Here is a 57,671-nt window from a genome sequence, read left to right on the forward strand (position 1 = left end):
TGATTCTAAAGCAAAAAAAAATCTTGAAAAGCAAATTGAATACATCAATACACTATTAAGATTGGATAGTATTAGACATGCTAATCAAATCTATTTAACCAAAAACATTAACGAAAGGTATGATACGGTAGAATTGATTTCTGAAAAAGAAAAATTAATAGATCAATTACAACATGATAAATTCCTAAAAGAAGAAACCATAACTATTCTGATAGTGTTTCTTGTCATTTTGATCATGGTTGCTACATATGGTTTTCGCAAAAGCTATGTAAACAAAAGGCGTTTTTTAAGATTACTTGAAGATCAAAAAACCAAAGAGCATAATCTGCTAGATTTTGTTGATATCAGTACTGATATTTCAAAAAAACAAGATATAGATATTCCGGAAGATGTTATAGAAGCTGTGTTAAAAAAGCTTCATAATTTTGAGAACTCGACTAAGTTTTCTAAAAAACATTATACACTTAATTCATTAGCCAAAGAGTTAAATACAAATAGTGCGTACTTATCAAAGATTATAAATGTGTATAAAAATGTAAACTTTGCAAATTATCTCAATAATTTAAGAATTGATTTTGCGGTAGATGAACTTGCCTCTAATAAATCATTACGCTCCTATACGATCAAGGCTATTGCAGAAGAGGTAGGGTTTAAAAATGCACAATCGTTTTCTTCTGCGTTCTATAAAAAAACAGGTATTTATCCATCTTACTTCATTAAACATTTAGAGATATAAAGTAAAAACGTATAGTGTCTACTTCAATGTTTTTATGCCTTAAATTTATAAATATCAACTAATATGTCATATTAGGAGTTAGTTAAAAGCTATATTTTTAATATTAAGAACACACAAACTGAAATTGTTATGAAAACAAATAAGAAAATAAAATCATTTAAGTTAGAAAAGATAAAAATCACCAAATTGGTGAATGCAAATACAATCAAGGGAGGTGATAGTATACCGCCTGCTACAGAAAGATTTTGCAATACGAAGAAATGTTTCACCAAACTAACCAAAACGGTTCCGGTAGAGGAATAGGGCGATTTTTTAATGATATGTAATAAAAAAACCCGAACATTTGTTCGGGTTTTTAAGGTGGTGCCTCCAGGAATCGAACCAGGGACACAAGGATTTTCAGTCCTTTGCTCTACCAACTGAGCTAAGGCACCTTGCTGTAAGCGGATGCAAATATAGAACGCTTTTTTTAATACTCAAAAGAAAAAATTAAAAAAATCGTTTTGTATTTTTACGACATACAAATAAAAGTATGAATCTCATTATTGATGTAGGGAATACATATACCAAAATAGGAGTTTTTGAAGAATCAAAAATTGTCTGTAAAAAAAGGATTGAACAATATCATTTTAAAGAGGCAATTCAAAATATCAAAGAAGAATACCCTTTGATCACTGATGCCATAATTTCTTCGGTATCTACTATAGAAGAGAATCATGTAACATATATTAAGCGTTTGTATAATACGCTTATGTTAGATCATCAGGTAGAAATGCCATTCAAAAACCTGTATAAGACCCCAACTACACTAGGAATAGATCGATTAGCTTTGGTAGCAGCGGCGGTAGATCAGTTTCCTAATAAGGATGTATTGGTCATCGATGCAGGAACTTGTATAACATATGATTTTAAAAACAAAAAAGAAGAGTATCTTGGTGGCGCAATTGGACCGGGAGTGCGACTTAGATATGAGAGTCTTCATAATTATACAGCAAAACTACCGTTGTTACAGGTAACTGATCCAAAAAATTATATAGGAAACAGTACAGAAGAGGCAATACATTCTGGAGTAGTTTTTGGAATTTTGCATGAAATTGATGGAGTAATTGAAGAATATTGCAACATTTATACTGATTTAACAGTTATTTTAACTGGTGGAGATGCACATTTTTTGTCTAAAAGATTAAAAAATAGCATATTTGCCACTTCTAATTTTTTGTTGGAGGGATTAAACCGCATTTTAGCTTTTAATAATAGTAAATGATAAAGAAGATTTTAGTGATCATATTGGTACACGTTACCATAATATCTTACGCTCAGGAAGGGACTTCGTCTCCGTATTCTTTTTATGGGATAGGGATTCCGAAGTTCAAAGGAACAGTAGAAAACAGATCGATGGGGGGATTGAGTATATATACAGATAGTATTCATTTAAACCTTCAAAACCCTGCATCTTATGGAGATTTGAGACTTACAACATATACAGTAGGAGCATCATATCGTAGATATAAAATTAGTAATACCAATCAATCATCATCAGGAGAGAATGCCTCATTAGATTATTTGGCTATTGGTATTCCTGCTGGTAAATTTGGTTTTGGTTTTGGAGTTATTCCCCTTACTTCTGTAGGGTATGAACTTAATAGTGTTAAAGATGATGGAAGCGAACTTCGATTCACCGGGAACGGAGGATTGAATAAGGTCTTTTTGGCTACAGGGTTCAAAGTTAACAAGAATCTGAGCGTAGGTATAGATTTAAATTATAACTTTGGGAATATTGAAAACAAAACAATATTACGAAGACCGGGTGTTCAATTTGATACAAGGGAAATAAATAATTCGGATTTGTCATCCTTTAGTTTATCTTTCGGAGTGACGTATAAAACTATGATCACAGAGAAACTAGAACTAGTTGCTTCTGCAGTGTCAACGCCTTCTTTTGAATTAACCACAGATAGTACGAGAGAACTTGCTACTGTTATAATTGATAATAGTGGTAGAGAAGGAGTTATAGAAAGACAAGATGTTGCTGTAGAAGACAAAGAAATAGATCTTCCTGCCGAATTTAAATTTGGTACCGGGATTGGGGAACGTAAAAAATGGTTTGTAGGCGCAGAATATATATACATGGATTCTGGAAAATTTACGAATCTTGTATCTAACCAGGATAATGTTGTGTATGAGAACGCCTCAAAATTTAAAGCGGGAGGATATTATATTCCTAATTATAACTCGTTAACTAGCTATTTTAGCAGGGTTGTATACCGTGCTGGATTTCGTTATGAGGAGACAGGATTAAATATTAATAACGGTTCGATTAATGAGTTTGGCATATCTTTTGGAGTAGGCTTACCAGTTGGTAGATTATTCTCGAATACAAATATAGGTTTCGAGTATGGTCAACGGGGAACAACAAATTTTGGGCTTGTTAAAGAAGAGTTTTTTAATATCTCTTTAAGTTTGTCATTAAATGATAAATGGTTCAGGAAAATAAAATTTAATTAAATACAATAATTACTACAGCTATGAATACTAAAGTTTTATTTATAATAGCAACAGGATTAGTTTTAAGCACTACAAAAGTAAGCGCTCAGGCTACAGACTGTGCAACTACAGCATCCATCGCTTATGAGCATGCTAAAGTAAAGAATTATACTGCTGCAGAGGAGCCTCTGTGGAAAGTGAGAAAAGAATGCCCTACATATAGCGTTGCAACATATCAATTTGGACAAAAATTGTTAGTAGCTAAGTATAAAAAAGCCTCTGCTGCAGAGAAATCTACTCTTGCTAATGAAATCATTACATTATGGAAAGAGCGTTTTCAATACTTCCCGGCAAAAACTAAAATTGGAGATATGCATTCTGATATAGGTCAGTTAATGTATGATAATAAAATAGGAACCAAAGAAAGTCAGTTTGTAGAGTTTGATAAAGCATATACAAAAGATAAGAAAAACTTTAAAAGACCTAAGAAATTATATACCTATTTCTCTCTTTTTGTGGATCTTCATGGCGAAGGGAAAAAAGAACTTCAGGGAGTTTTTGATCTATATGATGATATTACAGAAAAGATAGAGAATGAAGAAAGTAGGTTGGCAAAAACAATTGCAGAACTTACAGATAAAGAAGAAACAGGAACTGCATTATCGTCTAAAGAAAAAAGAAAACTAAAAAATTCTGGTATTAACCTAAATGCCTTTAGTAAAGTAAAAGCAGGGATTAACCAGAAACTTGGAGAATTAGCTGATTGTAAAAACCTAATACCTCTTTATGCTGGACAGTTTGAGTCTAAAAAAACAGATGCAAGTTGGTTAAAAGGAGCAGCAGGAAGAATGTCGTCTAAAGATTGTACCGATGATCCATTGTTTTTTAAGTTAGTAGAAGCACTACATAAAACAGAACCATCTGCAAAGTCAGCTTATTATTTAGGAATATTAGCATTAAAAGACAAGAAGACAACTACTGCGTTAAAGTACTTTAATCAATCTGCAGAATTAGAAACTAAAACGAGCGATAAAGCTAAAGTTTATTTCAGGATTGGTGAAGTGATGAAAAGACAAGGAAGTAAAGGAAAAGCTAGATCTTATTATAGAAAAGCACTTAAGCATAGACCATCTATGGGAGTTTGCTACCTTAGAATTGCAGGTATGATAGCAAGTAGTGCAAATAGCTGTGGTGCCGATGTGTTTAGTAAAAGAGCAGTGTATTGGTTGGCAGAAAACTATGCTCGAAGAGCAGGAAAAGTAGATCCAAGTTTAAAATCTACAGCAAATAAATTTGCAGCTAACTATCATGCTAAAGCACCATCAAAAACTGATATTTTTAACAACCCAGAAAAAAAATCTGTAAGTATCGGATGCTGGATTGGTGAAACGGTTAGAGTGCCAAAGCTATAATGCAGAATAAAAAAATATATACAATAGTAAACATTGTCACAGCATTTGCTGTGACAATGTTTTTTTCATGTCAATCAACATCAAAAAATGATCTGGGAGATTTAGTTATAGAAGACGCTCCTATTGCAGAGGGGTATGAGATAAATCTTAAATATACAGACTCAGGAAGACTTACAGCAATACTTAAAACATCAAAAATATTAGATTATTCTAACAAATCTTTTGTGTACCATGAATTCCCAGAAGGTATCGTGTTAGATATCATTGATAAAGAAGGAAAAGTAAGTGTAGTTACTTCGGATTATGCAATTTCTTACCAGCAAACAGGTTTAATCGATATGAGAGGTAATGTAGATATACGAACTGCCGATAGTACTCATTTACAAGCCAAACAGTTATATTGGGATCAAAATATTAATTGGATATTTACAGACCAACCCTATAAAAGTTATTTGCCAGATGGAACAATTAATGAAGCAGATGGTTTTGATGCTAATCAGGATTTTACTATCTTGAATTCAAGAATAAATGACGGGGTAATGTTTATAGAGGAGTAATCCAGTACTATGATGAAAGTATTTAGATTTTTTGAATATGCCTACTTGGCTATTATGTGTTTTTTTATTTACGAAGCATATGTAGAGTGGGGACAAGAAGGCGGAAGAAGTATGCTTTATATTTTCTTTGCAATCGCCGCAATTTTTATGTTTTTCTTTAAAAGAAACTTTAGAAAACGATTTGACGCCAATAACAAAGACTAATTCATGGAATTACATATCATTGTTATTATTCTTTCCCTTATTCTTTCAGCTTTTTTTTCAGGAATGGAAATCGCCTATGTTTCTTCTAATAAAATACACATAGAGATTGAGAAAAAACAAGGAGGATTTATCTCAAATATCCTGGCGCGATTAACAAAAAAACCTTCCAAATTTATTGCAACAATGCTTGTAGGTAACAATATAGCATTGGTTGTATATGGGTTTTATATGGGCGAAATACTGATGAAAATAATAGCCGGATATTTTCCTGAAATAGCAGGTAGCATTACTTTGTTACTACAAACAACTATTTCGACTTTGGTGATTCTAATTACAGCAGAATTTTTACCTAAAGTATTCTTTCAGATTTATTCTAATACGTTACTCAAAGCCTTTTCATTTCCTGCATATGTTTTTTATGTTGTATTTACACCTATTTCATCATTTGTAATATGGGTTTCTGATTTTGTGCTCAAAAAATTTCTGAAAACAGACGGAGACCAGGTTCAACTTGCTTTTAGTAAAACAGAACTAGGGGATTATATAAATGAGCAAATGGAAACTATCGAGGAGCATGACGAAATTGATAGCGAAATCCAGATTTTTCAGAATGCATTGGATTTTTCAGACGTTAAGTCGAGAGAAGTAATGGTTCCCAGAACAGAGATAGTAGGCGTAGAGAAATTACAATCAATAGAAGAAGTGAGTACCTTATTTATAGATACAGGTCTGTCAAAAATAATTGTGTATAACAATACTGTAGACGATATCATTGGGTATGTACACTCTTTCGAGTTATTTAAAAAACCTAAATCGTTAAGATCAATTCTTTTGCCAGTGGTTTTTGTGCCAGAAACAATGTTTGTTAAAGATGTACTTAATCTTCTTACCAAAAAACATAAAAGTATAGCAGTGGTGATCGATGAGTATGGAGGTACCAGTGGTATTATTACAGTAGAAGATATTGTAGAAGAGCTTTTTGGCGAAATTGAAGACGAACATGATTCTGTAGAACTTATCGAAGAACAATTGTCAGAAAATGATTATCGATTTTCTGCAAGAATAGAAGTAGATCATATCAACGAGTCCTATAAATTAAACCTTCCGGAAGATGAAAATTATGAAACATTGGGAGGGATGATTGTAAACCATACCGAAGAAATTCCTCAACAAGGAGAAGAAGTGAAAATAGATGGTTTCAAAATTAAAATTATAGAGACTTCTAATACCAAAATTGAGATTGTAGAATTACATGTGATACCAGAGGATTAATAATACTATTGCGATGAGCAAAAAAACACGAAACCAGGGGATTGTAGTATTTGTTGTAGTTTACATCATTATTGTGATATGTGATCTGGTTTGTAGTAGTAATGAAGCGTACTCGGATTTTAGAAATATTACAAAACCTTCAATTCTAGGTTCATTAATCATCTTTTTTTTGGTACATAGAAAGGGACTGGGTATTTCTGTATTTAGATTAATGATATTGGCCTTGTTGTTTTCTTTAGCCGGAGATATACTACTTTTATTTGTTGTGCAATCTCAACTTTTCTTTATTGCAGGTTTGGTTATGTTTTTGCTGGCACATATAATGTATATTTTGGTGTTTCTTAAAAAGCATAATAAGCACAAAAAAAATAAGATTTTTCTTATACTAACCGTTGCTTATGGAGCAGGTTTGTTCTATTTGTTATACCCTGGGCTAGGAGATATGTTAATCCCTGTGATAGTGTATATGATCGTGATTTTGTTAATGTCAAATGCATCATATTTAAGAGAGAAACGAGTCTCTCAAATGAGCTTTCTTATGGTTTTTATAGGTTCCCTGTTTTTTATGATCTCTGATAGCATTTTGGCATTTACAATGTTTTATCAGTCTTTGCCTATGAGTAACATATGGATTATGACTACATATGCAACAGCTCAGCTTTTGATTGTTTGTGGTGTTTTAAGACAAAAAAATCAAATTTTTTAAAGTAATAAAAGTACGTAGAAACCACACTATTCTATATTAAAAACCGAAAGAGTTAAAACTTCATAAGACTTTCAGTTTTTTAATTGGTATTATTACAATAAAATGGTATTTTCGCCCACTATATTTTGAATAAATTATAATATACCATGGCAGTTTTAAATAAAATCAGACAGCGTTCGGTTTTTCTAATCGTAATCATTGCACTTGCACTTTTCTCTTTTGTGTTAGCAGATTTGATTCGTAATGGAGGGGCTATTTCCCAGAAAGCTGAAAATACGATTGCAACAATAAACGGAAAAGATATTGATCGAACAGAGTTTGCTAGAAAAGTAGAACTGGCATCAAGAAGTTTCGGAGGAGGAACATCAAGTATCCAAGCTGTAAATTATGTATGGAATCAAGAATTGAGAGAAACAGTTTTTGAAGAGCAATTCGAAGAACTAAATATTAGAGTAGGAGAAGATCAGGTAAATCAGTTATTAGAAGAATCATTAGCAAGTAACCCTACATTTCTAAACGAAGCCGGAGTTTTTGATAAAGCCAAAATGCAAGAATATGTTGCTAATGTAAAAGCTACTTCGCCACAAGCATATCAACAATGGTTAGATTTTGAGGTTTCTGTAAGTAAAGGTGCTAGAGAGCAAACTTATCTTAATATGATTAAGGCTGGTGTAGGATCTACATTAAAAGAAGGAGAGCTGGCTTATAAAATGGAAAATGATAATGTAGATATCAAATATGTACAGCTTCCATTCTCTAGTATTGAAGATACAGAAGTAGAAGTAACAGATGCAGAAATTAAAGCATATATCGATGCTCATAAAGATCAATATAAGGCAGAAGCTTCGAGAAGTATACGTTATGTGTTATTTAATGAAGTTCCTAGCCAAGAAGATGAAGATCAAATAAAAGCAGAAGTAGCTGCATTATTAGATGATAAAGTAGAGTTTAATGAAGCGACCAAAACGAACGACTCGGTTTTAGGATTCAAAAACATTGATGTAAAAGATGCAGAAGAGTTTGTAAATCAAAATTCTGCTGTAAAATTTGATAGTGGATTCAAGTTTAAAAAAGATTTACCAACTACAGAAGCAGATACAATTTATAATCTTGGTATAGGAGACGTATATGGCCCATATAAAGATGGAGATTATATTAAAATTTCAAAAGTAGTTGCGCAAAAGCAAATGCCAGACTCGGTTAAAGCAAGTCATATTTTGGTTTCTTGGGCTGGATTAGGTACTGCAGGTGATACAAAACGAACTAAAGAAGAAGCAAAGACCTTAGCAGATAGTATTATTGCAGTAACTCAAGCAGATAATACAAAATTCTCAGCGCTGGCAACACAATTCTCTGCAGATACTTCTAGTAAAGATAAAGGAGGAGATCTTGGGTATTTCTCACCAGGTAGAATGGTTCCTGCTTTTAATGATTATTGTTTCGAAAACAAAACGGGAGATCAGGGAATTATAGAAACACAATTTGGATATCATATTATAAATATAGAAGATCAAAAAAATGAGCAAAAAGCTATAAAAGTAGCTACAGTAGCTCAAAAGGTTGAGCCAAGTGAAAAAACGATCAATGCTATTTTTACAGAAACAACCAAGTTTCAGATTTCGGCTAGAGACAAAGATTTTGAGGAAGTTTCTAAAGAAAATGAATTAACAGTACGACCTGTAAATAAAATCAAAGAATTAGATGAGAATATCCCTGGATTAGGAGCTAGAAGAGCAGTTGTGCAATGGGCTTTTAATGAAGAATCTAAAGTAGGTGAAATAAAACGTTTTGATATCCCTGAAGGATATGCGGTAGTTCAATTAACTGAAAAAGAAGATGAGGGATCAATGAAAGTAGAAGATGCAAGTTTAACTATAAAACCTATCTTAGTTAATAAAAAGAAAGCAGAAAAATTGAAAAGTAAAATTTCTGGTAGCGCACTAGATGCAATTGCTCAAGGTCAAGGGCAAACTGTAAAAGTGGCTTCTGCGTTGACTATGAAAACTCCAACTATTAGTGGAGCAGGAACAGAGCCAAAAGTAGTGGGGACAGCCTTTGCTTTAGAACCAGGAAAAGTATCTGGCCCTATTGTTGGTAATAACGGAGTATATGTTATAGAAGTAACTAAGAAAACACCGGCTAGTGGTTTAGATACATATATGAGTTATGCATCACAAGTTTCCAAAGCTCAGACAGGAGCAGTGAATACCAAAGTTTTTGAAGCGCTTAAAGAAGCTGCAGAAATAGAAGATAAGAGATCTAAATTCTACTAAAAAGTAGATTGATATATTAAAATAAAAAACCCTGAAGAATAATTCTTCAGGGTTTTTTATATACCAGTCCTAGTTTTTTGTGTTTAGCTTCTAACCTTTTGTTCCCATTTCCATGCAGAAGTAAGAGAATCATCTAAGCTGCTTTTTGCTTTCCATCCTAGTTCACTATTTGCTTTAGTGGTATCTGCATAAGCTGCTGTGATATCACCTTCTCTTCGTTCTACAATTTTGTAGTTTAGTTTTTGTTTAGATACTTTTTCAAAGGATTGTATCACTTCCAGAACAGAGCTCCCTGTACCGGTGCCTACATTAAATACTTCGTAATTAGATGCATTATTGCCATCTAGCAATCGTTGTAAGGCTACTACATGAGCTTTCGCTAGATCTACGACATGTATGTAATCTCTAATGCAGGTTCCGTCTGATGTGGGGTAATCATCACCAAATACAGACAATTGCTCTCTTAGTCCTATTGCTGTTTGCGTAATAAAAGGAATCAGGTTTTGAGGAACTCCAATAGGAAGTTCTCCAATTTCTGCCGAAGGATGTGCTCCAATTGGATTAAAATAACGTAATGCAATGGCTTTTAAGGCAGGATATACTTTACAGGTGTCTCTTATGATTTCTTCTCCAATCTGTTTTGTGTTTCCGTAAGGAGACTCTGCTGCTTTAACCGGGGCATCTTCTGTAATTGGTAATTCATCTGCCTGACCATATACCGTACAAGAAGAGCTAAAAATAAAACTAGCCGATGGCTTATTAGCTAATTGTTGAAGGATATATACCAGAGTCGATAAATTATTCTCATAGTATAACAAAGGTTTTTCTACGCTTTCACCTACAGCCTTTGATGCTGCAAAATGAATAACTCCTTCTATGTCATTATGACGTTTAAAAAACTCTTGAACCTTATTCTTTTCTCTAAGGTCAAATTTTTCGAAAACAAGATCTTTTCCTGTGATTTCACAAATTCCTTTAATCACATCGGGTGATGAATTCGAACAATTGTCGATAATAACAACTTCATACCCTTTGTTTTGTAACTCTACAACGGTGTGAGAACCAATAAACCCCAATCCCCCCGTGACTAAGATTTTCATATGTAAAATGATTTAATATTTGCACCAACGAAGGAACAATAATTAAAGGATTTTAGCAACTTCTTGATTTACAAATTCTAAAAATCGTTCATCTTTTTCTGTAAAAGGATCTGAGCTCTCAGAGTCAATATCAATCTGCCCAATATTTTCTCCGTTCTTGAATAGAGGGATTACGATTTCTGATTTAACAGTTAGACTACATGCGATATAATTATTTTGTGCCTGCACATCAGGGACCACAAAATTTTCATTAGAAATAGCGACCTGACCACAGATCCCTTTTCCGAAAGGAATAATATCGTGATCTGTTTTTTCGCCAACATATGTGCGAAGTTTTAATTCTTCTTTGTCTTCGTTTTTAAAATAAAAACCAACCCAATCATAGTGATCTATATTGTCTTTAAGTAATTTGCAAATCATATATAATCTGTCTGTAACAGATTCGTCATTGTCTTTAAGTATATGAGTAACCTTGGGTTTTAAATCTTCAAAAAGCATTCCTAACAATTTTTCCCGGCAAAAATATCTAAAAAAAATATAAAAGCCTCTTATTTAGAATGGTATTGTTTTGTTAAAAAATCACTTAAAAAATAAAAATGCATTGGCGATTGTTTTATATATAGAGTATTTTTGACATCTTAATGGTAAAGAAACTAGACTAATTTTTAGCGTATAATTGCATGTGTAGTAGTATTTTGAGAACAACAGGAAGATTTTTTATAGTAATAGTATTCATGACTTTGGCAGGTGTATCCTGTAATAAAGATAAGAAACCCGAATCGGTTACTGTAGATGATAGTGTAAATGAAATTGCCGATTATAATAAGACCGATTCTAGATCAGAAGTTAAGTTTTCTGATGTAAAAATTCAAGAAATATATGATTTGTATCTATCTGTAAAAGCAGCTTTAGTAAATTCTGAAAGTAGTATTGTGCAGGCAGAAACAAAAAAAATAGAAGCTGTTATAGAAGATTCAAAAGAGAATGGGCAGCTTAAAGCAGTTTCGAAACTCATTTCACTAACCAAAGACATCAAAAAACAACGTGATTTTTTTGTAACATTAACTAGTGAAGTAGAAAAACTGATTGGTAAAGCAGAAATTACATCTGGCGAAGTGTATAAGCAATTTTGCCCTATGGCATTTGATGGAGAAGGAGGGTATTGGTTATCTGATTCTAAAGAAATTAGAAATCCATATTATGGGAAAAAAATGCTTGTCTGCGGAAATGTGGAAAAAACTTTTAAATAACAGGTGAATTCGTGTTATTTAACACAAAATATAAAATATATTTCCAGTATAGGAAAGTAAGAAAATACTTATAACAGAAATATTGATTATATTTATAAGGAATCAAGTGCGTAAATAAACTTAATTTTGAGGGAAATTTAACACATTAATACGTACTGGATTAGTATTGTAATTGGGATAAAACAAAAAGGATATGATTGAGAAAAAATTAATCTTGTTGATTTTTTCTGTACTCTTTTTTTCCTGTAGTGAAGCAAAAATGACTCCTGGACTTACGGTCCAGACAATTGCTCTTATAGAAAAATCTAAAGCACTACAGTTACGGGGGGAAAAAGTAGAACAGAGTATGCTCAGAAAAAAAGATTCGATAGTAATGCTTATTGGCGGATCGAGTATAGAAGTTACTTCGAATGATAAAGATTTTGTAAACATAGAGAGCTTGTCTGATGAGTTTATTTTGGATATGAAATATGCTACTTCTGATAATTTTTTAAAAGAAAAAGTATATTCTTGTGCCAAATGCTTTGTTAGAAAAGACGTAGCAGAAGCACTTATAAGGGTAAATAATGATTTGCTTACTCAAGGATACAGAATGAAATTCTTTGATTGCTATCGACCATATAGTGTACAGAAAAAAATGTGGAAGATTTTTCCTAATCCTGGATATGTAGCAGACCCAAAAGGAGGATCCGTACATAATAGAGGAGCGGCTGTAGATATAACTTTGGTTAGATCAGCTGGTGGACATGTCGATATGGGGACAGATTTTGATCATTTCGGAAAAGAAGCACATCATTCGTATAAATCGCTTTCGAAAACGGTACTTGGGCATCGTAAGTTGTTAAAAGAAACTATGGAGAAGCATGGTTTTAAGACTATAAGAACAGAATGGTGGCACTATAATTTTAAAGGAAACACAAAGTATAAAATATCAGATTTTAGATGGAAATGTGATTGATTAAATTCAATAGTATGAAGAGAATATTTTGATCAAAAACTATATGATCAAAGATATGTTATTGAAAGAATCAATGTCTGGATCGATTTTTTTTTAGATAACAAACCAACTTTATACATACTTTTTTGAAAAAGTTAATAGGATACTTAAAAGTTTTCCAAACCGATTCTCTTTGTCATGAGATTGAGGTTGATCAAGGATTCAAAAAACTGTACGAGGCAGAATCTTTATTTCCAAGTGGGAATAGCTTTACTCTTGTTACAAATACCTTAACTCTAAAATACCATTACATAAGTCCGTATATCGAAACCTGTACAGGGCTATCACGTGAGAGACTAATTGACGAAGGAGTTTCTTATTTTGTTGAACATATTCACCCAGATGATATTGAACCATGGGTGCGGTCAATGAAAGACTTGATGGATTTCTGTTTGAATAAGACTAAAATCTCTGATCGGAAACTTACTTTCTTTCAATACAACTACCGTTTAAAAATTGAGAATCATTATAAAAATATCATTGAAAATGTGGTGCCAATTGCTCTGGACAAAAAAGGGAAACCCATAGTTGGCTTAGGACGTTTTCAGATAATGAACACCACCGCTAAATTACCTAATACAGCTTCGGCAAGAAGTCTTAATGCATGCAATCAACTGGTTACCGTGTTTTATAAAAACTACAGTGCTCAAAACATATATGATGAATTAACCTTGAGGGAGCTGGATATTGTAAAGCTATTGATAAATCGTGAGTCCAGTAAGACAATAGCTGCTAAGCTTTTTCTTAGTCCGCATACAGTAGATACACACCGCAGGAACATATTACGAAAACTGGGACTAAGTTCTACAGCAGAACTTGTGGCAAAGCACGAATTACTTCACTTTTTATGAATTTACTCAAATTGAGTATTGTTTATGATTTTAAATGAGACTTTCTTTACATAGTACTAAGAAATATCGTTTAAAGAACTTGTGGCCTGAAAATACTTGATACAACTTAAAAAAATTATTCAAAACGAACGCATTGATAATATTTCTATAAAAATGGAAACTCTTAAATGAGTTTTATATGGATATTCATCATTTGATGATTCAGCTGAAAATACCTAATAAGACAGGGTAATATAGCTTTAAGAATACTAATAAATAAGTTAGAAAATAAATATACACAAAGAAATTCTTGCAAGGATAGACATGAATTGTGATGTCTATAAATATTCACAATATCAAATAACTAATAATTTTTAATTATGAAAAAACAAATTTTGACCTTAGGAAAAATCCTAAGTAAAGTAGAACAGAAAAGTATTAATGGAGGCGCTGCTGCGATTAGTTGCCATTATGGTAAATTTCATAATGGATGCTTATGTAATTATCATTCGCAATGCGCATCTGGTCATTGTGATGAAGGGTTTGGGGCAACCATAGGTCTTTGTCAACCTAAACCAGAATCTGATGATTCGAGTTATTAATGTAATTGATATTCTATATTAGAAGAAAACTACTGATTTTTTGGTAGTTTCTTATTAATGGCTTAATCATTCTTAATAATATTCTTGCAAGAACAGACATAAAACTGGACATGTCTTTAAAAAAGTGACAGCAATATTAAATCTTATAACCTATGTTAAAAAACATTTTAAAAACTGGAACCTTATTAAGTAAATCAGAACAACTAATAATTAATGGAGGCGCTCTACCTCGTTGCAAAAATTGTGGCTTTGATAGACCACAAAATGTTGGATGTGCTGAGTGGTCATGCGAGGACTACTAGAGATCATTTTTAAAAGAGATCATCTAAACAGGTGATCTCTTGTTAAGTTATAGGTATGTATAGGTTTTAGAATTGAAAAAAACGACACTCACCTTAATGAGTGCCGTTTTAAAGCACAATAATTAATTGTAAAAATCGGAAAAAATCATGCTTTATGTTTAGAACTGCTCGACTTCTGTGCTACCTTCCATAGCTACAGTCGAAGCTTTACCCGCAGTTACTGTATTTTGTACAGCGTCAAAGTATGTAGTGCCTACAAATCCTTGATGTTTTACTGCACGAAATCCGTCTTTTTGTAGCGCAAATTCTCTTTCTTGTAATTCAGAATAGCCTGCCATTCCTCTTTCTTTATATGCTTTAGATAATTCAAACATACTTGTGTTTAATGCATGAAATCCTGCAAGAGTAATGAATTGAAATTTGTAACCCATAGCAGCCAACTCTTCTCTAAATGTTTCCATTTCTGAAACAGAAAGCTTTGCAGCCCAGTTAAAAGAAGGAGAGCAATTGTATGCCAGCATTTGATCTGGATATTTGGCATGGATAGCTTCAGCAAATTTGCGAGCCTGTTCTAAGTCGGGATTACTGGTTTCCATCCAAATAAGATCGGCATAGGGAGCATATGATAATCCTCTGTCAATACCTTGTTCTATTCCATTCTTTACATAAAAGAAACCTTCATCTGTGCGTTCTCCCGTAACAAACTTTCTATCGCGCTCATCTACATCGCTGGTCAATAAATTAGCGGCATCAGCATCGGTACGTGCAATAATAACTGCAGGTACTCCCATTACATCTGCAGCAAGACGAGCAGCAACTAATTTATTAATAGCTTCCTGTGTGGGAACTAATACTTTTCCGCCAAGATGTCCACACTTTTTCGCAGAACTTAATTGATCTTCAAAATGAACTCCGCTGGCACCCGATTCTATCATAGATTTCATCAATTCAAAAGCATTTAGGTTTCCTCCAAAACCAGCTTCGGCATCTGCGACGATAGGAACTAAATAATCCTTTTTGTTTTCTTCACCATTTACTACTTGTATTTGATCTGCTCTTAGCAAAGCGTTATTGATTCTCTTTACTACTTGCGGAACACTATTTACAGGATATAGAGATTGATCTGGATACATTTGTCCGGCAAGATTTGCATCGGCGGCCACTTGCCATCCACTTAAGTATATTGCTTCTAATCCTGCCTCTACTTCCTGTACAGCCTGGTTACCTGTTAATGCTCCTAATCCCGCTACAAACCCTTGTGTTTTTAGTTTCATCCATAGTTTTTCAGAACCTTGTTTAGCTACACTATGCTCGATTTTATATGAACCTTGTAACTTTACTACTTCTTGGGCAGTATACGGGCGCTCTATAGTCGCCCATCTTGGATTTGTGGTCCAATCGATAATCAATTCTTCTATTCTTTGTTCTGTGTTCATGACTTATTGATTTTACTATATATTGATTTACTTTATATGTATTGATATGCTCTGGTGGTAAGAAATTCTTCAAACTCATCAGATGTTACCAGTTGTTCGAATATCTGGATGGCATTTTGATAATTTTCGGTTTCGAAGAGTGCGTTTCCTACCTGCTTTTTAATTACCTCAAGTTCATCTTTAAAAAGAGTAATGAATAATGAGTTATTAAGTGTTCTGCTATCTTCTAAGACTACTTCCTGTTGTAGCCATTGCCATATTTGAGTTCTGCTAATTTCTGCAGTAGCAGCATCTTCCATAAGATGGTATAATGCTACTGCTCCATTCCCTCCCAACCAGGTGGCGATATAATGAATTCCTACATTAATATTTTGCCGTATTCCTTTTTCGGTAATCGTACCTTTTGGGATCGCTAAAAGATCATTTTCGGTAATGTTTATATCATCACGTTTTACATCCATTTGATTTGGATTTGGCATATGAGTATCAAATACACGCATTGCCAGTGCTACCAATCCCGGATGTGCTACCCATGTGCCGTCATGACCGTTTTTTACTTCTCGCTCTTTGTCTGCTTGTACTTTGGCATATGCAATTGCATTTCTACCTTCGTCTTCTTTAATTGGGATTTGTGCAGCCATGCCACCAATTGCCAGGATATTTCTTTTGTGACATCTTTGAATTACCAGCTTGCTATATGCATCCATAAATGGACTGGTCATTGTTACCTGGGCACGATCAGGAACTACAAAACCTGGGTGATTTCTTAGTTTTTTGATATAGCTAAAAATATAATCCCATCTTCCGCAATTCAGTCCAACGATGTGATCTTTTAATGCATAGATAATTTCATCGAGTTGAAAACTTGCTGTAATAGTTTCTACCAAAACCGTCACCTTTACTGTTCCGTGTTTGATGCCTAAGTAGTTTTCAGAAAAATCAATTACGTCGTTCCACCATATAGCTTCAGTAAAATGCTCTAGTTTAGGGATGTAATAATAAGGCCCGGTACCGTTTTCTTTAAGCTGTTCATTGTTATGAAACAGGTATAAAGCAAAATCAAATAGAGAAGCAGATACTTCTTCACCTTTTGATAAAAGATGTTTTTCATTAAGATGTAAGCCTCTGGGTCGTACGATTAATGTGGCTGTTTTTTCGTTAAGCCTGTAGGTTTTATCTTTTTTAGGGTTATAAAACGAAATAGTTTTGTTAACCGCATCTTTTAGGTTTTTTTGCCCTTGAAGACAGTTCTCCCAAAGCGGAGCATTGCTATCCTCGAAGTCGGCCATAAATGTTTTGGCTCCAGAGTTTAAAGCGTTAATAACCATTTTTCTGTCGACAGGTCCTGTGATTTCGACTCTTCGATCTTGTAGATCCATAGGAATTGGCGCAGCTGCCCATTCGCTATTGCGAATCTCTTTGGTGTTTTCTGGGAAAGAAGGATGAGTTCCCAGATCAAATAGTTGTTGCTGGCTTTGGCGATTTTTTAAAAGGACTAATCGTCTTTCGTTAAAACGATCTTGTAAGGCCTCTAAAAAAATCAGGGCTCCATCGGTCAATATCTCTGGATGGTAGTTTTTAACTTCTTTGGTGAAGCTAATTTTCTGATTAAGGTTTGTCTGTGTTTCCATAACTTATATCGTTTGAGTGAACAATATTATAAAAAAGTTTTTTACAAAACAAGCGAACGTTCGCTAAATGTGAACTTTTTGTTTTTTCGTGAATTACGCAAAAATGGTTACTTTTGAACCTATGGCGATAGCAGAAGAATATATTAGGTTGATTTTTGGACTGAAAATCAAGCAGATACGAACAGAAAAGGATTTGTCTCTTTTCGGATTGTCAAAGTTATGCGGGCTTTCTAAATCGTATTTAAATGAAATAGAAAAAGGAAAAAAGTACCCTAAGACAGATAAAATTATCAAACTTGCAGAGACATTTGATGTTCCTTATGATAATTTGGTTTCTCTAAAATTAGATAAAAACCTGGCGCCAATTGGTGAAATTTTACAATCTGGAATACTAGATGAGATTCCGTTAGAATTGTTTGGTATACAGCAAAGCGATTTAATTGATATTATAGCTAATGCACCATCAAAAGTAAATGCGTTTATAAGTACGATTATTGAAATTGCACAGCATTATAATATGAGTCGTGAAGGTTTTTACCTGGCTTCTTTACGATCTTATCAAGAAGCGCATAACAACTTTTTTAAGGATCTAGAAGATAAGGCTTTGCGATGTGCTAACTCATATCAGTTGGATTTAAGTGGAAAAATTACTTCGGCTGATTTAGAAGATATTCTTAAGGAAGAATATGGATATACGATTAATGTTGCCGGGATTCCTAAACAGGAAGAATTGGATAATCTGAGATCGGTATTTGTGCCCTCTACAAAAACACTATTGTTGTCAGATCGAGTAGATGAGGCTCAAAAAACGTTTATCTATGCCAAGGAGTTGGGATATCAATATCTGGAAATTACCGAAAGACCTTATACCTTTTCATGGATAAAGTATGATAATTTTGAAGAAGTGTTACATAATTTTTATGCGTCGTACTTTGCTGGTGTCTTAATTATTCCCAGAGCTCATTTGAAAGAACACCTTAAAGAATTATTTTCAATGAAACGATTCTCTGAGAAAGCTTTTCATAAGATTATGAAATTGTATAATGCTTCTCCAGAATCTTTTTATCAACGTCTTACTAATGTATTACCAAAAGATTTTGGTATGCAAAATGTATTCTTTCTTCGGTTTACTCATAAACTAGGAGCAGAGAAGTTTAATTTGGTTAAAGAGTTACATATCACGCACCAACAGCAACCTCATGCTAATGAGGTGAATGAGCATTACTGCAGACGATGGATGGCTATTAAGATTTTGCAGCATACGGCTACTAAAGATTTGGAGTATGCATTTAATATTCAAATCTCTGATTATGTAGATACGGATCAACAGTATTTGGTGTTTACTTCGGCGACAAAGGATCCTTTTAAAAAAGACTATTATCGTAGTATAGGGATTGGATTTTTGAAATCTTCTACTCTAGAGAAAAAAATCAATTTTGTTAATGATCCAAAAATATTAAAAGAAAAAGTGGGGGTTACTTGCGAATCATGTTCGCTAGTAGATTGTGAAGTTAGAATGGCTCCTCCCAAACAACTATTAGCTAAGGAGAAACATAAAAAGACGGCAGAGTTGGTAGAAGGTATTATGAAGCAATATTCTTAGTGTTAGATAAGTTTATAGACTGCCTTTTCGGTAAAAGAAAACCCCATCCTAAGTTTTCAGAATGGGGTTTTGTATTCTTAACAAATTTATATTCACAAACTTGCTAAATATTTTTACTGTCGCCGGGCGACTACATCATTCCTGGCATACCTCCGCCCATTGGTGGCATTGCACCTCCGGCAGGAGCATCCTCTTTAATGTCTATTAGTGCACATTCTGTAGTAAGGATCATACCAGATACAGAAGCTGCATTTTCAAGAGCTATACGTGTTACTTTTTTAGGATCGATAATTCCAGCTTTAAGCATGTCTACGTAATCTTCAGATTTGGCATCATATCCAAAATTATCTTTACCTTCAAGAACTTTAGAAATTACAACAGATCCTTCGCCTCCGGCATTTTCTACAATAGTTCTAAGTGGTGATTCGATTGCACGGTTTACAATTTGTACACCTGTGGCCTCATCAGCGTTCTCGGTTTTTACTTTGTCTAATACAGCTTTAGCTCTTACCAAGGCAACGCCACCACCGGCAACAATACCTTCTTCTACAGCAGCACGAGTAGCATGAAGTGCATCATCTACACGATCTTTCTTTTCTTTCATCTCTACTTCAGAAGCAGCACCTACATATAGTACAGCAACACCACCAGCTAATTTTGCTAAACGCTCCTGTAGTTTCTCCTTGTCATAATCAGAAGTAGTAGTTTCTATTTGTGCTTTGATTTGATTTACTCTGTTTTTGATTAAATCTTCTCCACCAGCACCATTAACTACAGTCGTATTATCTTTGTCGATAGCTACTTTTTCAGCAGTACCTAAGTGTTCAATAGTAGTGTTTTCTAATGTAAAACCACGTTCTTCAGAAATTACAGTACCTCCTGTTAGGATGGCAATATCCTCTAGCATTGCTTTACGTCTGTCTCCAAAACCTGGAGCTTTTACAGCTGCAATTTTAAGGGCTCCACGTAGTTTGTTTACTACAAGTGTCGCTAATGCTTCTCCGTCTACATCTTCTGCGATAATTAAAAGTGGTTTTCCGGTTTGAGCAACAGGCTCTAAAACTGGAAGCAGATCTTTCATAGCAGAAATCTTCTTGTCATAAAGTAAAATGTATGGTGTTTCCAGATCAGCTGTCATTTTTTCGCTGTTGGTTACAAAGTATGGAGAAAGATATCCTCTGTCAAACTGCATTCCTTCTACGATATCTACAGTAGTATCAGTTCCTTTTGCTTCTTCTACTGTGATTACTCCTTCTTTACCAACTTTCTCAAAAGCTTTGGCAATAAGGTCTCCGATAGTTTCATCATTGTTAGCAGAAATAGCTGCTACCTGTTTGATTTTATCAGAAGAGTCGCCTACTTCTTTTGTTTGTTTCGAAAGGTCTTCTGTGATTGCTTTTACAGCTTTATCGATACCACGCTTAAGATCCATTGGGTTTGCGCCAGCAGCTACATTTTTAAGTCCTTCTTTTACGATAGCCTGGGCTAATACAGTTGCGGTAGTAGTACCATCTCCTGCAAGGTCATTGGTTTTAGAAGCTACTTCTTTTACCATTTGTGCTCCCATATTCTCAAGAGCATCTTCAAGTTCTACTTCTTTAGCTACAGAAACACCATCTTTGGTTACTGTAGGAGCTCCAAAAGATTTACTGATAATTACGTTACGACCTTTAGGTCCTAAAGTTACTTTTACCGCATTAGCTAATGCATCTACACCACGTTTGATACCATCACGTGCTTCTATGTCAAATTTTATGTCTTTTGCCATAATTAATTTTTTGAAAAATTAAAATCCAAATCTCAACATTCAAAACTTCCTTTTCATAGAATATATTGAATAAAGCAGTGGATTTGTTTTTTGTGATTTTTAAATTGATACTCCTTATACGATGGCAAGGATGTCATCCTCACGCATGATTAAATAATCCTTTCCATCTAATTTTAATTCGGTACCAGCGTATTTACCATAAAGTACGGTATCACCAACTTTAACAGTCATATCGTGATCTTTTTTACCGCCACCTACAGCAGCTACTTTACCTTTTTGTTGTTTTTCCTGGGCTGAGTCAGGAATAAATAATCCTGATGCTGTTTGCGTCTCTGCAGGAAGTGGCTCTACAACCACACGGTCTGAAAGAGGTTTGATGTTTACTCCCATTATGATTTGTTGTTTTTTTTGTTAAAATTAAAATGAAATCTTCGATGCTTCTTATTTCAGAAATTATGCCAGTGGGGCGATACTGACAAATTGAAACAAAAAATGTCGACTATATGACAAGTCGACATTTTTGTTGTTGTTTTTTTTAATAGATGTTATTCTTTGTCATCATTTTGTGTTGCCGGAGGAGTAACAGGAGTTTCTATCTGAACATCCTCGGTATTAACTTTTGATTCGGGAATAGAGCTTCCGCCCATTAAATCTATATTAGATAACAGGATTAATACCAGTAATAGTGTAGCTAAAGTCCAGGTACTCTTGTCTAAGAAATCTGTAGTCTTTTTTACACCACCTAGTTGTTGTGTTCCGCCACCACCAAAAGAAGAAGATAATCCACCTCCTTTAGGGTTCTGTACCATAATTACTACTACCAGTAAAAAAGATACGATAACGATTAGGATTAAGAATATTGAAAACGTTGTCATTATATTGTTATTTATTTTCTTGTAATTTTTTTATCGCTCGAATTTGGTCTGCAAAGAAACCACTTTTTTCGGGATTTTTCAAAATTAATATGTTATAAGCCTGAATTGCTTTTTTATAGTTTTTCTGAACCAAATATACTCTGGCCAAAGTTTCTGTCATTAATTCGTCTGAAGGAACTAGATTTTCCTTAGCCAGATTGCGTGCAGGAGTATTCTTGGCAGCAGGTTGTATCTTAGGATTGTTAGCGATAAACTCATCTATCAAATTGAATTTATGTTTTTGATCTAATGATTTAACAGGTTTTTGTTCTTCAACTTCAGGAATCGGAGCTTTGATTTCCTGATCAGAATCTCTGTCTATTGGGTGTAAAGAGGTTAGTTTTAACCATTCTGCAAAAGAATGTGTTTCTTTTTTATTAAAATCCAGAGGTTTATCAATTTGTAAAGTTTCTTCTGGAGTTTTGTTTTTATTTTGAATATTTTTTGTTTGATCTTTTTCTGTTATATCAGGAGTTGCAGACTTAGCAATTTCAATTTGTTTAAGAGTGCTGTTTTCTTTTCTTTCAGAAAATAATTTGGGATCCAGAACATTTTCTGCTTCTTTCATTTTCATTCTTACAGCATCATCCATAGCTATTCTCGGAAGCATTTTAATCTCTTCTGGATCGATAACTGTTATATCAGACTTATGTTTCTTTTTTACTTCTTCGGTAATGTTACTTTCTTTAAAAAGATCAGAGGTGATAAAATCAAATAATACACTGCGATCTGTAGTGTATGCTGCCGTGGTCTTTAATTCCTGGTTGTACCTAAAACTTTCCTGATCTTTTAAGGATTTTAATACCAATGCTCTTGCCGACTGAAAATACGGAAATGTCCTTGTAATTTTTTCAAGGGATTTTGCCTGCTCCTTATTAAGCTGGGCAGGATTTTGAAGCAAATATGAAAACTCTTTAATATTCAACTAGTACTAATTATATATATTATTTAACTCTTTGATAGAGTTTACTATTGTTTTTACCATCTGGCCAGTGTGGCATTAAACATATCTTGCGTGATTCTTTCAAAAATTACATCCAAGGCTTGATCTCTTATCGTATTTTCTGATGAAGAAGCGGGATAATCAAAGAAAAAAGAAAAACGCTGTTCTAGGTCTTGAGTTGGGTCTTTTGTGTCATAAAACCTCATGTTTATGGCAATCGTCAATCGGTTTTGAGCAGCTGTTATGTTTGATGTTGCTGTATTTGGTGAAACATAATCTTGTACGATTTCTCCTTCGTAGATGATATCTCCTCCAGAAGTAGATAAACTAAGATTAGTTTGATTAAGGATTAAATCTTGTAGCTGATTTGTAAAGGTTTGGTCGGCTCCAGGAAAAATTCTTGGGGATTGGTTTTGGAAAAAATTAACTTGAAATGTTTTTGTGTCGGGAGAAATATTTGTTCCGGTAAAGGAGTATACTCCGCATCCCTGAAGCAAGACCATTACGATTAGTATCGCTGCTATATATTTTAATTTTCTCATCAATGTTATAAATCGTATTGTTTTATTTTTCTGTACAAGGTACGTTCACTAATTCCTAATTCTTCTGCCGCTGCTTTACGTTTACCTCTATGGCGTTCTAGAGATTTTTTAATCAATTCTAGTTCTTTATCATGCAATGATAATGTTTCTTCTTCTTCAATTTCTTCGGCAAAATGGTATTTATCATCTTCTTGTCGCTGAATTGCAATTTGAGACGGTATTTCGAGTACTTCAGAGGTTGTTGCTGGTCTCTGAGGTTCTTCAAAATGTGTTTCTTCTTCCTTCTCCTGATAAATTTTTTGAATTAACCTTTCGTTATCTTTTTGTACTTGTTGTGTGTTACCACTTTGCATTAGCTCCATGGTTAGTTTTTTGAGATCATTAAGATCACTTTTCATATCAAAAAGCACTTTGTACAATATTTCTCTTTCGTTACTGAAATCACTTTCTTTTTTATCTGCAGAAATCACTGCGGGTAAATTACTTCCGATATTTGGTAGATATCCATGTAAGGTAGCTCCTGTTATCGTTCTGTTTTGTTCAAGGACTGAAATTTGCTCTGCAATGTTGCGCAATTGTCTGATATTGCCACTCCAGTGGTATTTTTCTAGTAAGATAACTGCATCCTCACTTAACCGAATTGTAGGCATCTTATATTTGGTAGCAAAGTCGGAAGCGAATTTTCTGAATAGTAAATGAATATCTTCTTTACGATCTCTAAGTGGAGGTAAAAGGATTTCTACTGTACTAAGGCGATAGTAAAGATCTTCTCTAAATTTACCTTTCTTAATTGCATCAAACATATTAACATTGGTGGCTGCTACAATACGAACATCTGTTTTTTGAACTTTTGACGATCCTACTTTAATAAATTCACCATTCTCTAATACTCTTAATAAACGTACTTGTGTAGTAAGTGGTAATTCTCCTACTTCGTCTAGGAATATCGTTCCGCCATCGGCTACTTCAAAATAACCATTTCGGGTTTGTGTAGCTCCTGTGAAAGCTCCTTTTTCGTGACCAAAAAGCTCACTATCTATTGTGCCTTCGGGTATTGCTCCACAGTTTACAGCAATGTACTTACCGTGTTTACGATGAGACAGGGAGTGTATAATTTTAGGAATACTTTCTTTACCTACACCACTTTCTCCGGTCACTAAAACCGAAATATCGGTAGGAGCTACCTGGATCGCTTTTTCCACAGCACGGTTTAACTTAGGATCGTTTCCTATGATTCCGAATCGTTGTTTTATGGCTTGAATTGATTCCATTTATGGAGTTTGTTTTTTGTTTTAAATGTGTGCTATAAAGTTATCGTTAATTATTGTCAGAATATCCAATTGCTTCACCAAGTAAAGTTGCACTGGTACACTCATCGATACGAACCATTACAAAATCTCCTATCTGATATTCTCCTTTAGGGAATATAGCTACAATATTTTTTGTAGTTCTCCCACTCCAATGTTGATCAGATTTTTTAGATTCTTTTTCAATTAATACTTCAAAAGTTTGTCCGATATAACTTTGATGTCTATAGGCACAGTGTGTTCGTTGTAAAGCAATAACTTCTGCGAGTCTTCGTTTTTTTACATCTTCGGGAACATCATCTTCTAATTTACGCTCGGCAAGTGTTCCTGGTCTTTCAGAATAAGCATACATATATCCATGCTCATATTTTACATATTCTAATAGAGACAATGTATCTTGATGATCTTCTTCTGTTTCTGTAGGAAAACCAATAATCATATCCTGAGTAATTGAGCAATCCGGGATTATTTGTTTAATATTATCAATCAAATCCATGTATTCTTGTCGAGTATGTAAGCGATTCATTTCCTTAAGAATACGATCACTACCACTTTGTATAGGGAGGTGGATATGCTTACAGATATTTTTATGTTTTGCCATAATTTCTATCACATCTAATGTCATATCCTGAGGATTAGATGTAGAAAAACGAATACGTAATTTTGGATGTCTCTGGGCTGTCATATCCAGCAGTTTGGCAAAATCTACTGCTGTGGCTTTTTGAAAATCACTAGCGTTGCCAAAATCTTTTTTCAGGCCACCACCATACCATAAATAACTATCTACATTTTGCCCTAATAAAGTAATTTCTTTAAAATTTTGAGCTACCAGGTCATCGATTTCTTTTAAGATGCTTTGGGGGTCGCGACTGCGTTCTCTACCTCTGGTAAATGGCACTACACAAAACGTACACATATTATCACAACCACGGGTAATAGATACAAAAGCAGAGACTCCATTGCTTTGTAAACGAACAGGTGCAATATCGCCATAAGTTTCTTCTTTAGAAAGGACAACATTAACCGCATTGCGTCCTGCATCTACTTCTTCGATCAGGTTGGGGAGATCTTTATATGCATCTGGCCCAACGACAAGATCAACTATTTTTTCTTCTTCAAGGAATTTACTTTTTAGGCGTTCTGCCATACACCCCAGAACTCCAACTTTCATTCCTGGATTGATTCTTTTTACTGCATTATACTTTTCTAGTCTTTTTCTAACCGTTTGTTCGGCTTTTTCTCTAATAGAACAAGTGTTTACCAATACCAAATCAGCATCTTCAAGATGTTGTGTAGTGTTAAAACCTTCTTTGGCCAGAATGGAAGCAACAATTTCGCTATCGCTAAAATTCATCTGGCAACCGTAACTTTCTATAAAAAGCTTACGTTTATTTTCTTTGTTCTGATCAAGAGCAAGCGACTGTCCCTGTATACTTTCGTCAATAATCTTCTCCATAAAATAATTCCTTACCGATTGGGGTCAAATAGTGTGCAAAGATACTTTTTAATACGATTTGTGACAAAGTGGCAGGGATTTATTTTCTAAAAAATCTATATTTGATAACTTTCAACCGTAAAATGTAGATGTAATGACAAATACACTCTTTGAGAAAATAGAAAACAGTAAGGCTATTGATTTTGGTGATATTTTTAATAAAAGTATTGAGCTTTTTAAAAAGGTATGGCTTCAGGGCTTTGTACACTTGCTTATTTCGATGTTGGTTATGCTTCCTTTATTTTTTGTGATGTATATTCCTGTTATTGCTCTTGCGGGCATATCAGGATTCGAAAATAGTTATGAAAGTTATGGTGACTATGGGTACCCTAGTGAAGAATTATCGGTAGGTCTAATGTTTTTATTTATTATACTGATTTTGATAGTAAGTATGATTGCATCTGCACTTCAATTTGGGATTACCGCACATTTTTATAGAGTTTGTAAACAGGTAGATTTAGGTTTACCAGAGACATCTTCGTATTTTATGTTTCTTAAAGGGAAATATTTAGGAAAAGTGTTTACGCTGGCGATAGCAATATTTGGGATAGCAATTTTAGCTGCACTGTTATGTTATCTTCCGATTCTTTATGTAATGGTTCCGCTGCAGCTGTTAGGTGTTATATTTGCTTTTAATCCAGAGTATAGTGCTTCAGATCTTATAAAAGCTAGTTTTAAATTGGGTAATAAAATTTGGGGAGTTTGTTTTGGTTTAATACTGGTGGCCTATATTTTGTCTCAATTAGTAGGGACGATATTATGTTTTGTAGGAGTGTTTTTTACGGCCTCTTTTGTTTATATGCCAATCTATTTCATATATAAGGATGCATTGGGTTTTGAAGATGACGAATTTGAAAACAAAGAAACATTATTTGTAAAATAAAAAATAAGAAACCTGCTGATCAGCAGGTTTTTTTTGAACTAATTTTTTTGATAAAGAATCTTGATATCAAAAAATTGATATACTTTTGTCGTCAGAAATTAAAGGACTATGGCTAAGAATTTAGTGATTGTGGAGTCGCCTGCTAAGGCCAAAACAATAGAGAAGTTTCTTGGAAAAGATTATACAGTTGCATCCAGTTTTGGACATATTGCAGATTTACCTTCCAAAGAATTAGGGGTTGATGTCGAAGGGGATTTTAAACCCAAATATATCGTCTCCAAGGATAAGAAAGATGTCGTAAAAAAGCTGAAAGATCTTTCTAAGAATGCTGATATGGTATGGCTGGCAAGTGATGAGGACCGAGAGGGAGAGGCTATTGCATGGCACCTTGCAGAGACTCTTAAATTAGATAAAGACAGAACGCGTCGTATTGTTTTTCATGAGATTACTAAAAATGCTATTCTTAAAGCAATAGAGAATCCTCGTTCTATAGATTATAACCTTGTAAATGCACAACAGGCCAGACGTGTTTTGGACCGTTTGGTTGGGTATGAGCTGTCTCCTGTGTTATGGAGAAAGGTAAAAGGAGGGTTGTCTGCAGGAAGAGTGCAATCTGTTTCGGTACGATTGATAGTAGAACGAGAACGTGATATTTTAGGTTTTAAACCAGAAGCTTCATATAGAATTGATGCAGAATTTTCTAATCAAGCTGGTAAATCTTTTAAAGCTAAGCTTCCTAAAAATTTTAAAACCAAAGAAGAAGCAGAAGCATTTTTAAAGAAAAACCTAGGAGCATCGTTTAAGGTAGCAGATCTTTCTACAAAACCTGCAAAAAAATCACCAGCTCCGCCATTTACAACATCAACATTACAGCAAGAGGCTTCAAGAAAATTGTACTTCTCTGTGAGTAAAACAATGACGATGGCGCAGCGATTGTATGAAGCAGGTTTGATTACATATATGAGAACAGATAGTGTTAATCTATCTACAGAAGCTCAAAATGGTGCGAAAGCAGAAATTGATTCTGCCTATGGTAATGAGTATAGCAATCCAAGACAATATAAAGGAAAATCTAAAGGAGCACAAGAAGCTCACGAAGCAATACGCCCTACAGATTTTTCAAGACATAGTGTAAATGTTGATTATGATCAACAACGTTTGTATGAATTGATTTGGAAACGAGCTATTGCTTCGCAAATGAGTGATGCCAGATTAGAACGAACTAATGTAAAGATTGATGCCAACACACATAAAGAGCAATTTACTGCCAATGGAGAAGTGATAAAGTTCGAAGGCTTTTTAAAAGTATACTTAGAAGGGAATGATGATGAGGATGAAGAGCAAGAAGGAATCCTTCCTGCAATGAAAGAGCAAGAAAGCTTGTTTAATAAATATATTTCCGCAACAGAAAGATTTACAAGAGCGCCAGGGCGATATACAGAAGCTTCGCTAGTTAAAAAATTAGAAGAACTGGGAATAGGAAGACCATCAACATATGCTCCTACGATTTCTACAATTCAGAATAGAAACTACGTAGAAAAAGGAGCTAAAGAAGGAGAGGTTCGTAATTATATTCAAATGATTCTCTCGGGAGATGCTGTGAATGAGAAAAAGCTATCTGAGAAAGTAGGTAGCGATAAAGGGAAATTAATCCCAACAGATGTAGGGATGGTTGTAAATGATTTTTTGGTAAATCATTTTGCTTCAATTCTTGATTATAATTTTACTGCAAAAGTAGAGCAGGATTTTGATGAAATAGCAGAAGGTCAGGAAGATTGGACTCATGTGATGAGAGAATTTTATCAAGAGTTTCATCCAAGAGTAGAGGATGTATCACAGAATGCAGAGCGAGAAGTGGGAGAGCGTATTTTGGGAGAAGATCCGGCTACAGGTAAAGTAGTAAGTGTGCGATTAGGGAAATTTGGACCAATGGTTCAGATAGGTACTGCCGATGATGAAGACAAACCAAAATTTGCTAGTTTACCTCCTGGACAAACATTAAGTGGTATTACCTATGAAGAAGCAATGGATTTGTTTCAGCTGCCAAAAGAACTTGGTGTGTATAAAGGAGAAACTATTGTAGTTAATAATGGTCGTTTTGGACCCTATGTGCGTTTTGGCGAAAAATTTGTTTCCTTAGAAAAAGGAGAAGATCCATTAAGTACTTCTTTAGATAGGGCTATTGAGTTAATCGACGCTAAAGAAAAAGCTGATGCACCTATATATGTATATGAAAACCTTCCTGTTCAAAAAGGAAAAGGCCGATTTGGCCCCTTTATTAAGTGGAACGGAATGTTTATCAATGTAAATAAGAAGTATGACTTTGATAATCTATCTGATGATGATATCGTGTCACTTATAGAAGAGAAGAAGCAAAAAGAAATTGATAAGGTTATTCATAATTGGGAAGAAGAAGGGATTCGAGTTGAAAAAGCCAGATGGGGTCGTAGTAATATTATAAAAGGTAAAGTTAAAATTGAACTGCCTAAGACCGTTGATGCTACAAAATTAACGTTGGATAAAGTAAAAGATCTCATAGAGAAAAATGCTCCCAAGAAAAAAACTGCAGCAAAAAAGAAAACTACAAAAAAGACCACTAAAAAGAAATAAACCAATATATGTCTTTCGAATTTCTTATACCAGTTAGTGATTTAGTTACTGCTCATACTAATTTACTTTCTGAACATGCATTAGGAAATCAAATTAAAATTCATACAACAACTAGTGGAGTACCTGATCTGGAAAAAATAGATGTTGCTATTCTCGGTATTCGGGAGAATAGGAATGATATTAATTTTTTGGGTGAAAACTTAAATTTTGATACTATTCGTAAATCGTTATACGAGCTTTATCCCGGGAACTGGAGTACTAATATGGTGGATCTGGGAGATATCACTCCAGGTAATGAAGTTAGCGATACGTACTATTTGGTGCAGGAAGTATTGTCTGCATTATTGGTGAAAAATATTATCCCCATCATTATTGGGGGGAGTCAAGATTTAGTCTATGCGCAATATAGATCATTCGATATTTTAGAGCGAATGGTAAATTTGGTTAACGTAGATAGTAAATTTGACTTAGGAAATTCTTCTAAGCCGATCACGAATACTTCATTTGTAGGTAAAATTATTGTAGAACAACCGTATAATTTGTTTAACTATAGTAATATAGGGTATCAAACGTATTTTAATACTCAAGAAGAAATTGATCTGATAGAAAAATTATATTTTGATGCTTATCGTTTGGGAGAGGTTATTTCAGATGTAACTGTTGTAGAGCCAATTATGCGAGATGCCGATATTGTTTCTATAGATTTAGGAGTTGTTAATTCTACAAGTTTAAGCGGGTATGCTGCTTCTCCTAATGGTTTTGATGGTCGCGAAATTTGTGCGATTTCGAGATATGCAGGAATAAGTGATAAGGTTAAAAGTTTTGGAATTTATGAATTTAAAAACTTTAAAAACGAAGAAACGGCTTCCTTATTGATCGCTCAGATGATATGGTATTTTGTAGAAGGAATCAATTACAGATCTAACGAAATTGATATTAAAAATTTAAAAAGTACACTGCATTATAATGTGCCGATAGAAGACGAAATTTTGTCTTTTTATAAAAGTATTATGACCGGAAGATGGTGGATAGAAATACCATTTATTTCATCTGGTAATAATAAATTGAAAAGACATACGTTATTACCTTGCACATACAACGATTATGAGCGTGCTTGTAATCAAGAAATACCTGAAAGATGGTATAAGGCAAAACAAAAAAACGAAGTTTAACATTTTTATTAGGTCGATTTAAGGTTTTTTTTAGAAAAAAATTGTTTTTCTGGAAATAAATAAATAGGTTTACGTCCTTAAATCTAGAAGATCTTAACCTAAAACACGTTATGAAGAAATTTGTATCACTCTTTGCTATTTTAGCAATGCTCTACAGTTGTGGTGGTGGAAACCGAGGAGAACTGGTAGGAGCACAAGGGAAAAAATGGCACCCGCAAAAACCATATGGTATGGCCCTCATCCCCGGAGGTTCATTTATTATGGGTAAGTCGGATGATGATAAAGCAGCACTTGCAAATGCCCCTACAAGAATGGTTACGGTTCGTTCTTTTTACATGGATGAAACTGAGGTGACTAATAGCGAGTATAGACAATTTGTAAATTGGGTTCGCGATTCTGTTATTAGGATGAGGCTAGCAATAATGGCTGATGAGCTGGGTAAAACCCCAGGTGATGACGGTATTGGAGAATTTGCATTCCTAGATGCTGATACCGAAAATATGTCCGTCTATGAAAAATATATGTACGATAACTATAGTGGTACAGGAGAAACTGGCTACGAAGGTAGAAAACTTAATAAGGATGTAGATATCGAATGGGATATAAATGATTATCCCGATGAGTTTTATGCCGAAGTTATGGATACTATGTATATTCCTCTAGAAGAATCTTATAATGGTAGACGTACTTTAGATGTAAGTAAATTTGAATTCAGATTTACATGGATGGATATTCAGGCGGCTGCACGTGCTAGAAAAGGAGGAAGAAAAGATTTTGTAAAAGAAGAAGTTATAAAAGTATATCCAGACACTACAGTTTGGATTAAAGATTTTAACTACTCATATAATGAGCCTATGCATAATGATTATTTTTGGCATAGTGCATATGATGACTACCCGGTAGTGGGTGTTTCTTGGGAACAAGCTAGAGCCTTCTGTCGTTGGAGAACTATCGAGAAAAATACCTACCAAAAGAAAAAAGGTAAAGAATTTGTGAATTACTTCAGACTGCCTACAGAGGCAGAATGGGAGTATGCCGCTAGAGGAGGCCTTGAGTCAGCTACGTATCCATGGGGAGGCCCATATGCGTTAAATGATAGAGGTTGCTTCTTAGCAAACTTTAAGCCTCTTAGAGGAAACTACGCAGCAGATAACTTTTTATATACTGTAGAAGCCAAAACATTCGACCCTAATGATTATAACCTATATAACATGGCCGGTAATGTTTCTGAGTGGGTACAGTCGTCTTATGATCCCGCAGCTTACGAGTATGTGTCATCAATGAACCCAAATGTCAATGATGATGAAAACAAACGTAAAGTTGTACGTGGAGGATCCTGGAAAGATGTTGCTTACTTCCTACAGGTAAGTACCAGAGATTACGAATACGCAGATTCTGCGAGGAGTTTTATCGGATTTAGAACAGTTCAGGACTACATGGGTACTGAATCAACTGGAGAAGCTAATACTCAAAATCAAAACTAAGTCCCAAAATTTTCTATCAACTTAATTACTAACCCTTTTTTAAAACTTAAGATTTAAAAAAAACAAAACAAATTTATTATGGCAAATTCAAAAGCAAGCAAGAAATTAATGAACATGGTCTACGGTCTGGGAGCAGCCGTTGTAATATTAGGTGCACTTTTTAAAATTATGCACTGGCCATTTGGTAATGAAATGCTTATTGTTGGTTTGATTACAGAAGCATTAGTATTTACTGTTTCTGCATTCGAACCTGTAGATAATGATCTAGATTGGTCTCTAGTGTATCCTGAATTAGCAGGAGGAAACAAAAAAGACAAAAAAGAGAAAGAAACTCCAGAAGGATTATTGTCTCAAAAATTAGACGATATGCTTAAGGAAGCTAGACTTGATACTAATCTTATGAGTAGTCTTGGTGATAGTATCCGTAATTTTGAAGGAGCAGCAAGAAACCTTGGTCCTACAACAGATGCTATAGAAGGAACTAAAAAATATAGTGAAGAGATGGCAAGTGCAGCGTCGCACCTTGAATCTTTAAATAGTTTATACAAGGTTCAGTTAGAATCTTCTGCACGTCAGGCTGAAGCTAACCAGGCTATTGCTGAAAACGCAACTAAGCTTCAAAGTCAAATGGAAAGCCTTGCTAGTAACCTTTCTTCGCTTAATGGAGTATATGGTGGTATGTTAACTGCAATGAACAGAAGTTAACATTTTTTAATTAAATATTTTATAATAACTACCAAAATCTAAAAAGAATATGGCAGGAGGAAAATTATCCCCAAGGCAGAAGATGATTAACCTGATGTACTTGGTTTTCATCGCGATGATGGCATTAAATATGTCAAAAGAAGTATTAACTGCATTTGGTTTAATGTCAGAAAAATTGACAGAATCAAATGAGTTGGCTACTCAACGAAATACTGGATTTATGGCGGGTCTGGCCGAAAAGGTTTCAGAACAGCCAGAAAAATATACCCCGTTAAAAGCAAAAGCAGATCAGATAAGTGTTTTATCTAATGAGTTTAACTCATATCTTGATCAACTTAAAGCAGAATTGGTTGACGATAGAGAAGATCCTACGGATTATGAAACTATGGATAGACCAGATAGATTAGACCAAAAGTTTTTTGAAGGTGGTAAGGTTACTGCCGGGGCTCAGGAATTTTTGGATAAAATCACAAAATATAGAGATGGTGTATCTGCTGCAATCAAAGAAGTAAAAGAAGTAGATGCTTCGGTTGCTGATGATGTGATTAAAACCTTTTCTACAAATGATGTAAAAGACAGATCCGGAGTAACTAAAAAATGGTTAAATTATAACTTTGAAGGATTTCCTTTGGTTGCTTCTTTAACTAAGCTTACTCAAATGCAAGCTGATGTTAAAACAACAGAAAGTAAAGTGCTTTCAGCTTTATTAGCTGGACAACAAGCGTCTGAACTTTCTTTTAGTAACTATGAGGCGATTGTAGTTGCAGATAAAACAGCTTTCTTTAGTGGCGAAAGTTTTAAAGGTAGAATCGTTCTTGGACGTTTTGATGCTACACTAAAACCAACCAAAGTAACGGTTAATGGTAAAGAGCAAACAGAAGTTACAAACGGACAAATCATGTTAGATTTCCCTGCAGGAAATGTTGGAGAAAGAGATGTGGCTGGAGAACTTCAATTTAAAGAAGGAGATTCTACAGTAACGATTCCGATTAAGAGTTCATATACTGTAATTCCTAGACCAAATTCTGCTGTAATTTCTGCAGATAAAATGAATGTGGTGTATCGTGGAGTTAATAACCCAATGACTATTTCTATTCCTGGTGTACCAGCTGTAAATGCTTCTGCCCCTGGACTAAGAAAAGTTGGAGGAGCAGGAAAATATATGATGAATGTTACTGCTGTAAAAGCTCGTGAAGTTAGTATTAAAGTTAGTGGTAAACTAGCAAATGGTACTACAGTAAGCGATAGTAAGAAATTTAGAATTAAAGGTATACCAAGACCTGTAGGAACAGTACGTGGTGAAGATGGAGCAATCAAAATGGCAAGAAATGCCTTAGAAATTTCATCTGTAGGTGCTATTCTGCCTGATTTTGACTTTGATATTAAATTGAAAGTTACTGGATTTAAATTTAAAGTAGAAGGACAGCCAACAGTAAGTGTTCCTGGAGGAAGGCTTAATGCTAAAGCAAAATCAGCTTTGCGTAAAGCGAAAAGAGGTTCTTCTGTTCAAATTATTGATATAAAAGCACGGTTAGCTAATAGCTCTGGATATAAATTGAAAAAAATATCTCCGGTTATTATTGAGTTAACGAATTAAAAAATAAACTTACGTAGTTATGAATTTGAGAAATTTTGTATTAACCGTTTTTGGTCTATTGGTTTCTTCTCTTTCTTTCGGGCAGGCAAATGTTTTAAATGCCAATAATCCTGATGAGATTGGAAAGAAAACTCAAGAACAGATTTTATATGACAATGATCGTCCCTTAGAGTACGGATATGTAGATAAACGTGATGTATTGTGGGCAAAAACCACTTGGGAAACTATTGACCTTGATGAGCGAATAAATTTCCCATTGTACTATCCTATTGATACATTTAATATTGGTGCTAATCGTCGATCTTTATATGATGTATTGGTAACAAATATCAAAAACGGAAAAATCAAGAATATTTATTCAGATTCATATTTTACTGAGACACGTACTTTTGAAGATCTTCAGTCCACAATGTCTAAAATCGATACTACCGATTTAGGATTTGAGCAGTATAATGCTGGAGAAGAAGTAGATCCTCAGTACATTAACAGAAGAGATATTGCTTCTCAGGATATTTCAGAGTATAAAATAAGAGGATATTGGTATTTTGATAAAAGACTAGGGGAATTAAGATACAGATTGCTTGGATTAGCACCTGTAGCACCCGATGTTAACTTTATCGATGATGATGAGCCAGATATGGTAGCCTTATTTTGGATATGGTATCCTGATGCCAGAGAAATATTGCATAATGCAATGGCATTTAATAGGAAAAATACATCAATGCCTTTTACGTATGATCATATCCTTAATGCAAGACGCTTTAATTCTGTGATTTATAAAGAAGATAATATTCAAGGTGACCGCGAAATCAAAGATTACGTTATTGATAACGCTTTGATGCAACTTCTTGAAAGTGAAAGAATTAAGGAAAGTATCCGAAATTTTGAAATGGATATGTGGAGTTATTAACGACTCTGATATTCTTCAATAAATAATAGATGAAACGCCCAACTATAGTTGGGCGTTTTGTTATTTTTGAACTATGCTAATATGAGTTTGAGATCATAAAACGATTTGATCTAAACGATTTTTACGAATTAGGTTATAATCTCAAACTTACATTTTATGATTGTATTATTTATTAATGAGTACTGCCAGTTACATAAATTAAGAAATTAAATGCTATTAGATTATATTGTTGTAGGGTTAGGATTATCGGGATTATCTTTTGTAGAGGAATTAGAAAGTCATAACAAATCATATGTAGTTTTTGAAGACGCTTCACAGAAATCATCGAGAGTAGCAGGAGGCCTGTATAACCCCATAATTTTAAAACGCTTTACGATGGCTTGGCAAGCCTCACGGCAACTTGAAACAGCAGTTTCTTTTTATAAAAATGTAGAAACAAAACTTCAGAAAACGTTAGTTTCAGAACTTCCGATATTACGTAGATTTAATGCCGTAGAGGAGCAAAATAACTGGTTTGAAGCTTGTGATAAACCCCTTTTAGGAGAATTTCTTTCTTCAGAATTGATCCGAAATACTAATCCGGCGCTAGATATTCCATTTCATTATGGAAAAGTAAAACATACCGGGAAAATTGATATCAGCAATATGCTTTCTGCCTATGCGAAAGAACTTAAAGAAAACAATATTTTAATCGATGAATCCTTTGAGTATGATAAAATCACCGTAACGGAAGATTATATTCAATATAAAGAAATAAAATGCAGACATATTGTATTTGCTGAGGGTTATGGAGTAAAAAACAATCCATTTTTTAATGATCTGCCATTATATGGTAATAAAGGTGAATATATTATTATTAAGTCTGAAGCACTTAAGCAAAAGGAAGCGATAAAATCTTCGATATTTATTATCCCTCTGGGAGAGGATTTGTATAAAGTGGGAGCAACATATAACAATCAGGATAAATCTCCAGAAATAACAACTACTGCTAGGGAAGAATTGCAAAAAAAGCTGGAAAAATTTTTAAAAGTGCCCTACAAAGTAGTGAATCAGGTAGCAGGAATACGTCCTACAGTTAAAGATCGAAGACCTTTGATAGGAACGCATACGAGGTATGCTAATATGCATATTTTAAATGGTATGGGGAGTAGAGGCATCCTCTTGGCTCCTACTATGGCAAAAGAGCTATATAACCATATAGAAAAAGGAATTTCTTTAGACAAAGAAATAGATTGTAAACGGTATAGTAACCTATGAAGAATGCTCTTCTTTTTTGTAATGCATAAAAAAGTTGATCCATATATTTCGGGATAACCTTAAAATAACTGGCAAAAAAGCAATCATCGTTATAGAAATTATAATAAAAGTAGCCACTAGATCAAGCTTAAAAATGAGATTACTAATCACAAAAGCCGCAACCGCAAAAGCAATCCCTACAGGATAACTCACATACATAGCTCCGTAAAAAAAAGAAGGTTCTATTTTATATTTGGTGCCACAATGACTACAGCGTTCCTGCATTTTTAAAGTTTGGCTTAATTTATAAGGGTTAGATTCCTTATACATACTTTCTTCCTGGCATACAGGGCAGCTACCAGTTATAATGCTATAAATTTTTGTTCCTTTTAAGAAGTTCATGAGCGTTTTTATTCTAACGCAAAATTAATCATCTTTGCACAAAATATTCAAAAGCAGATGTTAAACATACATAACTTATCGATTTCGTTTGGAGGAGAGTACCTTTTTGAAGAAATAAGCTTCAGATTAAATGCAGGAGATCGAGTTGGATTGATAGGAAAGAATGGTGCAGGAAAATCTACCATGCTTAAGATTTTGTCTAAAGAGCAAGAACCAGATTCTGGTCAGATTGCTATGGATAAAGAGGTGAAGATTGGTTTTTTAAAGCAAGATATAGATTTTGTATTAGGGCGTACAGTTTTAGAAGAAGCCTATGAAGCGTTTATAGAAATTAAAAAAGCAGAACGAGATATCGATGCAATTAATGCTCAACTAGCAGAACGCACAGATTACGAAAGTGAAAAATATAACCAGCTAATTGCCGATTTAAGTGATCTTACACACCATTATGAGATCATGGGTGGGTATAACTATCAAGGAGAAACAGAAAGGGTTTTACAAGGCCTCGGGTTTGCTCGCGAAGATTTTAATAAGCTTACAGATACATTCTCTGGTGGATGGCGTATGAGAATCGAACTAGCAAAGTTGTTATTACAGAATAACGATATTTTACTATTAGATGAGCCTACAAACCATCTAGATATAGAATCTATTATCTGGCTAGAGAATTTTTTAAAAAATTATGCCGGAGTAGTAGTTATTGTTTCGCATGATAAAATGTTTCTGGATAATGTAACCAATAGAACTATAGAAATCTCTTTGGGACGTATTTATGATTATAACAAACCTTATTCTAAATATTTGGTGCTTCGTAAAGAAATAAGAGAGCAACAACTGGCTACACAAAAGAATCAATCTAAGCAGATAGAACAGACCGAAAAGCTGATCGAGAAGTTTAGAGCCAAAGCTTCTAAAGCTTCTATGGCACAATCTTTAATTAAGAAATTGGATAAGATTGATAGAATAGAAGTAGATGAAGATGATAATGCAGTAATGAATATTAGTTTTCCTATACATGTACAACCAGGAAAAGTAGTTATTGAAGCCGATAGTGTAAGCAAAAGTTATGGTGATAAAGAAATTCTAAAGGACATCGATTTACTGGTAGAGAGAGGATCTAAAATAGCATTTGTAGGTCAGAATGGTCAGGGTAAATCAACATTGGCTAAGATTATTATTGATGAAATTGCTTATACAGGAGAGTTTAAGTTGGGTCATAATGTTCAGATAGGGTATTTTGCTCAGAATCAGTCAGAATATCTAGATGGAGAATTAACTGTTCATGACACTATGATCCATGCAGCCGATGAAAAAACACGAACCAAGGTTCGTGATATGTTAGGATCCTTCTTGTTTAGAGGTGATGAAGTGGATAAAAAGGTAAAAGTGCTTTCTGGAGGAGAGAGAAACCGATTAGCACTATGTAAAATGCTCTTACAACCTTTTAATGTATTGGTGATGGATGAACCAACAAACCACTTGGACATCAAATCTAAAAATGTATTAAAAGAAGCTTTGAAAAATTTTGATGGAACCCTGATTTTGGTATCGCATGATAGAGATTTTCTGCAAGGATTAAGCAATACAGTTTATGAATTTAAGGATAAAAAAATCAAAGAATATCTCGGGGATATAAATTTCTACTTAGAAGAAAAAAGAATAAATGATCTAAGAGATATAGAAAAGAAAGATAAGCAAGAGAAAACAACTTCTGATACCAAAGAAACAGCAAAACAATCTTATCAGGATCAGAAAAAAGTGAAATCACTTGGCAATAAGTTGAGTAATATAGAATCTAAAATCAATAAACTCGAAAGAGAAATTAAAGAAATTGATGTAGAACTGGCGGTCAATTACGATCAAACTATTGCGCAACCTAACTTTTTTGATAATTACCAGGCAAAAAAAGATCTCCTGTCTTCTCTAATGGAAGATTGGGAAACATTACAAGAAGAAATGGATGCATTAAACAATGCATAAGGAGTTGTTTTATATTGTCTTCTAATTTTTATTATCGTGACTCTATATGGCTAAACCTATTTTGTAGTGTAAAAGTCTCTCGTATTAACTTTTATGAGTTCTTTAACTGCATCCCAAGGGTGTGGTTGATAGCTTTGTAGCGATTCTACAAAAAGTGTGGTTACCGATATACTATGAGAAAAATTATACTTTCAATTCTTGGGATACTTTTAATTGTGGCAGCTTATTTTGGTGCAAAAAAAATAATAGACAGTAAAAAACGACCCAAACCCAAATCTGCAAAAGTGATAAAAACTGTTTTTGTAGATACTGTAAAAAACAAAACGATTCCTATTCAAATTGCAGCAAATGGTAATTTAACTGCAAAAAGAAGGTTAGAGCTATATGCTGAAGTTCAGGGGATTTTTAAAGGAGGAACTCATTTATTTAAACCCGGCCAAAAATATCAAAGAGGACAGGCATTGATAAGGATTGATGCATCAGAATATTATGCTAGTGTGCAATCTGCCAAGAGTAATTTATACAATCTGGTAACTTCTATTATGCCGGATTTGCGACTGGATTATCCAGATATTTATGAAAAATGGCAAGGATATCTCAATACCTTTGATATGAGTAAAGCCACACCAAAACTGCCAGAAGTTACTTCAGAAAAAGAAAAATATTTTATAACAGGAAGAAATATTTATACCACCTATTATAATGTAAAAAACCTGGAGCAGCGATTGGCAAAATATACCATCTCTGCCCCTTTTAATGGGGTACTTACCGAAGCTCTGGTCACCGAGGGAACTTTAATTCGGCAGGGACAAAAATTAGGAGAGTACATAGATACCAAAGTATATGAAATGCAGGTTGCTATAGGCAAGGAATATGGAGATCTGCTTCGTATTGGAGAATCGGTAGAACTTTCTAACCTTAATAAAACAAAGACGTTTACAGGAAAGGTGTCCAGGATTAATAGTAGTGTTAATCAGGCCACCCAGACCATTACAACTTTTATCGAAGTAGCAGATCCATCTCTTAGAGAAGGGATGTACCTCGAGGCCAATCTTGATGCTAAGAAAGAAGAAAATGCTATCGAAATCGAAAGAGGATTGCTTCAGGAAGGGGATAAGATATTTGTGGTAAGAGACAGTATTCTTGATATTATAGATGTACAACCTGTATATTTTTCTGATAAAAAAGTAGTGCTTAAGGGAGTTCCTGAAGAGACCGTAATTTTATCCAAAAGTGTTCCGGGAGCATATGCCGGGATGTTGGTTTCGGTATATAGAGTTAAAAAATCAGAAGCAAAAAATAAACCGAATCGTAACGGCATTAAGCAATGAGAAAAGTAATAGCATATTTTATTAAGTATCATGTAGCCGTTAATGTAATTGTCATTGCATTTTTAGTCTTTGGAGTTTTAGGAGCTTTATCTTTAAAGTCTTCATTTTTCCCTTTGGTAGGCTCCAAAATTATTAATATTAATATTGCATACCCGGGTGCTTCGCCACAAGAGATCGAAGAAGGAGTTGTTCTTAAGATCGAAGATAATCTTAAAGGACTTGATGGGATAGATAGAGTGACTTCGACCTCAAGAGAGAATAGTGGTACAATTACAGTAGAAATCAATAAGGGTGAAAATATAGATTTCATGCTTTTGGATGTGAAAAATGCAGTAGACCGGGTGCCTTCGTTTCCGATAGGAATGGAACCTTTGGTTGTTGCAAAACGGGAAGAAGTACGACAAACGATTAGTTTTGCAGTTAGCGGAAAAGATATCCCTCTGGCAACATTAAAACAAATTGGCAGACAGATTGAAAATGACCTACGCGCTATAGAAGGGATATCGCAGATTACAATATCTGGATATCCTCAAGAAGAGATAGAAATAGCGGTAGATGAAAATAGTCTTTTGGCCTATAACCTTACTTTTAATGAAGTATCTCAATCGGTAAGTAATGCTAATATTCTGGTTACCGGAGGAAATATTAAAACAAATGAAGAAGAATATCTGATTAGAGCAAATAATCGTTCGTATTATGGCAATGAGCTTTCTAACCTGATCGTGCGTGCAGATGCTACAGGTAGAACAATACGACTTAAAGATGTAGCAATGGTTAGAGACCGGTTCTCAGAGACTCCCAATGCGTCATATTTTAATGAAGATCTTTCTGTAAATATTACAGTTACCAGTACTAACAATGAAGACTTGATTACTTCAGCAGATAGTGTAAAAGAATATATTTCGGCATTTAATCAGAAATACAATAATGTACAACTCAATGTAGTTCGTGATTTGTCTATTACGCTAAATCAACGTACAGCTTTATTAACAGAGAATGCAATAATAGGAATGCTCCTAGTATTACTTTTTCTGTCTTTGTTTCTAAATACACGCTTGGCATTTTGGGTGGCATTTGGTTTACCTATTGCTTTTTTAGGGATGTTTATTTTTGCAGGGCAATTTGATGTAACTATTAATGTATTGTCCCTTTTTGGGATGATTATTGTGATAGGGATTTTGGTAGATGATGGTATTGTAATTGCAGAAAATATCTATCAACATTACGAAAAAGGAAAAAGCCCGGTACAAGCGGCTATAGATGGTACTATGGAAGTGATACCACCTATTATTTCGGCTATTATAACTACGATACTGGCATTTTCTACATTCCTATTTCTTGATGGAAGGATTGGAGAGTTTTTTAGTGAAGTTTCTACCATTGTGATTCTTACTTTGGTGGTTTCTTTAATCGAAGCTTTATTGATACTTCCTGCGCATTTGGCACATTCAAAAGCTTTAAGATCTAAAAATGATACTCCAAAAACCGGGCTAGCTAATTTCTTCTCAAAAATGAGGTATATTAATACATTCGGAGATAGAATTATGAAATGGTTTCGTGATAAAATGTATAGTCCGGCATTATTATTTACCATACGATACAAGCTACTAACATTTGCCTTTTTTGTTGTGGCACTTATTCTTACTATAGGTTCGATAGGAGGAGGAATAATCGGAGTAACTCTTTTCCCCAGAATAGCTAGTGATAGAGTTTCAGTAGATCTGGGAATGCCTAATGGGACTAATGAAAAAGTTACAGATTCTATCATTTCTATGATTCAGGAAAAAGCACAGATTGTAAATAAAGAATTAACCGAAGAGTTTTTGCAAGGAGAAGAGTATGAAGGAAAAGAGCTTTTCGAAAACATCATTAAGAATATCAACACCTCATCCAATGCTTCATTAAATATCAATATGTTGCCTGGTGAGGAGCGACCTGATGCTATAAATTCGGCATTGGTTGCGAATCGTTTACGCGAAAAAGTAGGTCCGGTCTTTGGAACAGAAAGATTGATTTATGGGTCGGGAGGTAATTTTGGTGGAAGTCCGGTATCAGTTTCATTATTGAGTAATAATATAAAAGAACTAAAAGCAGCAAAAGCAGAACTTAAAAAAATATTAATAGATGATCCAAGGTTAAAAGATGTAGCCGATAATGATCCCGCAGGGATTAAAGAAATTCGATTGCAGCTAAAAGACAATGCATACCTTCTGGGACTAGATTTGCGTAGTGTAATGAATCAGGTGCGCTCTGGTTTTTTTGGAATACAGGCACAGCGTTTTCAAAGAGGGCAAGATGAGATTAGAGTTTGGGTACGGTATGATCGTGAAAATAGATCGTCGATTAATGATCTTGATGAAATGCGTATAGCAACTCCTGGTGGAGATAGAGTTCCACTACAAGAGATAGCTACTTATACTATAGAACGAGGAGATGTATCTATTAACCATTTAGAAGGGCGACGAGAAATACAGATTTCATCAGATCTTAAAGATCCCAGTCAAAGTGCAACCGATATTCTTACAGAGATCAGAACGATTATTATACCCGATTTACAAACTAAATATCCTACAATTACAGCTTCTTTTGAAGGGCAGAATCGTGAGGCCTCAAAAATATCTAAATCTGCTGGAATTGTATTTCCCATAGTATTCTTCCTGATCTATATAACGATTGCTTTTACGTTTAGAAGCTATAGTCAACCCTTATTACTATTATTATTAATACCATTTAGTCTAACAGCAGTAGCATGGGGGCATTTTATCCATGGTTTTTCGATTAATGTATTATCTGCATTAGGGATTATTGCATTGATCGGAATTATGGTAAATGATGGTTTGGTATTGATAGAGAAATTTAATAGTTATCTTAGAGAAGGATATAAGTTTAACGATGCTTTGTATGAGGCAGGTCGTTCTCGTTTTCGAGCTATATTTCTTACTTCACTTACTACTATTGCCGGGTTAGCGCCTCTATTATTAGAAAAAAGCAGGCAAGCACAATTTTTAAAACCTATGGCAATTTCTATTGCTTACGGGATTGGTTTTGCGACCGTATTAACCCTATTGTTGTTACCATTGTTTTTATCGTTTAGTAACAATGTGAAAGTAGGCACCAAGTGGTTAGTTACCGGAAATAAGATCACCAAAGAAGAAGTAGAACGTGCCATTAAAGAACAAAAAGAAGAGAATGAAGAGCATCATGAATTGCAAGGGAAGTAGCATACTAAAATTAGTGTTCTTTCTGTTTTTGATTTCTGGAAATGTAATCAGTCAGCAATTAACAAAGCAGGAAGCTATACGACTTACCTTAGAAAATAACTTTGGAATATTAATCGCTACCAATACTATAGCCGTGGCAAAAAACAATAAAGGAATTCTTAATTCTGGATATTTGCCTACATTAACGGGTAATGCCGGAGCGAATTATCAATCGGCTACATCGAATACTAATTTTCAGGGAGCAATAGATCAAAATACAGGGGAACCACGAGCTGATATCAAGATCGAAGATGCCGAAACGCAACGGTATAATGCAGGGCTGAATCTTAATTATACGTTGTTTGATGGTTTGGGACGTTTTTATAATTATAAAAGATTAAAAGAACAATATAACCTTACAGAATTACAAGCCAGGGAAACTATAGAAAATACAATTTTACAGTTGTTCTCTGTATATTACGAAGTAGCCAGGCTGTCTGAAAATGTAGAAATTCTCGAAGAAACACTTCGTATTTCGAAAGAACGTATTCTAAGATCTAATTATCAGTTTGAGTATGGCCAGAATACAAAACTTAATGTACTTAATGCAGAAGTAGATGTAGCAAATGATAGTATTAATTTACTAAATACAAGACAACAATTAGTAAATACAAAACGAGATCTAAATGTAATTTTGGATAATGATCTAGCACATGAATTTGAGGTAGATACCATTATAAAATTTATTCCAAAAATAGAACTAGAGGAGTATCTATCAAAATCAACAGAGAATAACATAACGCTTTTACAAAATGAAAGTAACATTCGAATTAGTGATTATGATATTAAAGTTAGTAAATCTGGATACTTACCTTCGATTGGATTAACAGGATCTTATGGTTGGAATCAAAACCGAAATCCACCATCGACATTCTTTCCTGGTAATATTTCGGATACCTACACACTAGGAGCAGGAGTAAGTCTTACCTGGAATCTTTTTGATGGAGGCACTACAATCACAAGAGTAAAAAATGCTAAAATAGCATTGGATAACCAGGAAATTATAAAAAATCAGATAGAGAAAGAGGTAAAAAGAGATATTGCCAATGCATTAGGAAATTATGAGAACCGTTTAAACGTATTTAAGATTCAGCAACAGAATGTAATCACGAATCAAAATAATTTTGAGCGTTCGCAAGAGCGTTTTAAACTGGGACAAATCACCTCTATAGAATTCAGGCAGGCGCAGATCAATCTGATTTTGGCAGAAACCAATAAGAATTCGGCAAAATACGATGCTAAAATTGCAGAACTTCAGTTATTGCAGCTAACCGGGCAATTGTTGAATATTGAATTTTAATACTACCTTCGAGCTAATGATATAACAAGCAATGTGATACGAAAACGTGTCACTCTGAGCCTGCCGAAGAACTAAGGTCACTTCGAGTAATTTTTTGAAGAAAAATTGTATCGAGAAGTAATTATAGATATAAGTTTTTCTTGTCTAGTCATTATACTATAGCAGGTGTTTTTATCCAAATATTAAGTTATAATCTCTTCTCTAATGCTAAAAAATTAAGAGTTTTTAATAGAGAGGGGTACTTATGAAGTACCCCCTCCCACTTATAGAAGTAGGGACCCCCTACTTCAAACAGAGGATGGTCCTCTCTCAGAGCTCGGTACCGCCTCTCTTTTTACTAGGCTTGTCTTCTGTTTGAAGTACCCCCAGGAGACTTCTGAAGTGGGTATGTGTTGTATCGCAACAAGATACCCCCACTTGTTGAAGAGGGTACCCCCACTATAGTAAGTACCCCCTCCTCACTTGTATAAGTACCTTTTTGCTGGTTTTGTGAGGCCTTTTAACAAGAACTGTTAAAATTAAACTCTTGATTACACAAAAGAATAAGAGGTATTATATTTAATTTATGTTCGAACACTATTTTCAATGTCCATATTGCTGGGAGGAGATTTCGATGCTCTTGGATCCTTCTGTACCGTACCAGGTATATGTTGAAGATTGCGAAGTATGTTGTAATCCTATGGAGTTGCATCCCCGATTTGAGGATCAGGAATTAGTATCTTTTGAAGCATTGAATATCGAACAATGACACTAAGTAGCTTACTTAAAGGCGGTTATAATATTTTTACTTTTTTTTAATAAAAATAGTATTGTTTAAATTAAAAATGGTTGTATATTTGCACTCCGATTGCAACAAAGGATTTTAAAGATCTAAGTAATCGAAAGTTCTTTATAAAATAAAATTTACAAATCAGGTTTCTGATTTACATAATATACATCGCGGGATAGAGCAGTAGGCAGCTCGTCGGGCTCATAACCCGAAGGTCACAGGTTCGAGTCCTGTTCCCGCTACTAAACAGGACAAGCCAGTATTTATACTGGCTTTTTCTTTTTTAGAAATCCCCATATCCCTTGTTATTGTTGAGTTTAGAGCGAATAATAAATTGATTTCATTGGTTAGATATTGCCTGTTTTCTGGGTTAATCGTTAAACCTTTAGGAAAAATCAATTCTTGCAGTTTGGTTTTTATTTCAAAACTTCCAAAAGCCCAGTATTTACCGATGTTTTGCGAAAAAACAATAATTGAGTTTACAAAATCATCAAGGTTAGATATTTTTTTGCTTTGACTTTTAAGATTTACATTTAATTGCAATAACTCTTTATCTATTTTCTCTTTGTATGACTTGTATGTATAATCATCAATTATGTCATTCATAAGTTTGTCCACCAATTTTTGGGACTTAGTTTTTAAAGCCTTTATACGCTTTTCTATTGTTTCTTTTAGTTCGTATTCATCATTATTATGATTTTTCAACAACAGCTTTATTTGCGCCTTAAACGGCTCTATAAGATGCTTATCTAATTTAAATGATTCCAACAACTCTATAAACGTATCGTGTACACCTTTTTTTAATGATCTTTTACTAGAATTTGCGTTTAAAGTGACTCCCTTACATTTTTGGCAAGTGTAATAGTGTAATTTTTTTTTCTTTACCTCATAGCTAGTTAATTTGTTATTGCAAGACATACATTTTAAAAACCCTGTTAGGGGTCTGTCAAGATTTTGTTTGCTTATCTCATAGCCTCTATTTCTAGGAGTGTCTAAAATTGCTTGTACTCTTTTAAAGTTAGTTATGGATACAATGGGCTTCCAATTTCCTTTTACAGGCTTATCCAGTAACTTATTTGTAGAGATACCGCAATAGGTAGCTTTACGCCATATTGTACTTAATTTCTGTTTGGATATGTTAAGGCCATAATTCGCCATTTTTTGCTGAATGATATAATCCTTTTCGCCGTTGGCTTTCATAAGCCATGCTTTTTTTAATAGTTTGCCATCTTCGTTGATTTCGATTTGCTGGTGTTCACTTCTTCTGCTAAACTCTGTAACCCTTGTACCTTTCAGTGTATATCCTAAAGGGGCTCTGCCTAAATAATTTCCATCTTCTAAAAATGTTTTCATACCAGGCAAAGTATGTTCCATTCGCTCCAAGTTTTCTTTTCTTGCCCTTAACAGTTTTTTTAGTATCTGATATTCGCCGTCTTGTGTTTCGGTAGAAATTCCAGAATTAACCTCTATAAGATGCACATTGTTTTGGTGTACCAACTCATTAGTAAGAGCTATTGCATTTGCTCCACTTCGTGAAAACCTATTCATTTTGTATATGAGTATGGCAAATGGCTTGTCTTTTGTTTTGGAAACTTCTGTAATTAGCTTTTTAAACTCTTTTCTTGTAAAATCTCCTTTTGCACTTTCGTAAGTTGCCCCAAAATATTTTGTTATTACTAAACCATTTTCAAGGGCGTATTCTTCTGCAAACTTCTTTTGATATTTCAGACTTTTGTTTACTTCTTGATCTTTACTGGAAACTCTGGTATATACCCAAACATTGTTATTTACAGTTGTTTGTTTTTCTGCTTTTACAATAAATTTTTCAAAATAATCTAAACTCATTTTTTGTTTTTCATTATGTCTATACCTATTACAGCTAATTTGTATAGTGATTTAATAATTCCTACAGCTTCTTCTTCAGTTAAATTTTCTAACCCTTCATAAGAACGTAGTTCATCAACTGTCAAAACCTTTACATCATTTTCTTGTTCTTGTGTTTCCATCTACTTCTATATTCGTTTTTACAACGAATATAGAAGGGCGAATTCCAGTAATATTACAGCTAGAAAATATTGTCTTTACCCAGAAAATATAGTCTTCAAAAAGACACAAACAGTACAATCAAAAAATTGATTTTTTCACCAAAAATGTCTTTTTTGGTGAAAATCAAGACCTTATTAAGACAATTTTTGAGCTTGTCTAATTTGGATAAAATTTGTAGGAAAACAAAGAAAACATCGACTTATTTAACTGAACTAGTTAAATAACGAATCTACTTAATGATTAAAATGATGTATAGAAATTGCTAGATTAAGTCTTAATAGTAGAAGTACCAATAACTACTTATACCCTGTTTTAGTCTCACAAAATAGTTGTAATAAAGTCAAAACTTTCAATTCCTCCTATGCTCCAACCACTTTAGAGTTCTATAATACGTTGTTTTTGATAAGCCAAACTCATGACAGACACGATCTCTGTTTTCATCCGGATTAACTCTTAAATACTCCCTAATCTCAATTGCTTTTTGTACAGATTCATCTTTTGGCCGGTCATGTCTACCTGATTTGCTTTTTCTTTTATGGTATGATCGTCTTTTAAGACGGTTAAGGTCAAAAATAGCATCATCAGCTTCTAGTTTCTCCATTCCTCTTTTGGTTTGTAGTACTCTGAAGGTCATGGATAATATCATATTGGTATCATGCTCTTGGATATAGTTAAAAACAAAAATAGAAATATCGAATTTTTTATACTCCTGAACCAATACTTTATCACCTATTAATTGAAGGATAATAGTCTTTTCTTTCTTAATAAAATCAACAGCTTCTTTTCTGGTCGTTTTTACTCCCAGAGAATTTTTAGTCTTTTTATAGTTGCCCCATTTCTTTTTGGCAAGATATCCCGAAAGGTTAGTTATTTCATTCATGGTTGCCAAACGTACCTCAAAATCATAAGTATCTTTAAAATTGTCTTTCATTACAAAATTCATCATTTATCTACGCTTTAGTTGATTCTACATCTTGGATTATCCAATTTTCTCCATAACAATTAGAAGATTTTAGTTGACTTCTAACATCTTCTTTTGCCCATTCTTTCAGTTCTTCGATGGTTATATCAGGATCGATATCTTTATAGTCTACAGTAAACACTTTTTGAAACCATTCTGGTCCCAATCCCTTTCTTATAGAAACATGTATAGTAAATGAATACATAAAAGTTGGTTTATTATCAAATGTACTAATAATTCCTTATCATAAACCTTTCGATTATTCTCTATAAATCTATATCTTATGATGAGTTAAATTATGGTTCGAAAAACTAATCACTCCTATAAAATTATTTGTTTTTAGCTAAATTATGGTTTTAACGTAATTAGTATATGGTTTTAATATATTGATTTTCAGTAAAATACATTCTTTTATTTTTAACTTTTGTTAGAAAAATGTCTTCATCTGACGTTTTAGAAGTCAAATTGGTGTAATGATTCACTATGCTAATCCTTGGGAAACCCTATTTTTTCGTTTTAGAGGACGCAAAAATAAACAGAAAAAACAAGAAAAATCCTATTAATTTTTTACTAATATTTACATAGTTTTGGTTTGTAAATCAGAGTATTACAACCTAAAAAGTCTTTTGTTTGCTTTTCCTTTTAACTAATAAAAATATCAATATGAAAACTAAATCTTTTTTTTTGACAATTCTTTTTTTATGTTTATCAACGTTGTTTTTAACAAGTTGCGAATCAGATAACCCAGATGACGAAATTTACCAAATCGACCAAGAAGAAGTTGAAGACCCAGGAGACCGTGGGAATAGTTAAAATAATATTTATTATGATTATTTTAGGTGCTGTACTTGGAAGTATTGCACCTTTTTTGCATATTTTTTATCCTAAAACAACAGTCGAAGTTTTAGAATTAAACAAAAGATATGATGAAGGAAAAATATCAAAACAGGAATACTTAGTCAATAAAAAAGTTTTAAAAGAAAAGTATAAGGTTTTTGGTTTTACTAATAAACGAAGATTCCTATTTGCTATTGGGTTGCCTATAGCTCTTTTTTGCTGTTCCTTTATTTTGATTTATATATCTAGATATATAAATGATAGGAATGCACGCCGAGCTACTATCAGTTCAGGTCTTTTATTTCAGTTTACTTCAATTTATTTTATTGCTTGGGTATTATGGCCATATACCTATGAGGAAAGAGATTTTAGTAGATCAGCATATTATACAGTTATCGTTTTCTCTTCAATTTTGATGACTTTAACAATTTTTCAATTTCAAAAATCACTATCTAGTTATAATGCCAAAATCCGAGAACTTGTAAGTTTTATTGCCGGAACAAGGCAGCAATTTTTTGTTAATATTGAAAAACATGAATCTGAAAAAGAGATAGAAATTCAGAAAAAGAAGTTCGATCAAGAAATGTATAACACTTTTGAAAAGATTGTAGATTAAATAATATTTGATAAATGGATAATAAACGCCGAAAACAAATATTAGATAAGTTGAGAAGATCAAATCAAATATTTGATCTTGATTATAATTCCTTTGAAAAAGATTTGGAAATGGAATTGGAGAATGAATTTAGGAAGAAAAAGGATGAATTAATTTCTCTTCTATATGAGAAAGAATTACTCAAACTCAAAATAGAAAATAGCTTATGTTAAGTATCAGTTTGATTCTTCAGCTAGTTTAGAAACTTGTTCTTTTAATTGTTCAATTTCTTTCCTTACTTCGCCCATTTCTTTGTCTGCAAATAGTAGCTTTGTAAGTTTTTGAAAGCTCTTATAGGATTTAAATTCTGTAACATTATCATAAACGTAGTCAATGATTTCTATTTTATCAAAATCATCTAAATTAAGCTTTACTGGAAGATTATATTCTATTTCTCCTAAATTTTTATCATTTAGAAGCATTTCACCTTTACCTGTTACTAACCAAACAGGATTTAAATCAGTATAGATTGTAAGAATATTTTCTATCACATTAGACCCAATACTCTTATTGTTCTTAACTGCTTTAGAAATACTCCCTCTACTTGCTTTGATACTATTCTCAAACAAATAATAGCTAATATCTTTTTCAGCAATATATTGCCCTAATCTTTTTACTATCATAAGAAAAAAGTCTTATAAAATTTTCTAAACTAAGAAAATAATCATATATTTGTGTATGATTAAAACAAATGTATGAAAATTTTACACTACTGATACGAAGTTTGTATTTCATTGTTTGTTAATCATTTTAACGTAAAACCCACATACTTGCATAAAACGCAATTTTAATAAAGAGAAAAACATCCCACTTAGAATTTCTCTTGACTAATTAATATGGTAAACTCATATTTATGAAAAAGAGTAGAAGACAAAGAGTAGAAGAACTTCTCCTTGAAGAAAAAGATATCTTATGTATACTCCCATTCGAAAGGAAACTAGGTTTTTCTAGAGGTATAATTTATAAGTTCATAAAATATCACAGAAAGCTTAGTACATCAGAAATTAAAAAAATTGACCATTATTTTCAGGAAGTTATTGATAGATATCAAGAAGAATAAAAAATATAACCCCCTAAAATTGTAAGCATCGAAAAAGTTCCTCTAGTAGTTTTCTTTTATAAAATACAACGCCTATCTCTGATAGGTTACAAAAATACTTTAGTGTCTTTTTAAAAAATATAAAACCGAGAAACTCCAAAAGTTAAATGTAAAATGATAAAGTAACAAGAATCCCAAAAATAAAAAAACATGAAAACAAGTCTACCGGTTGCAATACAAAACCATCGAGAGAAACCTTTTGAACAGAAAGTATTTAAATTGTTGTCGATAAACCCTACTCTTTTTAACACCTGTGTAAAAGAACATAGAGGCTATGCTCTTCTTCTTCGTATTTGGATAGAAGAAAAGTATCACAATGGTAACACAGCATTAGAAGTTGCAGAAATGATAAAAAAATCAAAATTACGTATAGAAGCTATAAAATCAGGTCACCCTCTTTACATAGCAGTATAAACAATCAAGACTTTTAACTAAAAGGCAAAACAGGAGTAATTGGCATACTACAGTAAAGTTGAGTTTGTGTAAATACCCCTGTATGCACTATAAGATTACTCCTGTACCTTTTTAATCCAATTTTTATGCTTCCAGATAACATAAACGACATACCACCAAAAGTATTATATACCATATTAAAAGTATTAGGTATCGATATTGGTGAATTTATGTGCAAGCTTTTAAATGATAGTCCAAAAGAAATTATGATGTACGCTAAAATATATGCTTTATACATGATGCAAGAACAACAATGCTAAATGTAAAATGTAAAACCGAAAAATGTAAAAGTCAGAAGTCAGGTGTTGGAAGCCAGAGGTTGTCCGTCAATTAAAAACTTAGATTCTTTACTTTTTTGTCTCTTTGAAACTACTAAATGTAAAATGATAAATGTAAAAGTATGAAGTATAACGTATATCATCTTAATACTCAATACTAATATCTCAATACTATTTTTTTGCCTCAATATTGATATGGGGTGCTTGAAATAACTGGGTTAAACTTAGGTTATGTTTTTTTAATATAGCTATTGTAATTCAAGTACCCTGATATCATAAATGAATGCTGAATAACGAATGACAAATTATGGGTTACGAATTATGAGTGATAAATGTAGAAGTCAGATGTTAATTAAAACTTAGATTCTTTGCTTCTTTGTCTCTCTGAAACTTTGAAGCTTTGAAAAAAAACAGTGTTACGGATTTCCATAAATATACGATACGGTAAAACCATAATTTTGTCTTTTACTTTTAAACAATTTGATAAAGATGGTATATGTATTAAAAGATTAAAGTTTACTGAGGCAAAAAATAATTAAAAATATTTTCCCCAGTTTCAAAAAATGAAACTGGCAAAGTTTATTATTGTAACATATGGATTATAAACACGGTAAAATAATCTGTATTTACCATATAAGTGAAATAAAATATAATGAAAATATTTTTTTATTTCAAAAACAGGTAAAAAATACTTTTATAAGAACTTAAAAACAAAATAATGATTTGATAAACAGGTGATTAACTATGGATCGAGCCTATTCTTATTGTGGAAAGCCATCGATATATACATTTTGTTTTTCAAAGACACAGGGTGTTTTCCCCCTATTATATGTATTGGTTATCAACAATATAAACTGTAAGTTTGCTGTTGCAATCGAGCAGAATTAAGATAGTATTAACAATTGTTTTAAAATTTGTACCATTGCAAACCCAAACGCCTCAAAATAAAACCTATATGGATATAAAACTACGTTGTAGTCTTGTGTTGTCATTTTTATGGGCCATATCACTTTTTGCCTTTCCCAAAACAGAAAAAGACACACTCTCTACTACTACCCATCATAATTCTTCTCTAATAACTTCTACATCAAAATTTGTAATGCTGGAAGATTTAGAGAAGCAATTTCCATTAGAGATTTCAGAACAAAGTGGCATTACTCATCCTGAGTTTACCTACTCACTATTAGAAAAGGAATATCAGCAGAGTAAAGATGTACAGGCCAGTCGTGCAGAAGTTACTGCCATGTTTGATCAGATTGAAGCAGAAGGCAAATGGGTAGACTCTTTTAGAAATGAAAATATCCAAACTCTTCCATTAGGGATTACCTATACTCCAAAAGATGAAGAGGGTAACGATGACGATGGGGTTAAAGTAGAACTAGGGCTTGTCAATGCTACAGTAAATACTAAATATATTGAATTTACAGCCTTTGCCCGTATTACTATTCCACAAACCGATAAAGACGGAAAACGTATTCAATTGTTTTTTGGTGCTAACAATTTAAAAATGACCCATAAGGGTGGGATTATTGGCGATGCAAATCTGGTTCTTTTAGGAGATGTACATATCCCCTGGAATGGTGGTAAATGGTTATTAACCTTAAAAGGTGGTATGAACCTGAATACCGGAAATGTACAAAACCTGACCTATTTCAATATGGATTGTGATGGTTTAAAAGAACTGGGGATACAGGCAGAAGTACAATTCTCAAGGGATATGATCCTTCCCGTAGGGGCTAATGGTGAACCTATGCCAAAAACTCGTTCTTATCAAGGAGCAGATGGAAAAACAATTATAATCCCCAACCGGGTTACCGGTAATTTTGGATTGGTAGCTTCGGGGTGGAATGATATTGTCGCCGAAGTGAGTTTATCCCCTTTTGTATTGGCCAGTATGCCCAAAGCGTTTATGTTCTCTGTCAACAAAGCCATTTTTGATTTTAGTGACCGGCGTACCTTACATAACAATTTTCCGCAATTCTATCGTGATAATGGGCTTTTATTCCCTAATGTAGAGAGTTGGAGAGGTTTTTATGTAGAGTCCTTAAAGATAGGCATGCCCGAAGCTTTTCAGACCGAAGAGAGTATCACTAAAAATCAACGTGTATCTTTTGAGGCATATCATATGATTATTGATGACTATGGGCTATCAGGTTATTTTGCGGTTAATAATATCATTCCGTTATCAGAGGGAAGAACTAACAAAAGTAATGCGTGGGCCATGTCTGTAGATCAGTTAGGTTTAGAATTGGCAGCCAGTAAGTTTGTAGGTGCTAGTTTTGATGGACGTATCCTGCTTCCCATTTCTGACAAATTACAGGATAAAGTAACCGATGCTGCAAAAGATACAACTAAAGATTCTACAAAAGTTAAGAGAAAAGGGCTGGCCTATTCCGGATTGATCTCAGAAGATGAATTTATGCTACGCTTATCTTCACTAAATGAAATCAAATTCAATATCTGGAAGGCTAAAGCAAGGCTTGCCCCTAATTCTGCTATAGAATTAAGGGTAAAAGATGGCAATTTTCGCCCCAAAGCCATTTTGCATGGGGATATGACAATTTCTGCGGATATTAATGAGAATGAAACGGTATCATCTACGGCAGAAGAAGAGGATAATCAGCAGGAAAAAGAAAAAGCGGTAAGTTTTAAAGGGATTACTTTTCAGGATCTGGTATTACAAACCGAATCCCCTATATTTCAGGTAGGCTATTTTGGATATAAGGGAGAAGTAAAAGTTGCAAATTTCCCGGTTTCTATAGGGGATATTGCATTAACATCCAATGATCAAGGGGCTGCAATAGGATTTGACCTGATGATCAATTTGATGGGCAAAGAAAGTAAAGGGTTTGCTGCCAAAGCCCGGTTAGGTATCTTTTGCAAATTCAAGGAAGAAAACCGTAAGCAACGATGGAAATATGACAGGATTGACTTATCCGAGATTCATATCAAAGCTAACATGGGAGCTATTCAGCTAGAGGGCGGATTAACACTTATGAATAATGATCCAGAATATGGTGATGGCTTTTCGGCCTATATCACAGGAACCTTTGGCAGTTTTGGGCCTATAAGTTGCAAAGCTATTTTTGGGAAGAAGGAGTTTCGATATTGGTATGTTGATGCTTCAGTACATGGGTTAATGATACAGGCAGGCCCCATTACGATTACAGGGTTTGCAGGAGGGGCATTTTATAAGATGACAAAACGACCTGGGGGTAATATAACTGAGTTCTCCCCTTCGGGGCTTTCCTATATTCCTAATAAATCTACTAGCCTGGGAGTTAAAGCTATGGTTTTTGGCTCTATTGGAAGTGAAACAGCTGTGGCGGTTGGAGCAGGTTTTGAAATAGAATTCAACACCAAAGGGGGTGTCAACCGATTGGGCTTCTTTGGCGAAGCATCTATTATGAAGGCTTTTGATATCCCTAATCCAGTAGGTAAACTTACAGAAAAACTCGGGGATATGGCTAATAATGAACTGGTCAATAAAGTAATGGACAGTAAAGCCGGAAAAACCTTTTTAGACAAGGCAGATATGGAATATGAAGCGGAACTAAGCCTGGCAGCATCCATTAGTGCGAAGCTGGGAATGGAATTCGATTTTGTAAATAAATCTTTTCATGCCCAATTAGACATCTTTGTCAACGTAGGAGGTGGGATCGTTCAGGGACGAGCTTCCGGTGGCCGTGCCGGGTGGGGAGTAGTACATATCTCTCCAGATGAGTGGTATATGCATATGGGGACGCCTACCGATCGATTAGGACTTAAAATGGGTATCGGGAGTTTTTCTATAGAAACCGGAGGGTATTTTATGGTTGGGGACCGTATCCCGGGTAGCCCACCACCACCGCCTGAAGTAGCAGAAATCCTGGGTGTAGATGCAGAGCAATTAGATTATATGCGGGATCTAAATGCATTAGGAGAAGGGCGTGGATTTGCTTTTGGAGCAGATTTTAAAATCGATACCGGTGATCTTAATTTTCTGATCCTTTATGCACGCTTTCAGGCAGGAGTCGGTTTTGATATTATGCTCAAAGATTATGGCGAGGCCCGTTGTGTAAATACCGGGGATCAGGTGGGTATTGACGGATGGTATGCCAATGGACAATCTTATGCCTATCTGCAAGGAGAAATGGGGATCAATATCAAACTGTTTTTTGTGAGAAAAAAAATCCCTATTATCAAAGGAGGTGCAGCTATTTTAATGCAAGGTAAAGGCCCCAACCCATTTTGGTTCAGAGGATATGCAGGAGGATATTACAACCTTCTGGGAGGATTGGTAAAGGGACGTTTTCGATTTAAAGTGACCATTGGTAAAGAATGCGAATTAGAAAATGCAGCCCCTTTAGGAGGTATTAAAATGATTGCTGACCTCACTCCCAAAGAAGGAACCGATAAAGTCGATGTATTTGCTGCACCGCAAGCCACTTTTAGCATGAAAGTAGGAGAGCCTATTGTGATCCCGGAAGATGAGGCAGATAAAACCTATAAAGTGATCCTGGAAAAATTCAGGGTTTTGGATGCCAATGGCAAAGAAGTACCGGGAGAACTTGAATGGAGTTATATGAAAGATAGGGCTACTTTCTATTCCGAAGATATCCTTGCTCCGGATACACAACATAAAGTTGAAGTCGAAGTGAGTTTTCAGGAAAAGATAGATGGCATTTTTAAAACCATCATGGTAGATGGCAAAAAAGCAATAGAAACCGAAACCCGAAGTTTTGTAACCGGGCAGGCTCCTGATCATATCCCTTTGCATAATATACTATATGCATATCCTGTGATAGATCAAAAACAATACTATCGCGATGAATATAAAAATGGGTATATACAATTAAGGCGAGGACAAGACTATCTATTTGATGATAGCCAGTGGAAAAGTGAAATAGTAATTACCGATGAAACCGGGAAAGTACAACAACCTCAATTTTCTTATAATACAGCTGCAAATGAAGTGCAGTATGCCTTGCCACGTTTAGACAAAGAGACAAGATATCAATACCAGATTGTGAGTTTGCCCAAGCAGGGAGGCAGTAGGGTTACTAATTCATCTTCTACACGAACTACGAATCTGGATGCCAACAATACTGTTCAGGTCACTACGCAAACGGCAGATAATGTATCTCAGGAAGGATCGATAGAAAGACTTGGGTATGAATTTAGTTCTAGCAAATACAATACTTTTGTAGATAAGGTCAAGAGTATCTCAGTGACTGATCATTTGTGGAGTACCACTTTAAGTTCTGATATTGTATACCTGGTATCGAATATCAAACCCCATGAAGGTTTTGAGATTTTAGAAATTGCAGGAAGTAAGTATACCGAACATACCCCCTTAG

At 34.1% G+C, this 57,671-nt stretch carries 51 protein-coding genes and 2 tRNA genes (2 of these 53 cut by a window edge); 35 read left to right on the plus strand and 18 right to left on the minus strand.

Annotated features, from left to right (window positions below):
* Window positions 1–736: the 3' end of a helix-turn-helix transcriptional regulator gene (locus tag DK441_RS07225; protein WP_109098124.1), read on the plus strand. It extends 965 nt beyond the left edge of the window; only the last 736 of its 1,701 coding nucleotides appear in the window; its start codon lies off the left edge, out of view; it ends in the stop codon at window positions 734–736.
* 129 nt (window positions 737–865) lie between these two features.
* A complete protein-coding gene (locus DK441_RS26460; protein ID WP_160111979.1) occupies window positions 866–1,039 on the plus strand; it encodes a hypothetical protein in 174 nt (57 codons plus the stop codon).
* A 58-nt stretch (window positions 1,040–1,097) separates the two neighbouring features.
* On the opposite strand, the gene DK441_RS07230 is transcribed toward DK441_RS26460, so the two are convergent.
* Window positions 1,098–1,170: transfer RNA gene (locus DK441_RS07230), tRNA-Phe, on the minus strand.
* A 98-nt stretch (window positions 1,171–1,268) separates the two neighbouring features.
* On the opposite strand from DK441_RS07230, the gene DK441_RS07235 reads away from it, so the two are divergent.
* The 8 genes from DK441_RS07235 (at window position 1,269) to DK441_RS07270 (ending at window position 9,644) form a co-directional block, all read left to right on the plus strand.
* Window positions 1,269–2,000 carry a type III pantothenate kinase gene (locus DK441_RS07235; RefSeq protein WP_109098125.1) on the plus strand — a complete coding sequence of 244 codons (732 nt, stop codon included), beginning with the start codon at window positions 1,269–1,271 and terminating at the stop codon, window positions 1,998–2,000.
* Window positions 1,997–3,241 carry a hypothetical protein gene (locus DK441_RS07240; protein ID WP_109098126.1) on the plus strand — a complete coding sequence of 415 codons (1,245 nt, stop codon included), beginning with the start codon at window positions 1,997–1,999 and terminating at the stop codon, window positions 3,239–3,241. The genes DK441_RS07235 and DK441_RS07240 overlap by 4 nt, the downstream gene beginning before the upstream one ends.
* 20 nt (window positions 3,242–3,261) lie before the next feature.
* The gene (locus DK441_RS07245) at window positions 3,262–4,632 is read left to right on the plus strand and encodes a M48 family metallopeptidase (RefSeq protein WP_109098127.1); all 1,371 of its coding nucleotides are present in this window, start codon (window positions 3,262–3,264) and stop codon (window positions 4,630–4,632) included.
* Window positions 4,632–5,189: an LPS export ABC transporter periplasmic protein LptC gene (lptC, locus tag DK441_RS07250; protein WP_109098128.1), complete on the plus strand. Its 558-nt coding sequence runs from the start codon at window positions 4,632–4,634 to the stop codon at window positions 5,187–5,189. Before DK441_RS07245 ends, lptC begins: the two co-directional genes overlap by 1 nt.
* A gap of 9 nt (window positions 5,190–5,198) precedes the next feature.
* Entirely contained in the window at window positions 5,199–5,393 is a 195-nt protein-coding gene (locus tag DK441_RS07255) for a hypothetical protein (RefSeq protein ID WP_024771700.1), read from the plus strand.
* A 3-nt stretch (window positions 5,394–5,396) separates the two neighbouring features.
* On the plus strand, window positions 5,397–6,665 hold the full coding sequence (locus tag DK441_RS07260) for a hemolysin family protein (protein WP_109098129.1): 1,269 nt from the start codon (window positions 5,397–5,399) through the stop codon (window positions 6,663–6,665).
* 13 nt (window positions 6,666–6,678) lie between these two features.
* On the plus strand, window positions 6,679–7,371 hold the full coding sequence (locus tag DK441_RS07265) for a lysoplasmalogenase (protein WP_109098130.1): 693 nt from the start codon (window positions 6,679–6,681) through the stop codon (window positions 7,369–7,371).
* Between the two features lie 146 nt (window positions 7,372–7,517).
* Complete coding sequence (locus DK441_RS07270; protein WP_109098131.1) at window positions 7,518–9,644, plus strand: peptidylprolyl isomerase; 2,127 nt, start codon at window positions 7,518–7,520, stop codon at window positions 9,642–9,644.
* Window positions 9,645–9,727: 83 nt separating this feature from the next.
* Here DK441_RS07270 and galE read toward each other — a convergent pair whose 3' ends face one another.
* Complete coding sequence (gene galE, locus DK441_RS07275) at window positions 9,728–10,744, minus strand: UDP-glucose 4-epimerase GalE (RefSeq protein WP_109098132.1); 1,017 nt, start codon at window positions 10,742–10,744, stop codon at window positions 9,728–9,730.
* Between the two features lie 42 nt (window positions 10,745–10,786).
* Window positions 10,787–11,242 carry a GAF domain-containing protein gene (locus DK441_RS07280; protein WP_109098133.1) on the minus strand — a complete coding sequence of 152 codons (456 nt, stop codon included), beginning with the start codon at window positions 11,240–11,242 and terminating at the stop codon, window positions 10,787–10,789.
* A gap of 182 nt (window positions 11,243–11,424) precedes the next feature.
* Between DK441_RS07280 and DK441_RS07285 the strand changes: the two genes are divergently transcribed.
* The 4 genes from DK441_RS07285 to DK441_RS07300 all read left to right on the plus strand — a co-directional run bounded on the left by DK441_RS07285 (window position 11,425) and on the right by DK441_RS07300 (window position 14,423).
* Window positions 11,425–11,994 carry a DUF3347 domain-containing protein gene (locus DK441_RS07285; RefSeq protein ID WP_109098134.1) on the plus strand — a complete coding sequence of 190 codons (570 nt, stop codon included), beginning with the start codon at window positions 11,425–11,427 and terminating at the stop codon, window positions 11,992–11,994.
* 193 nt (window positions 11,995–12,187) lie between these two features.
* Window positions 12,188–12,952 carry a M15 family metallopeptidase gene (locus tag DK441_RS07290; protein WP_235015724.1) on the plus strand — a complete coding sequence of 255 codons (765 nt, stop codon included), beginning with the start codon at window positions 12,188–12,190 and terminating at the stop codon, window positions 12,950–12,952.
* Window positions 12,953–13,077: 125 nt separating this feature from the next.
* Window positions 13,078–13,842 (plus strand): response regulator transcription factor, encoded by a 765-nt coding sequence (locus DK441_RS07295; protein ID WP_109098135.1) that lies wholly within the window; start codon window positions 13,078–13,080, stop codon window positions 13,840–13,842.
* A 359-nt stretch (window positions 13,843–14,201) separates the two neighbouring features.
* On the plus strand, window positions 14,202–14,423 hold the full coding sequence (locus tag DK441_RS07300; RefSeq protein WP_109098136.1) for a hypothetical protein: 222 nt from the start codon (window positions 14,202–14,204) through the stop codon (window positions 14,421–14,423).
* A 460-nt stretch (window positions 14,424–14,883) separates the two neighbouring features.
* Here DK441_RS07300 and aceA read toward each other — a convergent pair whose 3' ends face one another.
* Both aceA and aceB read right to left on the minus strand, forming a co-directional pair.
* A complete protein-coding gene (gene aceA, locus DK441_RS07305; protein ID WP_109098137.1) occupies window positions 14,884–16,161 on the minus strand; it encodes an isocitrate lyase in 1,278 nt (425 codons plus the stop codon).
* Between the two features lie 32 nt (window positions 16,162–16,193).
* Window positions 16,194–17,792: a malate synthase A gene (gene aceB, locus DK441_RS07310; RefSeq protein ID WP_109098138.1), complete on the minus strand. Its 1,599-nt coding sequence runs from the start codon at window positions 17,790–17,792 to the stop codon at window positions 16,194–16,196.
* Window positions 17,793–17,919: 127 nt separating this feature from the next.
* On the opposite strand from aceB, the gene DK441_RS07315 reads away from it, so the two are divergent.
* Complete coding sequence (locus tag DK441_RS07315) at window positions 17,920–19,395, plus strand: helix-turn-helix domain-containing protein (RefSeq protein ID WP_109098583.1); 1,476 nt, start codon at window positions 17,920–17,922, stop codon at window positions 19,393–19,395.
* A gap of 130 nt (window positions 19,396–19,525) precedes the next feature.
* Here the strand turns inward: DK441_RS07315 and groL are convergent, their stop codons facing one another.
* The 7 genes from groL to miaB form a co-directional block, all read right to left on the minus strand.
* Window positions 19,526–21,163 (minus strand): chaperonin GroEL, encoded by a 1,638-nt coding sequence (gene groL, locus DK441_RS07320; RefSeq protein WP_074407264.1) that lies wholly within the window; start codon window positions 21,161–21,163, stop codon window positions 19,526–19,528.
* 114 nt (window positions 21,164–21,277) lie between these two features.
* Window positions 21,278–21,553: a co-chaperone GroES gene (gene groES / locus DK441_RS07325; RefSeq protein ID WP_025663354.1), complete on the minus strand. Its 276-nt coding sequence runs from the start codon at window positions 21,551–21,553 to the stop codon at window positions 21,278–21,280.
* 155 nt (window positions 21,554–21,708) lie between these two features.
* On the minus strand, window positions 21,709–22,038 hold the full coding sequence (gene secG / locus DK441_RS07330; RefSeq protein WP_109098139.1) for a preprotein translocase subunit SecG: 330 nt from the start codon (window positions 22,036–22,038) through the stop codon (window positions 21,709–21,711).
* 7 nt (window positions 22,039–22,045) lie between these two features.
* Entirely contained in the window at window positions 22,046–23,002 is a 957-nt protein-coding gene (locus DK441_RS07335; RefSeq protein ID WP_109098140.1) for a hypothetical protein, read from the minus strand.
* A 53-nt stretch (window positions 23,003–23,055) separates the two neighbouring features.
* The gene (gene lptE, locus DK441_RS07340) at window positions 23,056–23,562 is read right to left on the minus strand and encodes an LptE family protein (RefSeq protein WP_200822832.1); all 507 of its coding nucleotides are present in this window, start codon (window positions 23,560–23,562) and stop codon (window positions 23,056–23,058) included.
* Between the two features lie 5 nt (window positions 23,563–23,567).
* Complete coding sequence (locus DK441_RS07345) at window positions 23,568–24,833, minus strand: sigma-54 dependent transcriptional regulator (protein WP_109098142.1); 1,266 nt, start codon at window positions 24,831–24,833, stop codon at window positions 23,568–23,570.
* Between the two features lie 46 nt (window positions 24,834–24,879).
* Window positions 24,880–26,325 (minus strand): tRNA (N6-isopentenyl adenosine(37)-C2)-methylthiotransferase MiaB, encoded by a 1,446-nt coding sequence (gene miaB, locus DK441_RS07350; protein ID WP_109098143.1) that lies wholly within the window; start codon window positions 26,323–26,325, stop codon window positions 24,880–24,882.
* 133 nt (window positions 26,326–26,458) lie between these two features.
* Between miaB and DK441_RS07355 the strand changes: the two genes are divergently transcribed.
* From DK441_RS07355 to DK441_RS07390, 8 genes are all read left to right on the plus strand, one after another.
* Window positions 26,459–27,247, plus strand: a complete 789-nt coding sequence (locus DK441_RS07355) for a hypothetical protein (RefSeq protein WP_109098144.1) — start codon at window positions 26,459–26,461, stop codon at window positions 27,245–27,247.
* Window positions 27,248–27,355: 108 nt separating this feature from the next.
* Complete coding sequence (gene topA, locus DK441_RS07360) at window positions 27,356–29,857, plus strand: type I DNA topoisomerase (RefSeq protein WP_109098145.1); 2,502 nt, start codon at window positions 27,356–27,358, stop codon at window positions 29,855–29,857.
* An 8-nt stretch (window positions 29,858–29,865) separates the two neighbouring features.
* Window positions 29,866–31,029, plus strand: a complete 1,164-nt coding sequence (locus DK441_RS07365) for a formimidoylglutamase (RefSeq protein ID WP_109098146.1) — start codon at window positions 29,866–29,868, stop codon at window positions 31,027–31,029.
* Window positions 31,030–31,139: 110 nt separating this feature from the next.
* The gene (gene gldK / locus DK441_RS07370; protein ID WP_074407272.1) at window positions 31,140–32,513 is read left to right on the plus strand and encodes a gliding motility lipoprotein GldK; all 1,374 of its coding nucleotides are present in this window, start codon (window positions 31,140–31,142) and stop codon (window positions 32,511–32,513) included.
* A 78-nt stretch (window positions 32,514–32,591) separates the two neighbouring features.
* A complete protein-coding gene (gene gldL, locus DK441_RS07375; RefSeq protein ID WP_108809001.1) occupies window positions 32,592–33,218 on the plus strand; it encodes a gliding motility protein GldL in 627 nt (208 codons plus the stop codon).
* Between the two features lie 49 nt (window positions 33,219–33,267).
* Window positions 33,268–34,815 carry a gliding motility protein GldM gene (gene gldM / locus DK441_RS07380; protein WP_109098147.1) on the plus strand — a complete coding sequence of 516 codons (1,548 nt, stop codon included), beginning with the start codon at window positions 33,268–33,270 and terminating at the stop codon, window positions 34,813–34,815.
* Between the two features lie 19 nt (window positions 34,816–34,834).
* The gene (gene gldN, locus DK441_RS07385; RefSeq protein WP_109098148.1) at window positions 34,835–35,725 is read left to right on the plus strand and encodes a gliding motility protein GldN; all 891 of its coding nucleotides are present in this window, start codon (window positions 34,835–34,837) and stop codon (window positions 35,723–35,725) included.
* A 210-nt stretch (window positions 35,726–35,935) separates the two neighbouring features.
* Window positions 35,936–36,982 (plus strand): FAD-binding oxidoreductase, encoded by a 1,047-nt coding sequence (locus DK441_RS07390; RefSeq protein WP_109098149.1) that lies wholly within the window; start codon window positions 35,936–35,938, stop codon window positions 36,980–36,982.
* Here the strand turns inward: DK441_RS07390 and DK441_RS07395 are convergent.
* The gene (locus tag DK441_RS07395) at window positions 36,977–37,363 is read right to left on the minus strand and encodes a DUF983 domain-containing protein (RefSeq protein WP_109098150.1); all 387 of its coding nucleotides are present in this window, start codon (window positions 37,361–37,363) and stop codon (window positions 36,977–36,979) included. The genes DK441_RS07390 and DK441_RS07395 overlap by 6 nt on opposite strands.
* Before the next feature lie 57 nt (window positions 37,364–37,420).
* Here DK441_RS07395 and DK441_RS07400 point away from each other — a divergent pair, with 57 nt between their 5' ends.
* The 6 genes from DK441_RS07400 to DK441_RS07425 all read left to right on the plus strand — a co-directional run bounded on the left by DK441_RS07400 (window position 37,421) and on the right by DK441_RS07425 (window position 46,245).
* A complete protein-coding gene (locus tag DK441_RS07400; RefSeq protein ID WP_109098151.1) occupies window positions 37,421–39,343 on the plus strand; it encodes an ABC-F family ATP-binding cassette domain-containing protein in 1,923 nt (640 codons plus the stop codon).
* Between the two features lie 173 nt (window positions 39,344–39,516).
* Window positions 39,517–40,674, plus strand: coding sequence for an efflux RND transporter periplasmic adaptor subunit (locus tag DK441_RS07405; RefSeq protein ID WP_109098152.1), 1,158 nt, complete (start codon window positions 39,517–39,519; stop codon window positions 40,672–40,674).
* Window positions 40,671–43,895: an efflux RND transporter permease subunit gene (locus DK441_RS07410; protein ID WP_109098153.1), complete on the plus strand. Its 3,225-nt coding sequence runs from the start codon at window positions 40,671–40,673 to the stop codon at window positions 43,893–43,895. The genes DK441_RS07405 and DK441_RS07410 overlap by 4 nt, the downstream gene beginning before the upstream one ends.
* Window positions 43,864–45,234, plus strand: a complete 1,371-nt coding sequence (locus tag DK441_RS07415; RefSeq protein WP_235015725.1) for a TolC family protein — start codon at window positions 43,864–43,866, stop codon at window positions 45,232–45,234. Before DK441_RS07410 ends, DK441_RS07415 begins: the two co-directional genes overlap by 32 nt.
* Window positions 45,235–45,799: 565 nt before the next feature.
* Window positions 45,800–45,982 (plus strand): CPXCG motif-containing cysteine-rich protein, encoded by a 183-nt coding sequence (locus DK441_RS07420; protein ID WP_074407281.1) that lies wholly within the window; start codon window positions 45,800–45,802, stop codon window positions 45,980–45,982.
* Window positions 45,983–46,172: 190 nt separating this feature from the next.
* Window positions 46,173–46,245 (plus strand) — tRNA-Met (locus tag DK441_RS07425).
* Here DK441_RS07425 and DK441_RS27260 read toward each other — a convergent pair.
* The 4 genes from DK441_RS27260 to DK441_RS07440 form a co-directional block, all read right to left on the minus strand.
* Window positions 46,205–47,848 (minus strand): recombinase family protein, encoded by a 1,644-nt coding sequence (locus DK441_RS27260; protein WP_109098584.1) that lies wholly within the window; start codon window positions 47,846–47,848, stop codon window positions 46,205–46,207. The genes DK441_RS07425 and DK441_RS27260 overlap by 41 nt on opposite strands.
* The gene (locus DK441_RS26465; protein WP_160111980.1) at window positions 47,845–48,009 is read right to left on the minus strand and encodes a hypothetical protein; all 165 of its coding nucleotides are present in this window, start codon (window positions 48,007–48,009) and stop codon (window positions 47,845–47,847) included. Before DK441_RS26465 ends, DK441_RS27260 begins: the two co-directional genes overlap by 4 nt.
* A 389-nt stretch (window positions 48,010–48,398) precedes the next feature.
* Entirely contained in the window at window positions 48,399–48,995 is a 597-nt protein-coding gene (locus DK441_RS07435) for a hypothetical protein (RefSeq protein ID WP_160111981.1), read from the minus strand.
* Window positions 48,996–48,999: 4 nt separating this feature from the next.
* On the minus strand, window positions 49,000–49,215 hold the full coding sequence (locus tag DK441_RS07440) for a hypothetical protein (RefSeq protein ID WP_109098156.1): 216 nt from the start codon (window positions 49,213–49,215) through the stop codon (window positions 49,000–49,002).
* A 594-nt stretch (window positions 49,216–49,809) separates the two neighbouring features.
* On the opposite strand from DK441_RS07440, the gene DK441_RS07445 reads away from it, so the two are divergent.
* Window positions 49,810–50,463 carry a hypothetical protein gene (locus tag DK441_RS07445; protein WP_160111982.1) on the plus strand — a complete coding sequence of 218 codons (654 nt, stop codon included), beginning with the start codon at window positions 49,810–49,812 and terminating at the stop codon, window positions 50,461–50,463.
* A 14-nt stretch (window positions 50,464–50,477) separates the two neighbouring features.
* Window positions 50,478–50,675: a hypothetical protein gene (locus tag DK441_RS07450; RefSeq protein WP_109098158.1), complete on the plus strand. Its 198-nt coding sequence runs from the start codon at window positions 50,478–50,480 to the stop codon at window positions 50,673–50,675.
* A 3-nt stretch (window positions 50,676–50,678) separates the two neighbouring features.
* Here the strand turns inward: DK441_RS07450 and DK441_RS07455 are convergent, their stop codons facing one another.
* Window positions 50,679–51,125 carry a hypothetical protein gene (locus DK441_RS07455; RefSeq protein ID WP_109098159.1) on the minus strand — a complete coding sequence of 149 codons (447 nt, stop codon included), beginning with the start codon at window positions 51,123–51,125 and terminating at the stop codon, window positions 50,679–50,681.
* A 230-nt stretch (window positions 51,126–51,355) separates the two neighbouring features.
* Here DK441_RS07455 and DK441_RS07460 point away from each other — a divergent pair, with 230 nt between their 5' ends.
* From DK441_RS07460 to DK441_RS07470, 4 genes are all read left to right on the plus strand, one after another.
* A complete protein-coding gene (locus DK441_RS07460; protein ID WP_109098160.1) occupies window positions 51,356–51,562 on the plus strand; it encodes a hypothetical protein in 207 nt (68 codons plus the stop codon).
* A gap of 189 nt (window positions 51,563–51,751) precedes the next feature.
* The gene (locus DK441_RS07465) at window positions 51,752–52,015 is read left to right on the plus strand and encodes a hypothetical protein (RefSeq protein ID WP_109098161.1); all 264 of its coding nucleotides are present in this window, start codon (window positions 51,752–51,754) and stop codon (window positions 52,013–52,015) included.
* 125 nt (window positions 52,016–52,140) lie between these two features.
* Window positions 52,141–52,314, plus strand: a complete 174-nt coding sequence (locus tag DK441_RS26470) for a hypothetical protein (protein ID WP_160111983.1) — start codon at window positions 52,141–52,143, stop codon at window positions 52,312–52,314.
* Between the two features lie 973 nt (window positions 52,315–53,287).
* Window positions 53,288–57,671 carry the 5' portion of a hypothetical protein gene (locus tag DK441_RS07470; RefSeq protein WP_109098162.1) on the plus strand. It continues 452 nt past the right edge of the window, so only the first 4,384 of its 4,836 coding nucleotides appear in the window; it begins with the start codon at window positions 53,288–53,290; the stop codon falls past the right edge of the window.

The organism is Aquimarina sp. AU58, from assembly GCF_900312745.1.
GTDB classification, from domain to species: domain Bacteria; phylum Bacteroidota; class Bacteroidia; order Flavobacteriales; family Flavobacteriaceae; genus Aquimarina; species Aquimarina spinulae.

What these genes read in the sequence shown, in the direction of transcription:
- galE (WP_109098132.1), bottom strand. Translation starts at nt 10,744, where the DNA reads ATGAAAATCTTAGTCACGGGGGGATTGGGGTTTATTGGTTCTCACACC.
- aceB (WP_109098138.1), bottom strand. Translation starts at nt 17,792, where the DNA reads ATGGAAACACAGACAAACCTTAATCAGAAAATTAGCTTCACCAAAGAA.
- DK441_RS07440 (WP_109098156.1), bottom strand. Translation starts at nt 49,215, where the DNA reads ATGTATTCATTTACTATACATGTTTCTATAAGAAAGGGATTGGGACCA.
- DK441_RS07345 (WP_109098142.1), bottom strand. Translation starts at nt 24,833, where the DNA reads ATGGAATCAATTCAAGCCATAAAACAACGATTCGGAATCATAGGAAAC.
- topA (WP_109098145.1), top strand. Translation starts at nt 27,356, where the DNA reads ATGGCTAAGAATTTAGTGATTGTGGAGTCGCCTGCTAAGGCCAAAACA.
- gldL (WP_108809001.1), top strand. Translation starts at nt 32,592, where the DNA reads ATGGCAAATTCAAAAGCAAGCAAGAAATTAATGAACATGGTCTACGGT.
- gldK (WP_074407272.1), top strand. Translation starts at nt 31,140, where the DNA reads ATGAAGAAATTTGTATCACTCTTTGCTATTTTAGCAATGCTCTACAGT.
- DK441_RS07240 (WP_109098126.1), top strand. Translation starts at nt 1,997, where the DNA reads ATGATAAAGAAGATTTTAGTGATCATATTGGTACACGTTACCATAATA.
- secG (WP_109098139.1), bottom strand. Translation starts at nt 22,038, where the DNA reads ATGACAACGTTTTCAATATTCTTAATCCTAATCGTTATCGTATCTTTT.
- DK441_RS07410 (WP_109098153.1), top strand. Translation starts at nt 40,671, where the DNA reads ATGAGAAAAGTAATAGCATATTTTATTAAGTATCATGTAGCCGTTAAT.
- DK441_RS07365 (WP_109098146.1), top strand. Translation starts at nt 29,866, where the DNA reads ATGTCTTTCGAATTTCTTATACCAGTTAGTGATTTAGTTACTGCTCAT.
- DK441_RS07245 (WP_109098127.1), top strand. Translation starts at nt 3,262, where the DNA reads ATGAATACTAAAGTTTTATTTATAATAGCAACAGGATTAGTTTTAAGC.
- DK441_RS07400 (WP_109098151.1), top strand. Translation starts at nt 37,421, where the DNA reads ATGTTAAACATACATAACTTATCGATTTCGTTTGGAGGAGAGTACCTT.
- gldM (WP_109098147.1), top strand. Translation starts at nt 33,268, where the DNA reads ATGGCAGGAGGAAAATTATCCCCAAGGCAGAAGATGATTAACCTGATG.
- DK441_RS07420 (WP_074407281.1), top strand. Translation starts at nt 45,800, where the DNA reads ATGTTCGAACACTATTTTCAATGTCCATATTGCTGGGAGGAGATTTCG.
- DK441_RS26470 (WP_160111983.1), top strand. Translation starts at nt 52,141, where the DNA reads ATGCTTCCAGATAACATAAACGACATACCACCAAAAGTATTATATACC.
- DK441_RS07280 (WP_109098133.1), bottom strand. Translation starts at nt 11,242, where the DNA reads ATGCTTTTTGAAGATTTAAAACCCAAGGTTACTCATATACTTAAAGAC.
- DK441_RS07285 (WP_109098134.1), top strand. Translation starts at nt 11,425, where the DNA reads ATGTGTAGTAGTATTTTGAGAACAACAGGAAGATTTTTTATAGTAATA.
- lptE (WP_200822832.1), bottom strand. Translation starts at nt 23,562, where the DNA reads ATGAGAAAATTAAAATATATAGCAGCGATACTAATCGTAATGGTCTTG.
- DK441_RS07290 (WP_235015724.1), top strand. Translation starts at nt 12,188, where the DNA reads ATGATTGAGAAAAAATTAATCTTGTTGATTTTTTCTGTACTCTTTTTT.
- DK441_RS27260 (WP_109098584.1), bottom strand. Translation starts at nt 47,848, where the DNA reads ATGAGTTTAGATTATTTTGAAAAATTTATTGTAAAAGCAGAAAAACAA.
- DK441_RS07405 (WP_109098152.1), top strand. Translation starts at nt 39,517, where the DNA reads ATGAGAAAAATTATACTTTCAATTCTTGGGATACTTTTAATTGTGGCA.
- DK441_RS07415 (WP_235015725.1), top strand. Translation starts at nt 43,864, where the DNA reads ATGAAGAGCATCATGAATTGCAAGGGAAGTAGCATACTAAAATTAGTG.
- DK441_RS26465 (WP_160111980.1), bottom strand. Translation starts at nt 48,009, where the DNA reads ATGGAAACACAAGAACAAGAAAATGATGTAAAGGTTTTGACAGTTGAT.
- DK441_RS07435 (WP_160111981.1), bottom strand. Translation starts at nt 48,995, where the DNA reads ATGATGAATTTTGTAATGAAAGACAATTTTAAAGATACTTATGATTTT.
- DK441_RS07265 (WP_109098130.1), top strand. Translation starts at nt 6,679, where the DNA reads ATGAGCAAAAAAACACGAAACCAGGGGATTGTAGTATTTGTTGTAGTT.
- DK441_RS07235 (WP_109098125.1), top strand. Translation starts at nt 1,269, where the DNA reads ATGAATCTCATTATTGATGTAGGGAATACATATACCAAAATAGGAGTT.
- DK441_RS07450 (WP_109098158.1), top strand. Translation starts at nt 50,478, where the DNA reads ATGGATAATAAACGCCGAAAACAAATATTAGATAAGTTGAGAAGATCA.
- lptC (WP_109098128.1), top strand. Translation starts at nt 4,632, where the DNA reads ATGCAGAATAAAAAAATATATACAATAGTAAACATTGTCACAGCATTT.
- groL (WP_074407264.1), bottom strand. Translation starts at nt 21,163, where the DNA reads ATGGCAAAAGACATAAAATTTGACATAGAAGCACGTGATGGTATCAAA.
- DK441_RS07270 (WP_109098131.1), top strand. Translation starts at nt 7,518, where the DNA reads ATGGCAGTTTTAAATAAAATCAGACAGCGTTCGGTTTTTCTAATCGTA.
- miaB (WP_109098143.1), bottom strand. Translation starts at nt 26,325, where the DNA reads ATGGAGAAGATTATTGACGAAAGTATACAGGGACAGTCGCTTGCTCTT.
- DK441_RS07390 (WP_109098149.1), top strand. Translation starts at nt 35,936, where the DNA reads ATGCTATTAGATTATATTGTTGTAGGGTTAGGATTATCGGGATTATCT.
- DK441_RS07255 (WP_024771700.1), top strand. Translation starts at nt 5,199, where the DNA reads ATGATGAAAGTATTTAGATTTTTTGAATATGCCTACTTGGCTATTATG.
- DK441_RS07465 (WP_109098161.1), top strand. Translation starts at nt 51,752, where the DNA reads ATGAAAACAAGTCTACCGGTTGCAATACAAAACCATCGAGAGAAACCT.
- gldN (WP_109098148.1), top strand. Translation starts at nt 34,835, where the DNA reads ATGAATTTGAGAAATTTTGTATTAACCGTTTTTGGTCTATTGGTTTCT.
- DK441_RS26460 (WP_160111979.1), top strand. Translation starts at nt 866, where the DNA reads ATGAAAACAAATAAGAAAATAAAATCATTTAAGTTAGAAAAGATAAAA.
- aceA (WP_109098137.1), bottom strand. Translation starts at nt 16,161, where the DNA reads ATGAACACAGAACAAAGAATAGAAGAATTGATTATCGATTGGACCACA.
- DK441_RS07460 (WP_109098160.1), top strand. Translation starts at nt 51,356, where the DNA reads ATGAAAAAGAGTAGAAGACAAAGAGTAGAAGAACTTCTCCTTGAAGAA.
- DK441_RS07260 (WP_109098129.1), top strand. Translation starts at nt 5,397, where the DNA reads ATGGAATTACATATCATTGTTATTATTCTTTCCCTTATTCTTTCAGCT.
- DK441_RS07455 (WP_109098159.1), bottom strand. Translation starts at nt 51,125, where the DNA reads ATGATAGTAAAAAGATTAGGGCAATATATTGCTGAAAAAGATATTAGC.
- groES (WP_025663354.1), bottom strand. Translation starts at nt 21,553, where the DNA reads ATGGGAGTAAACATCAAACCTCTTTCAGACCGTGTGGTTGTAGAGCCA.
- DK441_RS07395 (WP_109098150.1), bottom strand. Translation starts at nt 37,363, where the DNA reads ATGAACTTCTTAAAAGGAACAAAAATTTATAGCATTATAACTGGTAGC.
- DK441_RS07355 (WP_109098144.1), top strand. Translation starts at nt 26,459, where the DNA reads ATGACAAATACACTCTTTGAGAAAATAGAAAACAGTAAGGCTATTGAT.
- DK441_RS07300 (WP_109098136.1), top strand. Translation starts at nt 14,202, where the DNA reads ATGAAAAAACAAATTTTGACCTTAGGAAAAATCCTAAGTAAAGTAGAA.